The 56,480-nt window shown below is 70.8% G+C and carries 52 protein-coding genes and 1 pseudogene (2 of these 53 only partly in view); 34 read left to right on the forward strand and 19 right to left on the reverse strand.

Going from position 1 to position 56,480, the window contains the following annotated elements; all coding sequences use genetic code 11:
- The 3 genes in view from OV427_RS34505 to OV427_RS34515 are tightly spaced (at most 55 nt apart) and all read left to right on the forward strand, a layout consistent with a single transcriptional unit that may run on beyond the window.
- Positions 1-1,320: the 3' portion of an acetyl-CoA carboxylase biotin carboxylase subunit gene (locus tag OV427_RS34505; protein WP_267860465.1), read on the forward strand. 33 nt of this gene lie to the left of the window's left edge; only the last 1,320 of its 1,353 coding nucleotides appear in the window; its start codon lies off the left edge, out of view; its stop codon occupies positions 1,318-1,320.
- Positions 1,321-1,375: 55 nt separating this feature from the next.
- Positions 1,376-1,588: a biotin/lipoyl-binding carrier protein gene (locus OV427_RS34510; RefSeq protein ID WP_267860466.1), complete on the forward strand. Its 213-nt coding sequence runs from the start codon at positions 1,376-1,378 to the stop codon at positions 1,586-1,588.
- A gap of 14 nt (positions 1,589-1,602) precedes the next feature.
- Complete coding sequence (locus tag OV427_RS34515) at positions 1,603-2,385, forward strand: enoyl-CoA hydratase/isomerase family protein (protein WP_267860467.1); 783 nt, start codon at positions 1,603-1,605, stop codon at positions 2,383-2,385.
- Positions 2,386-2,415: 30 nt separating this feature from the next.
- Here the strand turns inward: OV427_RS34515 and OV427_RS34520 are convergent, their stop codons facing one another.
- Complete coding sequence (locus OV427_RS34520) at positions 2,416-3,009, reverse strand: response regulator (RefSeq protein WP_002634367.1); 594 nt, start codon at positions 3,007-3,009, stop codon at positions 2,416-2,418.
- An 88-nt stretch (positions 3,010-3,097) separates the two neighbouring features.
- The gene (locus OV427_RS34525; RefSeq protein WP_267860468.1) at positions 3,098-4,936 is read right to left on the reverse strand and encodes an FHA domain-containing protein; all 1,839 of its coding nucleotides are present in this window, start codon (positions 4,934-4,936) and stop codon (positions 3,098-3,100) included.
- Between the two features lie 108 nt (positions 4,937-5,044).
- Here OV427_RS34525 and OV427_RS34530 point away from each other — a divergent pair, with 108 nt between their 5' ends.
- A complete protein-coding gene (locus OV427_RS34530; protein WP_420718302.1) occupies positions 5,045-6,586 on the forward strand; it encodes a rhomboid family intramembrane serine protease in 1,542 nt (513 codons plus the stop codon).
- Positions 6,587-6,631: 45 nt separating this feature from the next.
- On the opposite strand, the gene OV427_RS34535 is transcribed toward OV427_RS34530, so the two are convergent.
- From OV427_RS34535 to OV427_RS34545, 3 genes are all read right to left on the reverse strand, one after another.
- Positions 6,632-7,633 carry an RNA ligase (ATP) gene (locus tag OV427_RS34535; RefSeq protein WP_267860470.1) on the reverse strand — a complete coding sequence of 334 codons (1,002 nt, stop codon included), beginning with the start codon at positions 7,631-7,633 and terminating at the stop codon, positions 6,632-6,634.
- 123 nt (positions 7,634-7,756) lie between these two features.
- Positions 7,757-8,638 (reverse strand): hypothetical protein, encoded by an 882-nt coding sequence (locus tag OV427_RS34540; RefSeq protein ID WP_267860471.1) that lies wholly within the window; start codon positions 8,636-8,638, stop codon positions 7,757-7,759.
- A gap of 4 nt (positions 8,639-8,642) precedes the next feature.
- Positions 8,643-9,911, reverse strand: a complete 1,269-nt coding sequence (locus tag OV427_RS34545) for a hypothetical protein (RefSeq protein ID WP_267860472.1) — start codon at positions 9,909-9,911, stop codon at positions 8,643-8,645.
- A gap of 275 nt (positions 9,912-10,186) precedes the next feature.
- Between OV427_RS34545 and OV427_RS34550 the strand changes: the two genes are divergently transcribed.
- The 4 genes from OV427_RS34550 (at position 10,187) to OV427_RS34565 (ending at position 15,458) form a co-directional block, all read left to right on the forward strand.
- Complete coding sequence (locus OV427_RS34550) at positions 10,187-12,490, forward strand: ArnT family glycosyltransferase (RefSeq protein ID WP_267860473.1); 2,304 nt, start codon at positions 10,187-10,189, stop codon at positions 12,488-12,490.
- On the forward strand, positions 12,487-13,404 hold the full coding sequence (locus OV427_RS34555; RefSeq protein ID WP_267860474.1) for an ABC transporter ATP-binding protein: 918 nt from the start codon (positions 12,487-12,489) through the stop codon (positions 13,402-13,404). Before OV427_RS34550 ends, OV427_RS34555 begins: the two co-directional genes overlap by 4 nt.
- 3 nt (positions 13,405-13,407) lie before the next feature.
- On the forward strand, positions 13,408-14,208 hold the full coding sequence (locus tag OV427_RS34560) for an ABC transporter permease subunit (protein ID WP_267860475.1): 801 nt from the start codon (positions 13,408-13,410) through the stop codon (positions 14,206-14,208).
- Between the two features lie 194 nt (positions 14,209-14,402).
- Positions 14,403-15,458, forward strand: coding sequence for an SPFH domain-containing protein (locus OV427_RS34565; protein WP_267860476.1), 1,056 nt, complete (start codon positions 14,403-14,405; stop codon positions 15,456-15,458).
- Positions 15,459-15,611: 153 nt separating this feature from the next.
- Here OV427_RS34565 and OV427_RS34570 read toward each other — a convergent pair whose 3' ends face one another.
- On the reverse strand, positions 15,612-17,387 hold the full coding sequence (locus OV427_RS34570) for a chromosome segregation protein SMC (protein WP_267860477.1): 1,776 nt from the start codon (positions 17,385-17,387) through the stop codon (positions 15,612-15,614).
- Between the two features lie 30 nt (positions 17,388-17,417).
- On the opposite strand from OV427_RS34570, the gene epmA reads away from it, so the two are divergent.
- The 3 genes from epmA to OV427_RS34585 are packed head-to-tail and all read left to right on the forward strand — an operon-like array spanning position 17,418 to position 19,848.
- A complete protein-coding gene (gene epmA / locus OV427_RS34575) occupies positions 17,418-18,422 on the forward strand; it encodes an EF-P lysine aminoacylase EpmA (RefSeq protein ID WP_267860478.1) in 1,005 nt (334 codons plus the stop codon).
- Positions 18,419-19,159: a lysophospholipid acyltransferase family protein gene (locus OV427_RS34580; protein WP_267860479.1), complete on the forward strand. Its 741-nt coding sequence runs from the start codon at positions 18,419-18,421 to the stop codon at positions 19,157-19,159. The genes epmA and OV427_RS34580 overlap by 4 nt, the downstream gene beginning before the upstream one ends.
- Positions 19,156-19,848: an inorganic pyrophosphatase gene (locus tag OV427_RS34585; protein ID WP_267860480.1), complete on the forward strand. Its 693-nt coding sequence runs from the start codon at positions 19,156-19,158 to the stop codon at positions 19,846-19,848. The genes OV427_RS34580 and OV427_RS34585 overlap by 4 nt, the downstream gene beginning before the upstream one ends.
- 35 nt (positions 19,849-19,883) lie before the next feature.
- Here OV427_RS34585 and OV427_RS34590 read toward each other — a convergent pair whose 3' ends face one another.
- The 3 genes from OV427_RS34590 to OV427_RS34600 form a co-directional block, all read right to left on the reverse strand.
- Positions 19,884-20,636: a VanW family protein gene (locus OV427_RS34590; protein ID WP_267860481.1), complete on the reverse strand. Its 753-nt coding sequence runs from the start codon at positions 20,634-20,636 to the stop codon at positions 19,884-19,886.
- A complete protein-coding gene (locus OV427_RS34595) occupies positions 20,620-21,342 on the reverse strand; it encodes a class I SAM-dependent methyltransferase (protein WP_267860482.1) in 723 nt (240 codons plus the stop codon). Before OV427_RS34595 ends, OV427_RS34590 begins: the two co-directional genes overlap by 17 nt.
- A gap of 124 nt (positions 21,343-21,466) precedes the next feature.
- Positions 21,467-22,750 (reverse strand): energy transducer TonB family protein, encoded by a 1,284-nt coding sequence (locus OV427_RS34600; RefSeq protein WP_267860483.1) that lies wholly within the window; start codon positions 22,748-22,750, stop codon positions 21,467-21,469.
- A 122-nt stretch (positions 22,751-22,872) separates the two neighbouring features.
- Between OV427_RS34600 and OV427_RS34605 the strand changes: the two genes are divergently transcribed.
- From OV427_RS34605 to OV427_RS34620, 4 genes and pseudogenes are all read left to right on the forward strand, one after another.
- On the forward strand, positions 22,873-24,315 hold the full coding sequence (locus OV427_RS34605; protein ID WP_267860484.1) for a nicotinate phosphoribosyltransferase: 1,443 nt from the start codon (positions 22,873-22,875) through the stop codon (positions 24,313-24,315).
- A 10-nt stretch (positions 24,316-24,325) separates the two neighbouring features.
- Positions 24,326-25,297 carry a nicotinamidase gene (locus OV427_RS34610; RefSeq protein WP_267860485.1) on the forward strand — a complete coding sequence of 324 codons (972 nt, stop codon included), beginning with the start codon at positions 24,326-24,328 and terminating at the stop codon, positions 25,295-25,297.
- Between the two features lie 107 nt (positions 25,298-25,404).
- Positions 25,405-27,902 (forward strand): annotated as a pseudogene (gene tssI / locus OV427_RS34615) (type VI secretion system tip protein TssI/VgrG).
- A gap of 15 nt (positions 27,903-27,917) precedes the next feature.
- A complete protein-coding gene (locus OV427_RS34620; protein WP_267860486.1) occupies positions 27,918-29,513 on the forward strand; it encodes an esterase/lipase family protein in 1,596 nt (531 codons plus the stop codon).
- A 608-nt stretch (positions 29,514-30,121) separates the two neighbouring features.
- Here the strand turns inward: OV427_RS34620 and OV427_RS50865 are convergent.
- Positions 30,122-30,286: a hypothetical protein gene (locus OV427_RS50865; protein ID WP_420718304.1), complete on the reverse strand. Its 165-nt coding sequence runs from the start codon at positions 30,284-30,286 to the stop codon at positions 30,122-30,124.
- A gap of 60 nt (positions 30,287-30,346) precedes the next feature.
- Here OV427_RS50865 and OV427_RS50870 point away from each other — a divergent pair, with 60 nt between their 5' ends.
- Positions 30,347-30,556: a T6SS immunity protein Tli4 family protein gene (locus OV427_RS50870; RefSeq protein ID WP_420718305.1), complete on the forward strand. Its 210-nt coding sequence runs from the start codon at positions 30,347-30,349 to the stop codon at positions 30,554-30,556.
- A 34-nt stretch (positions 30,557-30,590) separates the two neighbouring features.
- Here OV427_RS50870 and OV427_RS34630 read toward each other — a convergent pair whose 3' ends face one another.
- From OV427_RS34630 to OV427_RS34645, 4 genes are all read right to left on the reverse strand, one after another.
- Positions 30,591-31,709, reverse strand: coding sequence for a glycerate kinase (locus OV427_RS34630; protein ID WP_267860488.1), 1,119 nt, complete (start codon positions 31,707-31,709; stop codon positions 30,591-30,593).
- Positions 31,706-32,077: a hypothetical protein gene (locus OV427_RS34635; RefSeq protein WP_267860489.1), complete on the reverse strand. Its 372-nt coding sequence runs from the start codon at positions 32,075-32,077 to the stop codon at positions 31,706-31,708. Before OV427_RS34635 ends, OV427_RS34630 begins: the two co-directional genes overlap by 4 nt.
- 130 nt (positions 32,078-32,207) lie before the next feature.
- Entirely contained in the window at positions 32,208-32,702 is a 495-nt protein-coding gene (locus OV427_RS34640) for a YkgJ family cysteine cluster protein (protein WP_267860490.1), read from the reverse strand.
- Positions 32,703-32,762: 60 nt separating this feature from the next.
- Complete coding sequence (locus tag OV427_RS34645; protein WP_267860491.1) at positions 32,763-34,082, reverse strand: class I SAM-dependent rRNA methyltransferase; 1,320 nt, start codon at positions 34,080-34,082, stop codon at positions 32,763-32,765.
- 29 nt (positions 34,083-34,111) lie between these two features.
- Between OV427_RS34645 and OV427_RS34650 the strand changes: the two genes are divergently transcribed.
- Positions 34,112-34,642, forward strand: a complete 531-nt coding sequence (locus tag OV427_RS34650; protein WP_267860492.1) for a hypothetical protein — start codon at positions 34,112-34,114, stop codon at positions 34,640-34,642.
- 55 nt (positions 34,643-34,697) lie between these two features.
- Positions 34,698-35,231, forward strand: a complete 534-nt coding sequence (locus OV427_RS34655) for an FxsA family protein (protein WP_267860493.1) — start codon at positions 34,698-34,700, stop codon at positions 35,229-35,231.
- Between the two features lie 18 nt (positions 35,232-35,249).
- Here OV427_RS34655 and OV427_RS34660 read toward each other — a convergent pair whose 3' ends face one another.
- Positions 35,250-36,401 (reverse strand): acyltransferase family protein, encoded by a 1,152-nt coding sequence (locus OV427_RS34660; protein ID WP_267860494.1) that lies wholly within the window; start codon positions 36,399-36,401, stop codon positions 35,250-35,252.
- 71 nt (positions 36,402-36,472) lie between these two features.
- Here OV427_RS34660 and OV427_RS34665 point away from each other — a divergent pair, with 71 nt between their 5' ends.
- The 11 genes from OV427_RS34665 (at position 36,473) to OV427_RS34715 (ending at position 48,151) form a co-directional block, all read left to right on the forward strand.
- Positions 36,473-37,297, forward strand: a complete 825-nt coding sequence (locus OV427_RS34665; RefSeq protein WP_267860495.1) for a YfiM family protein — start codon at positions 36,473-36,475, stop codon at positions 37,295-37,297.
- A 199-nt stretch (positions 37,298-37,496) separates the two neighbouring features.
- Complete coding sequence (locus OV427_RS34670) at positions 37,497-38,615, forward strand: cytochrome-c peroxidase (RefSeq protein ID WP_267860496.1); 1,119 nt, start codon at positions 37,497-37,499, stop codon at positions 38,613-38,615.
- A gap of 41 nt (positions 38,616-38,656) precedes the next feature.
- Positions 38,657-39,055 carry a hypothetical protein gene (locus tag OV427_RS34675; RefSeq protein ID WP_267860497.1) on the forward strand — a complete coding sequence of 133 codons (399 nt, stop codon included), beginning with the start codon at positions 38,657-38,659 and terminating at the stop codon, positions 39,053-39,055.
- A 204-nt stretch (positions 39,056-39,259) separates the two neighbouring features.
- Complete coding sequence (locus tag OV427_RS34680) at positions 39,260-40,102, forward strand: c-type cytochrome (protein WP_267860498.1); 843 nt, start codon at positions 39,260-39,262, stop codon at positions 40,100-40,102.
- Positions 40,103-40,127: 25 nt separating this feature from the next.
- Positions 40,128-40,766 carry a respiratory nitrate reductase subunit gamma gene (locus OV427_RS34685; RefSeq protein ID WP_267860499.1) on the forward strand — a complete coding sequence of 213 codons (639 nt, stop codon included), beginning with the start codon at positions 40,128-40,130 and terminating at the stop codon, positions 40,764-40,766.
- 16 nt (positions 40,767-40,782) lie between these two features.
- Positions 40,783-41,424, forward strand: coding sequence for a cytochrome c3 family protein (locus OV427_RS34690; RefSeq protein ID WP_267860500.1), 642 nt, complete (start codon positions 40,783-40,785; stop codon positions 41,422-41,424).
- Positions 41,425-41,435: 11 nt separating this feature from the next.
- Positions 41,436-44,411 carry a TAT-variant-translocated molybdopterin oxidoreductase gene (locus OV427_RS34695; RefSeq protein WP_267860501.1) on the forward strand — a complete coding sequence of 992 codons (2,976 nt, stop codon included), beginning with the start codon at positions 41,436-41,438 and terminating at the stop codon, positions 44,409-44,411.
- On the forward strand, positions 44,408-45,874 hold the full coding sequence (gene nrfD / locus OV427_RS34700) for an NrfD/PsrC family molybdoenzyme membrane anchor subunit (RefSeq protein WP_267860502.1): 1,467 nt from the start codon (positions 44,408-44,410) through the stop codon (positions 45,872-45,874). The genes OV427_RS34695 and nrfD overlap by 4 nt, the downstream gene beginning before the upstream one ends.
- Positions 45,871-46,392 carry a DUF3341 domain-containing protein gene (locus OV427_RS34705; RefSeq protein WP_267860503.1) on the forward strand — a complete coding sequence of 174 codons (522 nt, stop codon included), beginning with the start codon at positions 45,871-45,873 and terminating at the stop codon, positions 46,390-46,392. Before nrfD ends, OV427_RS34705 begins: the two co-directional genes overlap by 4 nt.
- A complete protein-coding gene (locus OV427_RS34710; RefSeq protein WP_267860504.1) occupies positions 46,389-46,958 on the forward strand; it encodes a c-type cytochrome in 570 nt (189 codons plus the stop codon). Before OV427_RS34705 ends, OV427_RS34710 begins: the two co-directional genes overlap by 4 nt.
- On the forward strand, positions 46,955-48,151 hold the full coding sequence (locus OV427_RS34715) for a hypothetical protein (protein WP_267860505.1): 1,197 nt from the start codon (positions 46,955-46,957) through the stop codon (positions 48,149-48,151). The genes OV427_RS34710 and OV427_RS34715 overlap by 4 nt, the downstream gene beginning before the upstream one ends.
- Positions 48,152-48,262: 111 nt before the next feature.
- Here the strand turns inward: OV427_RS34715 and OV427_RS34720 are convergent, their stop codons facing one another.
- Entirely contained in the window at positions 48,263-49,717 is a 1,455-nt protein-coding gene (locus OV427_RS34720) for a chondroitinase-B domain-containing protein (RefSeq protein WP_267860506.1), read from the reverse strand.
- 58 nt (positions 49,718-49,775) lie between these two features.
- Here OV427_RS34720 and OV427_RS34725 point away from each other — a divergent pair, with 58 nt between their 5' ends.
- Together OV427_RS34725 and OV427_RS34730 are read left to right on the forward strand one after the other, a co-directional pair.
- Positions 49,776-50,855: an oxidoreductase gene (locus OV427_RS34725; RefSeq protein ID WP_267860507.1), complete on the forward strand. Its 1,080-nt coding sequence runs from the start codon at positions 49,776-49,778 to the stop codon at positions 50,853-50,855.
- 154 nt (positions 50,856-51,009) lie between these two features.
- Entirely contained in the window at positions 51,010-52,308 is a 1,299-nt protein-coding gene (locus tag OV427_RS34730; RefSeq protein ID WP_267860508.1) for a YecA family protein, read from the forward strand.
- Positions 52,309-52,393: 85 nt separating this feature from the next.
- Here the strand turns inward: OV427_RS34730 and OV427_RS34735 are convergent, their stop codons facing one another.
- The gene (locus OV427_RS34735; RefSeq protein WP_267860509.1) at positions 52,394-52,921 is read right to left on the reverse strand and encodes a DUF3592 domain-containing protein; all 528 of its coding nucleotides are present in this window, start codon (positions 52,919-52,921) and stop codon (positions 52,394-52,396) included.
- Positions 52,922-52,975: 54 nt separating this feature from the next.
- Positions 52,976-53,572, reverse strand: coding sequence for a TetR/AcrR family transcriptional regulator (locus OV427_RS34740; RefSeq protein ID WP_267860510.1), 597 nt, complete (start codon positions 53,570-53,572; stop codon positions 52,976-52,978).
- A 200-nt stretch (positions 53,573-53,772) separates the two neighbouring features.
- On the opposite strand from OV427_RS34740, the gene OV427_RS34745 reads away from it, so the two are divergent.
- Both OV427_RS34745 and OV427_RS34750 read left to right on the forward strand, forming a co-directional pair.
- Entirely contained in the window at positions 53,773-55,005 is a 1,233-nt protein-coding gene (locus OV427_RS34745; RefSeq protein ID WP_267860511.1) for an acetyl-CoA C-acyltransferase, read from the forward strand.
- 22 nt (positions 55,006-55,027) lie between these two features.
- The gene (locus OV427_RS34750) at positions 55,028-55,624 is read left to right on the forward strand and encodes a 2-hydroxychromene-2-carboxylate isomerase (RefSeq protein WP_267860512.1); all 597 of its coding nucleotides are present in this window, start codon (positions 55,028-55,030) and stop codon (positions 55,622-55,624) included.
- Here OV427_RS34750 and OV427_RS34755 read toward each other — a convergent pair.
- Positions 55,621-56,217, reverse strand: coding sequence for a TetR/AcrR family transcriptional regulator (locus OV427_RS34755; protein ID WP_267860513.1), 597 nt, complete (start codon positions 56,215-56,217; stop codon positions 55,621-55,623). The two genes, OV427_RS34750 and OV427_RS34755, sit on opposite strands and share 4 nt — an antisense overlap.
- 135 nt (positions 56,218-56,352) lie before the next feature.
- Between OV427_RS34755 and OV427_RS34760 the strand changes: the two genes are divergently transcribed.
- Positions 56,353-56,480: the beginning of a serine/threonine-protein kinase gene (locus tag OV427_RS34760; protein ID WP_267860514.1), read on the forward strand. 3,484 nt of this gene lie beyond the right edge of the window; only the first 128 of its 3,612 coding nucleotides appear in the window; the start codon lies at positions 56,353-56,355; the stop codon falls past the right edge of the window.

Raw genomic sequence — 56,480 nt, forward strand, 5'->3', positions numbered from 1 at the left:
GAGATTGCCCGCCGCATCGGCATGGTGGCTCGGGGGATGGGGCTCAAGACTGTCGCCGTCTACTCGGACGCGGACGCGGAGCTGCCCTTCGTGAAGGAAGCGGACGAGGCCGTTCGCATCGGCCCCGCCCCGGCCAAGGACAGCTACCTCAACACCGCCGCGATTCTCGAGGCCGCGAAGCAGACGGGCGCCCAGGCCGTGCACCCCGGCTATGGCTTCCTGTCCGAAAACGGAGAGTTCGCCCAGGCCTGCGCTGACGCCGGGCTCACCTTCGTGGGCCCGCCTCCGGCGGCCATGGCGCGGATGAAGGACAAGAGCCAGGCCCGCAAGCTGGTGGCCGCGGCGGGCGTCCCGGTGGTGCCCGGCAGCGACGGCGTGGTGCCGGACGTGGCGGGCGCGCTGGCGGCGGCCGAACGCATCGGCTACCCCGTGCTGTGCAAGGCCGCCAGCGGCGGCGGCGGCATCGGCATGGCGGTGGCGAAGGACCCCGCGGAGCTGGAGAAGGTCTTCCGCCAGTGCACGGACCGGGCGAAGGCCGCCTTCGGCAAGGAAGGCGTCTACCTGGAGCGCTACTTCCCGGCGCCCCGCCACATCGAGGTCCAGATTCTGGGGGACCACCACGGCCACCTCATCCACGGCCTGGAGCGCGAGTGCTCCATCCAGCGCCGGCACCAGAAGGTGGTGGAGGAGGCCCCCTCCGTGCTGTTCGCGGACGGGAAGAACGCGGCCCTGGCGCAGACGCTGTTCACCGCGGCCGTCACCGCGGCGAAGACGTTCGGCTACGCCAACGCCGGCACGGTGGAGTTCCTCTACTCGGACGGGCAGGTCTACTTCATCGAGATGAACGCCCGCCTCCAGGTGGAGCACCCGGTGACGGAGCTCACCACGGGGCTGGACCTCATCGGCTGGCAGCTGCGCATCGCCGCGGGCGAGCGCCTCACGGTGCAGCAGGAGGACGTGAAGCGGCGCGGGGCGGCGCTGGAGTTCCGCATCTACGCCGAGGACCCGGTGAAGTTCTTCCCCTCGCCGGGGCCCCTCAAGGTCTTCCAGCCCCCCACGGGCGAGGGCGTCCGGCTGGACTCGGGCTATGGCGAGGGCAACACCGTCACGCCGAACTACGACCCGATGATTGCCAAGCTCATCATCAGCGGTGACACGCGCGCGCAGGCGATTGAGCGCTCCATCGCGGCGCTGCAGGGCTTCCGCATCGAAGGCATCAAGACGAACATCCCGCTCCACCTGCGCATCGTGCAGGATGCGGCCTTCCGGGCCGGCGAGCTGGACACGCACTTCCTGGAGCACCACGCGAAGCCGGCGTAGAGCAGCCGGGGCTTTCTGCTCCAGCCCCATCCCACCCCTGAGGAGGCAAGGTTCCATGGCGGACGTCGCGGCGCACATCACCGGTACGGTGTGGAAGATCGAGGTGAAGGTCGGCCAGCAGGTCAAGGCGGGCGACACGCTCGTCATCCTCGAGTCCATGAAGATGGAGATGCCGGTGGAGGCGGAGGAGGGCGGCACGGTGAAGGAGATTCGCTGCAAGGAGTCTCAGTCCGTCAACGAGGGCGATGTCCTCGTGGTGCTCGGCTAGCGGTGGAGCCGCCGGTGGGGCCTTCGTCGGAGCCGTCGCTCCACGTGGAGGACCGTGAGGGCGGCATCCGCGTCCTCACGCTGTCCCACCCGGCCCGGCGCAACGCACTCAACGACGCGCTGCTGGCCCGACTGGACGCGGCGCTGGAGCCGGCCCCGCACGTCCGCGCCCTGCTGGTGTGCGGCGCGGGCGGCACCTTCTGCTCCGGCTACGACTTGACGCGCCTGGGCCCGCCCGGTGAGGACGGCCTTCTGCCGGATGACCCGCTGGTGGCGTGCCTCCTCAAGCTGGAGCGGCACCCGGTGCCCAGCGTGGCGCTGGTGCAGGGCGCGGCGGTGGGCGCGGGCTTCGACCTGGCGGCCTCGTGTGACTTCCGCATCGGCACGCCGGACGCCGTCTTCCTCATGCCCCCGGCGCGCCTGGGCATCGTCTACTCGCCGGAGGGGTTGGCCCGGGCGGCGCGGCTGGTGGGCTTCTCCCGCGCCAAGCAGTTGTTCCTCACCGCCCGCAAGCTGGACGCGCGCGAGGCGCTCGCCTGGGGCCTCCTGGACGAGTGTCTGGAGCCCACCGACGCGGAGGCACGCGCGCTCGCGCTGTGCGCCACGCTGGCCGGCCATGCGCCGCTCGCGGTGTCGGGGATGAAGGAGTCCTTCGGCCGGCTGGCTCGCGCCCCGCTGGAGGACACGGACCTGGCGCGCCTGCGCGAGCTGCGCGCGGCGGCCTTCGGCAGCGAGGATGCGAAGGAGGGGCGGGCGGCCTTCCTGGAGAAGCGCCCGCCCCGCTTCACCGGCCGCTAGTCACGGCCGGGAGGGGGTTGCACCGAAGACTCAGGTGTCGCCGAACAGCTCGCCCATGCGCAGCTGGAGCGCAGAGGCAATCTTGTACAGCGAGGAGATGGACGCGGAGGATTCCGCGCGCTCGATCTGGGACAGCAGCGACACGGACAGACCGGTGCGCCGCGCGAGCTGCTTGAGCGTGAGCTCCTGCGTCTTGCGCGCGTCGCGGATGGTGCGGCCGATGGCGCGGTGAAGGTCCGCCTCCGGGTCCTGGGACAGGCCCTTCTTCTGGAGGGCGTTGCGGACCGCGGTGATGAACTGCTCCGGCTCCATCGGCTTCTTCACGTAGTCGGAAGCCTGGGCCTTCAGCGAGGCGACGGCCGTGTCCACCGTGGGATACGCGGTGGCGACAATCACGGCGACGTCCGTGTCGTACTTGCGAATCTGCTCCAACACCTCGGTCCCGGACATCTGGGGCATCATCATGTCCAGGATGACCAGGTGGAAATCCGAGCCGCGGAGGATCTCCACGGTCTGCGTGGGGTCCGTCGTGGTGACGACCTCGTAACCTTCGCGGGTCAGCACCAGCTTGAGGTAGTCGCAGTTGTCCTGCTCGTCATCAACCACCAGGATGCGAATCTGCACAGCGTCTCCTCGCTGCAGGTGAACAGCGTCGGTAGGGGGGATGTGGAGCTCGGGGAGGGGCAAGCACCCACAGCCGGCCGTGAACGGGTCAGCCTCCCGGATTCTTCTGTTGCAGCTGCTTCGCCGCTTCGTAGTCGCCAAGCGTCTTGAGAACGCCAGCGCGCATCTTGTGGTTCTCTGGAGCCAGCTCGAGGAACCGGCGGTAGTGGGTCGCACCCGTCTCGATGTGGCCCAGACGGGCTTCCACGATGCCGAGGAGCAGGTGGCAGTCGGCGTTGGTGGGCGCGAGCTGGGCGCACTCCTTGGCGAGTCGCAGGGCTTCCCGGTACTTCGCCTCCTGCTGCAACTTCAGCAGGGCGCGGATGTCGACGATGAGCTTGTCCACCGAGGGCGCGGACTCCGGCTTCACGACTTCGGGCTCGGGGACGGTGTTGGTGGGCGTGGCTGCGGGCGGAGTCGCCGCAGCCGCGGCCGCGGCGGCCTCCTTCTTGCGGGCGTCGCCCAATTGCTCCAGCAGCTTCTCATGCTCGGTCGCGAAGAGCTGGGTGCCGGAGCTCTCGGTCAGCGCCGTCTCGGCCTCGGCGAGCTTGCCGCCCGCCAGCGCGGTGCGGGCGGTGGCCAGGCGCTGCTCCATCAGCTGCTCCGCGCGGGCCAGGTCCAGCAGCTCCTCCGCCTTGGCAGGCCGCCGGCCCTGCGCGTCCTTGGCGTTGGAGAGGTAGTCCTCGGCCTTCTCGAACTCGTGGGCGTCGATGAACTTCTGGGCCTGGGACAGCCGCTCCTCGAGCGAGGGCCCCGTCGGCTCGGGAGGCGTCTCGGGAGGCGTCTCCGGGGGCTTCGCGGCGGTGTCCGGCTCGGTGCCGGGAGTCGGTCGCTCCGCCGTGGGCGGCTCCGGGTCCGTCCCCTGCTTCGACATGGGCGGCACGGGGGGGCCCGAGGGCTGCGAGCGCATGAAGTAGACGCCCGCGGCCGTGACGCCCAGCAGCACGGCGACGAGCCCCGCCACCAGCGGCAGCTTCGAGCGCGAGCCGCCCGCGCCGGAGGGCAGGTCGTCCGCGGCGTCGCCGGAGTTGAGGAAGCGCAGCTTCACGTGCCCCAGCTCGATGATGTCGCCGGAGCCGAGCGTGGCCTGGGCGTAGCTCTCGCCATTGACCGTCAGCCCGTTGGCGGACTGCATGTCGATGACGCGCCACTCACCGCCGTCTTCGCGCACCAGCTTGGCGTGCGTGCGCGACAGCGAGCGATGATCCAGGGTGATGTCGTTGTCGTCGGTACGTCCGATGCGCAGCTCGGTGCGGATGCAGGCGAACTCCTGCCCCTTGAGCTCATCCGGGGTCAGCACCAGCAGGCGCGGCGCGTCCTCGGCGGCCACGTCCATCACCTTGCGGGGGCGGTCCGCCTCCACCTGATCCAACCGGATGATGGAGGTGGAGTGCCGGCGCGCCTCGGCGGAGGAGGGCGGGGTGTGGTCGTGCTCGTCCCCGTCCGTGTCGTCCTCGGCGCCGGGCGAGGCGGAGGCGTCGTCTTCCTCCTCTGGCTCGTCCTGCTCCTGCGCGCCCATGGGTTCGAGCGCGGGCTCCGTCTTGCGGAGCGCGGAAGGCACCTTGGTCGTGATGGGGCCTGACGCACTGGCAGCGCCTTCGGCGGTCTGCAGGGCCAGGTCGTAGTCGCCGATCTGGATCAGGTCGCCCTCTTTCAGGGGCGACTGACCCGCGATCCGCTCTCCGTTGATCCGGGTGCCGTTATAGCTCCCCAGGTCTTCCACCACGACGTGGCCATTCAGTCGTACCAATCGTGCGTGACGACGGGACACATTGCGTTCCGTCAGGCGGATGGTGTTTCCCTCCTGACGGCCAATGGTGATCTCGTCACGCACGAAGGGAACAACGGTCTTGCGCCCTTCGTCGTCTTCGATGATGAGCTTCAGCACGGGTCCGATCCGCGTACAGTCATAGCAGAACGGGCTTTACCTGCACAAGCCATGTATCCCCCTCAAAAGACAGGGCTTTCTCCCCAAGAGGAGGGGCAACCGGGCCTGTTGTCCATCGGTCAGTCGGCCGTGACGGGGTGGCCCTGGGTCACATTGGCCCTCGCGGTGGTGCTGGGGGGGGTGCACGCGCTGCTGGCGCTCGCCGGGCCGGTGGACGTGGACGCCCTGGTGCGGTGGGGAGCCAAGGCGGGGCCGCTGGTGGTGGAGGCAGGTCAGCCGTGGCGGCTGGTGACAGCCAACTTCCTGCACCGGGACTGGCCGCACCTGGGTCTCAACCTGCTGGTGCTGGTGGCGGCCGGTGTGGCGCTGGAGCGGGTGTGCCGGCGCCGTGACTACGCCGCCCTGCTGGTGGCCGCGGGGCTGATCACCATGGCGGGCTCGCTGGGGTGGTCGGGTGCGGTGAGCGTGGGGGCCTCCGGGCTCGTCTACGCGTGCGTGGGCGCGCTGCTGGTGCTGAGCCGGCGCTACCGGGGGCGGCTCGCGAAATCGCGGTGGATGTCCGGGGAGAGCGCGCTGCCCACGGTGCTGGTCTTCCTCTGGATGGGCTGGACGTCGGTGGGCGTGGACAACGCCGGTCACCTGGGCGGGCTGCTCACCGGGCTGCTCGTGGGCGCCTTCCTGGAGCCCCGGGGGCTCAGCAGGGGGCACGCCCGGCCGGTGGGGCTCGTCGTGGTGGCGGGCGTGGTGGCGGCGCTGGTGGTGGGGGAGCGCTCTGGTTGGCGGCTGGAGCGCGACGACACCTTCGGCGTGTCGGTGCTGCTGCCAGAGGGCTGGCGTGGCGAGGAGGACGGGCAGGGGAGACGCTCCTTCTCCAATGGGCTTCCGGGCCTGGGGCGGGCCACCTTCTCCGCGGAGGTCATCGAGGTCGGCGAGCCTGGGGACGGCGCGGTGCAGGCGCGGCACTTCCAGGAGGAGACGCTGGTGCCCGGCGTGCCGGGGCCCGAGGGGCGGACGCTGAAGGTGGCGGGGCCCGTGCCGACACGGGTGGGCGGCAGGGACGCGCGGAGGGTGTGCGCGGAGCTGGAGGGGCCGGGCGGGGGCACGTACCTCCTGGCCTTCTTCGTTCCGCGCGGCGAGTGGGTGTACCGGCTCGTCTTCACCTGGCCCGCGGCGTACCCGGCCTATGAGGCGGTGGTGGACCGGATGGTGGCGGAGCTGCGCTTCGGCGAGCCCGCGCTGCTGCGCGAGGCCCGGGCCCGGGCTCTGCTGGTGCCGGGAGCGCCGGGGCCGCTGCGAGTGCTGGGAGGCGAGCTGCGCCGCTGGGGACAGGCCGAGGCCGCCGTGGCGCCGCTGGCGGACGCGGTTCGCCTGGCGCCCTCGCACGTGGAGACGCGGGTGGAGCTGGCGCGGGCGCTCTTCGAGACGGGACGGGTGGATGAGGGCTGCCACGCCGCCGCGGAGGCGCGGGTGTATGGGCCCTCGGACACGGGGGTGCTGGAGGCCGGCGTGCGCTGCGAACTGGCGCGCGGCGACGTGGCGCGCGCGCTGGAGCGACTGGAGGAAGCGCGTCGACTGGACCCGAGGGACGCGCGGCTGCGCGCCGCGGAGGTGTCGCTGCGGGCCGTGCTGGAAGCTCCGGCCCGTCCGTGAAGAAGACCGGGCGCTCCGTGCAGTGGAGCGCCCGGCCGGGGGCCGTCAGTCCTCGTCCTTGAGCAGGAAGTCGTTGTTGATGATCTTGAACGACAGCCTGCCGCCGCCCAGCGTGGGGGAGGGCCGCTCGACGAGGGGCCTCACCACGATGCCCTCCTTGCGGTTCTTCGTGCCCGGGTAGAAGCCCTGGGCGAGCTTCAGGTAGTGCTCCAGGTCATGCTCGAACGTCCGCGCCGCCTCGCCGGTGATGACGTGCTCCACCGGCACGGTGCGCAGCCCGTGCTCCGCGCAGAAGGCGATGAACTCCGCGTGGCCCAGGAAGCGGCCCGTCCGCGTGTCGTGGACGCTGAAGATGAACAGCTCCGCCTCCGTGAGGCCCAGGCGGTTCTTCTGGATGCCGGGGCCGCACAGCTCTCCCTGCACCGCGAAGCCCGGGGGCAGTACGGTGTCGAGCGCGTACTTCGCGGCCACCGTCCACACCGGGTTCGCCCCGCGCCGCAGCGCCCAGTTGCGCGAGCACGCCACCAGCTCGCCCTCCAGCGGACGGAAGAACGTCGCCGACGAGCCGTCCAGCTTCGTCGTCACGAAGAAGTCGTGGCCGCGCAGCTCGTCCAGGACGCCCAGCGCGGACTGGAGGCGGATTTCATCCGTCCTCGGCACCTGGCCCGGGAAGGGCCCGGCGACCTCTCGGGTGTCGGGCAGCGCCGGCTCGAACTTCACGACGCCGAGCGCGTCGCGCACGTCCGTCCCCTGCGCCGGTGCCTCGCCGGAGAGGATGGACGTGGGCAGCGCGAGCCCCTGCGACAGCACGCCCCTCAGGCGCGCCGTCTTCACCCGGAAGCCCCTCGGCCGCAGGAACTCCGCCCACGGCTGGCCCTCCGGCAACAGGCTGTCGATTTCGAAGAAGACGCACGCGTCACCCGGGGCGAACTCGCCCTTCCTCACCACCACGTCCCAGCCCATCACCCGCGCCTTCAGGATGTTGTCGGCTCCGGGAATGGGCTCCAGGTGGTCGATGCACTGAATCGAGACGAGCTTTCTCTCCATGTCGCCCTCCTTCCCGCCGGCGGAAAGCGCCGGGGCTCCCAGGGGACGGGAGGCGCCACCCGGACTGACAGCACTCTACGCGACGGCCAGGGCCGCCTTCGACGGCACCCGTCTGGCAACACGTCACCACCGTGCGCTGAAGGCACGCACCGCGAGCCCCACGCCCGCCGTCCACTCGCTTCCCCTCGCGAGCCCCGCATCCCGATGCACGTACGCGCCGGACACCTGCAGCACCACCGGCTGGTCTTGCACAGCGAACAGCACCCGCTCCAGGTCCGCCCCGGCCCGCGCGCGGAAGTACGTGCCGCCCTCGAAGCCCAGGCTCCAGCCCGCCAGCCCGGAGGCGTGCATCGCCCACAGCCCGTCGGCGGACTCGAGTCCCGTGTCGAGCATCAACGTGGTGAAGGGCGACACCGTGTGCTCGTTGCCGTCGCGCGAATGCCGCAGCGTGTGGCTCGCCGCCGGCCCCACGCCGAGCCACACGCGCCCCGTCTCCGCGCGCACCGGGTCCACCAGCAGGCCCACGCGCGCCGTCTCCAGCGTCCAGCCCGGGCCCTCCCAGACGCGCCGCTCCAGGTGTCCCAGGCGCGGCGCCAGCGTCACGTCGAAGGGGAAGGGGATGCGCACCGGGCGCGCGGTGGGAAGGAGGATGAAGCCCTCCTCCAGGTGGCGGCGCAGGGTGCCGTCATAGGCCGTGGCGGTGAGCCCGCGCTGCTCACCTCCCCAGGCCTCGACGCCCAGGAGCCGGTGGCTGTTGAACCAGGGCGTGCCCTTGCTGCGACTGGTGCGCCCCGTGCGGATGAGCACGCCGGCCCGCAGCGATTGCGCCCCCTCGCCGTCCCGCACGCGCAGGCCCGTGCCCAGCAGCAATCCGTCTCCCGGGTCGAAGCAGATGGGGAACTGCTCGCCGCTTGCGTCCGTGTGGAGGCAGGCCTCGGCCTCCGAATCCGGGGATGCCTCCGTGGCCGTGGAGGCGAGCAGCAAGACCAGTCCGAGCGCGAGCACGCGACTACTCCCTCGCGGCCGTGGCCATGGGCGCCGAGCGGCGGGCCGGTGCCCACAGCGAGAAGCGCAGCCCCGCGGAGCCGGACCACTCCCACCGTGCCGGGACGTCCTTCAGGTCCTCGCGCCACGCGCCGCGCCCGTCCACCACCAGGCTCAGCGGCTGGTCGTTGACGGCCAGGAGGATGAACTCGTAGCCGGCCTTCACGCTCAGCCGCTCCGGCCTCAGCGGGCGTCCCTCCACCTCGCGGGCCAGCAGCACCTTCTCCGCCTCCACGCCCAGGCGCAGGTGGTGGAAGCCGTCCCGGTCCAACGTCAAATCCCCCTCCAGCGCCGCGCCCGGCACCAGCGTGGTGAAGCCGTTCTTGTAGTCGCGCTCCACGGACGGGCCGGCGCGCACGCGCACGTAGGACACCATGTCCCTCGAGTGCCACAGGTCCAGCGTCGCGTGCACGGCGCCCCAGGTGAGGAAGCCCGCCTCGGTGTCCTCGCGCTCCAGCTCCTCCACGTGCAGCAGCTCCACCCACAGGCCCAGGTTGATGTGGATGTCGTGCCGCCTCGGCTCGCCGAAGAAGGTCGTCACGCGGAAGAGCGGCTCGGCGCGCTCGACGCTGAAGTCGTAGCGCAGCACCGTCGTCTCGAAGGACGGCTCGCCCAGGAACAGCTCCGTCTCCAGGAAGCGCAGCCGGTGCAGGCGCCTGCCCTCGCCAGGAATTTCCACGGAGATGCCGAAGTCCGCGCGCATGCGGCCCTCCATCTCACCGTCGCGCCACAGGGGTGCCCAGGCGCCGCCCAGCCACAGGCGCCGGTTCAGGTCGAAGTTGAACTGCATCACCCGGCCGCGCTCGTCGCGGTACCAGCCGGGGGGCGCGTCGGCGACGGCGGGCTCCAGCCGGTACGTCTTCAACTGGAGCGCGTCCGAGACGTAGGTCTCATCGGTGCACAGGCTCACCCGCTCCAGCGGGCGCTCCGTCTCCATGCCGTCGGCGTCCAGCTCGTACATCGGCGCCACGAGGCACCGCTTCGTCGCGTCGTCACACTGCGCCCGCCACCTTCCGGAGGGCACCGCCTTCGTCGGCGGAAGCGTCAGGCACACGGCACCGGCGTTCGGGTCCTGCATGGGCAGGGGCGAGGCGGGGGGCTGGATGACGGGAGGGCTGGCTGGCTTCTCACCCAGGTGGGACAGGAGGTCCCGCGGCTGGGCCTCGGCGTCCTCCCCGCCTCCTGCCTGTGCGAGCAGGAGGGCACATCCCAGGGCCACGGTGGGTACGAGCATGAAGTCTCCTCGAAGGTGGCGGCCCGGGGCAGAAGAAAGTCGGGAAGGGCCGGTGTCGGCAACCGTTACAAAGCCCGTGCCCCCGGTCGGTCAGCGGGCTTTCGCGGGGTTGGACTCCCCACTCCGTGCAGGCTCCTGCACAATGGCGCGTCCCCCTGCACACCCCGGTGCCTCCGTGGCCGTGGTCGACCGGAGGGGGCGGCGGGGATATAAGGCCGCGGCCCGTGCCCCGTGCGCGGGCCATCCGCCCGAAACGACTCAAGGAGCTTCTGCCCGTGGCGAGCGAAGGCGAACAGCAGGGAGAGCAGACCTTCACCGAGGCCGTCCTCGGCAAGGAGACCCTCTCGGCGAATTGGATGAAGCGGTGGCTGTCGCTGCCCTTCAGTACGCGCGTCGTGGTGGCCACGGCCGGCTTCGCGGCCCTGCTCTTCCTCCCCTACCTGGGGGCGGTGGGGCTGTGGGACTGCTGGGAGACGCACTACGGCGAGGTGGCTCGGATGATGATCGAGCGCCGCGACTACGTGTACCCCTTCTGGGAAGGCTCCTGGTTCTTCTCCAAGCCGCCGCTCACCATGTGGATGCAGGCGCTGGGGATGGAGGTGGTGGGCACCGTGCGCACCGACGGCGCGCTGGGCCTGTACACCGAGTGGGGCATGCGCGTGCCCTTCGCCCTCTTGAGCATCACCGCGGTGGCGCTGCTGTCGCTGGCGGTGTCGCGCGTGGTGAGCCACCGCGCGGGCCTGGCCACCGGCTTCATCCTGGCCACCATGCCGCTGTACTTCCTGCTCACCCGGCAGACGGTGACGGACACCCCCTTCGTCACCACGTTCATCTGCGCCATGGCGTGCGCGCTCATCGCGCAATTGGATGACACGACGAAGCACCGCGCCGCGTGGTGGTACGGCTTCTACTTCTTCGCCGGCCTGTCCACGCTGGCCAAGGGCCTGCTCGGCGTGGGCCTGCCCGCGGTCATCCTGGTGCTGTACGCGGCCCTGGCCGTCATCCCCTGGGACGGCGCCAGCGTGGACGCGCACCTCAAGTGGCTGACGGCCAAGGGCTTCCGCAAGGACGTGCGCGAGGGCCGCAAGGCCATGCCGGTGCTGTGGGGGCAGATGTACCGGATGCACCTGGGCACGGGCATCCTCGTCTTCCTCGCGGTGGCGGTGCCCTGGTACCTCACCATGTCCCTGTTCAAGAACGTGGACGATGAGGGCAAGCTCTTCTGGTACCGCTTCTTCATCCACGACCACCTCAACCGCCTCACGGCGGGCGTGCACACCACCACGCCGGGCGGCACGTTCATCTACTTCATCGAGCAGGGCGGCTTCGCCATCTTCCCCTGGGTGGCCCTGCTGCCGGGCGCCTTCGGCGTCGTGTCGCGGCTGAAGCTGCGCTCGGCGAGCAAGGCGGACCACCTGGCCCTCATCGCCGTGCTGTGGGTGGCCTTCTCGTTCTGGCTGCTGGCCTCCAGCGCCACCAAGTTCCACCACTACGTCTTCCCGGTGCTGCCGGGCATGGCCATCCTCCTGGCGCTGTTCGCCGACCGGCTGTGGGAGGAGGGCATCTCCACGCACGCGGTGAGCCTCATCTTCGGGCTCGTCCTCTTCATCCTCGTGGGCAAGGACCTGGCGGAGAACCCGAAGAACTTCACCGACCTGTTCGTCTACAACTACGACCGCCCGTACCCGCAGGAGCTGGTGACCAAGCCCATCGCCTTCTTCGCCTCGCGCCCGCTGTGGACGGGTGACCTGGTGACGCTGGTGCTGCTGGCCTTCGGCGTGTACCTCTCCTTCGACGCCTTCTCCGCGCGCTCGAAGGACAAGGCGACGCCGGGCTCCCGCGCGGTGGCGCTGCTGCTGCTGCTGTCCGGCGCGGCCACGCTGGGCGCGGTGGCGTCGCAGGCGCAGGTGTCCGCGGAGGCGCTGCTGGGCCTAGCGCTGCTGGCGTCGGGCGGCTTCCTGGCCTGGCAGGCGTCGCGCCCGGGCACGCAGGGGCGCGCCTCGCTGCAGACGGTGGCGGGCCTCATCGCGGTGGCGGGCGTGGCGCTCGCGGTGCGCGGCTTCCGCCAGCCGGTGGCGGAGGACTCGCTGCTCAAGGCGCTGTCCGAGCCCGTCAACATCAAGAGCACCCTGGGCTTCACCTTCGCGGTGGCCGGGGCGCTGGCGGTGGTGGCGGCCATCCTGCGCGCGCGGGTGATGCTGTTCGGCACCTTCTGGGCGCTGGCCGCGGGCGTGGCCCTCTGGTTCAACTGGAGCCACTGGGTGGACCTGTCCCACCACTGGACGCAGCGCGACCTGTTCTGGCGGTACTACGAGCAGCGCAAGCCGGACGAGCCCATCGTCGCGTTCATGATGAACTGGCGCGGCGAGACGTTCTACTCGCGCAACACGGTGGAGCAGTACCGCAGCACGGACTCCAACACGCGCATGCGCAACCTGGCGGCGCGGCCCGGCCGTGAGTGGGTGCTGGTGGAGCACAACCGCCTCAACCTGCTGCGCAACGCGGTGGGCGCGGACAAGGTCGTCACGCCCGTGGACCGCGACATCAACAACAAGTTCGTCCTGGTGACGGTCGATTGAGCGGTATCCACGTCGAGGGCCTGGGGAAGCGCTTCGGGGACCGCACGGCGGTGGAGGGACTCTCCTTCCACGTGCGGCCCGGTGAGGTGTTCGGCCTGCTCGGGCCCAACGGCGCGGGGAAGACCACCACGGTGCGCATGCTCACCGGCCTGCTCAGCCCCAGCGAGGGCGAGGCCACCGTGTGGGGCCACCGCGTGGACCGCGACGGCGAGTCGCTGCGCAAGGTGGTGGGGCTGCTCACCGAGCAGCCCGGCCTCTACGACAGGCTCACCGCGCGGGAGAACCTGCGCTTCTTCATGAAGCTGCACGAATTGGACGAGGCGAAGGCGTGGCCTCGCGCGCAGGACTACCTGCGCCGCTTCGGGCTGGGCGGGCGTGACGCGGAGCCGGTGGGCGGCTTCTCCAAGGGCATGCGGCAGAAGCTGGCCATCGTCCGCACGCTGGTGCACGACCCCCAGGTCATCTTCCTCGACGAGCCCACCAGCGGCCTGGACCCGGAGTCCGCGCGCACGGTGCGCGACGCGGTGGCGGAGCTGGCGTCGGAGGGGCGCACCATCGTCCTGTGCTCGCACAACCTGTCGGAGGTGGAGCGCCTGTGCGAGCGCGTGGGCGTGGTGAAGCGCCGGCTGCTGGCCATCGGTCCGGTGCGCGAATTGCGGCGCTCGGGGCAGGCGCTGGACGTGCGCGTGGATGGCGAGGCGGAGCGCTTCCTCAACGTGCTGACGTCGCTGCCCTTCGCGCCCAACGTGCTGGCGGAAGGGGCGCGGCTGCGCGTCATGCTGGCGGACGAGGCGCACGCGCCCGACGTGCTGGCGTGCCTGGTGGGCGCGGGCGCGCGGGTGCACAGCGCGGTGCCCGCCCAGCGGCCGCTCGAAGAGGTGTACCTGGACCTGCTGCAAGAGGGGAGGGGGTAGCCCATGGCGTTCCGTCCCCGGCGGGCGATGGCGGTCTTCTGGAAGGACTTCCTGGACCTGCGAAAGAATGTGGGCCTGCTGGTGTCCATGGCGGTGCTGCCCACCGTCATGGTGCTGGTGCCCATCGGCGTCGTCTGGTCCTACGTGCGCACGCCCAACCACGCGGACCTGCGCAGCGTGGCCATGTTCTACGACCCCAACCTGCCGCTGGGGGCGAGCGCGGCGCGCTTCCTCATCGACAAGACGCTCACCGACTGGTTCGGCATGTTCCTGGTGATGCCCGTCTTCGTCCCCATCCTCATCGCCTCGCAGAGCGTGGCGGGGGAGAAGGAGCGGCGCACGCTGGAGCCGCTGCTCGCCTCGCCGGTGACGGCGGCGGAGCTGGTGACGGGCAAGAGCCTGGCGGCGCTGGTGCCCGCGGTGGTGATTACCTGGGTGGCCTTCCTCTGCTTCTGCGTGGGCGTGGACATCGTCGCGTGGCCGCTGGTGCAGATGCCGCTGATGCCGAACGCACTGTGGACCTTCGGCGTCTTCGTGATTGCGCCGCTGTTCGCCTTCTTCGGCAACGGGGTGGCGGTGCTCATCTCCGCGCGGGTGAGCGAGGCGCGCATGGCGCAGCAGCTCTCCGCGCTGGTGGTGCTGCCCCTCGTCGGCATGGTGGGCGGACAGGTGGCCGGCTTCCTCAAGGCGGGGCTGGGCTACTACGCCCTCCAGGGCGCCGTGGTGCTGGTGCTGGACGCGGTGCTGCTGTGGGCAAGCATCCGCCTGCTGGACCGCGAGCGCCTCGTCAGCCGCTGGGGCTGACGTCCGCTACCGGGCCGTGACCGGCCGCCGGAAGGGCGAGCGGCTAGGCAATGGCCAGTGAAACTGGCATGTTGCGAGCAGGCAGCCGGGCGAAGGCGGGCGCGCTTTCGTCGTGGGTGCCACGTTCTTAAGAGGGGCGGGAGGCGGTGCGGGTTGACCGGCTGCCGACGCGGCCACGGAGGCGCTGACGAGCAATGGGTATCTTCGACAGCATCAAGGGCGAGGCGAAGCGCAACTTCATCGCGCGGGCGGACTCGGCGAAGGGCGAGATCATCTACAAGTATCCGGAGAACAACATCCGGATGCTGACCCAGCTGACCGTCGACGCCGACGAGGTCGCCCTCTTCGTGAAGGACGGCAAGGTCGAGGGCAAGCTGGGGCCCGGGCGGCACACGCTCGACACCAACAACATCCCCTTCCTCGCCCGGCTCATGGAGAGCTTCACCGGCGGCAATCTCTTCATCTCCGAGGTCTTCTTCGTCTCGGTGCGTGAGGTGGCCGGTGTGAAGTTCGGCGGTCCCATCGGTGACGTGAGGGATCCGGAGACGGGCCTCGGCATCGGCACCATGGTGTACGGCGACTTCTCCATCCGCGTGACGGACCCGGAGAAGCTGGTGGTGGGCCTCGTGGGCATGGGCCGCACCAGCAACGACGAGCTGCTGGGCTGGTTCAAGAACCAGGTGCTCAAGGTGACGCGCGACCGCATCGCCGAGCTCCTGGTGAAGAAGCGCTGGCCCCTGCTCGACGTGACGAGCGGCGCGTACACGGAGGAAATCGAGACCGAGGTCATCGGCGGGCTGAAGCCGCACGTGGACGGCTACGGCCTCACCGTGGTTCGGATGGGCAACTTCCACGTCAGCATCAAGCCGGAGGACGAGGCGACGCTGAAGAAGCTGTCCAAGGACGTGGCGTACTCGCGCCTGGCGGGCGGCTTCCAGCAGTACGCGCAGGGCCAGGCGATGCTGGGCGCGGCCGAGGGCATGGCCAAGGGCGGCGGTGAAGGCGGCGGCGGTGCCGGCAACGCGCTGGGTGGCATGGGCATGGGCATGGGCTTCGGCATGGCCCAGCAGTTCATGAACCAGCAGCACCAGCAGCAGCCGCAACAGCAGCAGCCGGCGCCCCAGGCGGCTCCCGCCGACACGCGCAGCCCCGCGCAGCGCCTGAAGGAAATCAAGGAGCTGAAGGACGCGGGCGTGCTCTCCGACGAGGAGTACAACGCCAAGCGCGCGGAGCTGATGAAGCTCCTGTAGTGCCGCGCTGAAGCGCTTCCCGGGGACACTCCGGGGAGGATTGAAGGCCTCCGTCCTCGAGCAGGGCGGGGGCCTTTTCGTTTCCTGCGCGGCGGTGGCACTCCGGAGCCCGCCCCTCACGGGACGGGCATGCACCTCACCCGGCCGTGTGGCTCAGCGACCGTCGCCCGCCTGCGGCACCGGCGTCTTCGGCGCGGCCTGTTTCTGCTCGGGCTGCGGGGTGAACTCCTCCAGCCCCGGCGGCGGGGGCGGCTGGGTGAAGTCCTCCAGCCCGGGCGCGGCGGGGAGGATGGCGTCCTCCACGCCCTCCAGGTGGAGCTTCATCGGCACCTGGAGCGTGGTGCCCAGCCGGAGCAGCAGCACGTCCGGGGAGATGGTCTTCTCGCCAATCGCCTCGGCGACCTCGCGCGCGGACAGCGCGTTGCCCTTCGCCCACAAGTCCTTGAGGAACTGGCCGGACTGCGGCGAGCGCCACCACGCCGGGCCGAAGCGCGCCTTGAGCTGCGCCTGGAGCTGCCCCGCGAGGAACCACGCGCGGAAGCTGTCCGCGGACTGGAAGAAGTCCTCCTGGTCCACGAGGTAGCGCGCCACGTCCTCATCCGTCATCGGGATGTCGTCCGTGCGCGACATGATTTCGCGGTACAGCTCCTTCGGGTCCGCCTCCACGCGCCGGTGCAGCTCCAGTTGGTACAGCAGCCGCCCCGCCGCGTGACGGATGAGGTACAGCTTGTGCGCGCTGGACGCCGCCAGGTACTTCGAGCGCTGCTCGCCCGCGACGCCCGCGTGCTCCTCCAGCCACACCGGGTCCTCCACCAAATCTTCGAAGAGCGCCGAGTACGCCTCGCCCACCGTGGGGTTGCCCAGCCGCGCCAGCTCGAAGCGCGTCTCCTTCGTGAAGGCCGAGTGCAGCGCGTGCCCGAACTCGTGCAGCACGCGGGCCTGGTGCAGCGCGCCCGAGCCCGGCTTGAACGACAGCCGCACGTCGTCCGGCACCCGCACCGCCAGCGCCAGCGGCCGCGAGCTCTTGCGCGGCAAATCCCGTGAATCAATCTTCACGTTGGGCAGCTCGGCCAGGTCGATGTTCATCCCCGACAGCGTGCCGTGCGCCTTGAGCAGCGACTCGCCCTTGGGGAAGGCGTCCTCCACCTCGCGCGAGCGGAACAGCCGGGGGATGTCCGCGCGGGTGATGTCCTTGAAGGGCATGCCCAATTCGCGCTGGCTCAGCCGCTCCATCACCACCCGGTACGGTGCCTGCGTGGCCTGGAGGATTTCCTCCGCCAGCACGCTCAGCTTCCCCAGGTCCGCCTGCCGCAGCTCGCCGCCGAAGGCCTCGTACGAGGAGAAGCCCAGCTCGCGCACCAGTTCCTCCGCGCGCTCCTCGCGCCGCCGCAGCGTCTGGTTGAGTCGCTCAATCGCGGGCGTGGCCGCCGTGTACATGGCGTGCCGGCGCGCCACCGTCCGCTCGTTGGCGAGCAGCCGCTCCAAGTCGCGGTAGCGCAAGTCCTTCCCGTCCACGTTGAACGTGAGGGACGCCTCCAGGTTGGCGGCCGCGTCGTTGAACTCGGCGAGCGCGCGCGAGAGGTACTCGCCAGCGAAGTGCGAGTGCAGCGCGGTGAGGGCGCGCACCTCGCGCGCGTCCGTGGTGAGCTGCCGGAGCCGGTCGATTTTGCGGATGTTCTCGATGCTGAAGAGGGCCTCCTTGCCCGCGTACGTCCCGGCGACGTCCACGTGGCGGCCCTCCGTCCAGAAGACCCACACCAGCCGGTGCTGAGCCTCCAGGAGCGCCTCGGCCTGCGTGGTGAGGTCCTTCACGTCGGCGGTGAGCTGCTGCTGCTCGGTGAGCGCCTTCCGGGCATCCGCCGGTGGACCCTTGGGACAGGCGGTGATGCAGAAGGCAACAGCGAGCAGCAGGGGAATCCTTGGGTGCATGTGGGGCCTCATGTTACTTCCGCGCTGCCCATGCCCAACCTTTCTCAATGGCGGGCTGCCCGGGGGCGTCAGGCCCTCTACTCCGCCCTGCGACGTTTCTTCGCCTCCCATGACTACCTGGAGGTGGAAACACCGCTCCTCATCCCCGCGCCCGGCATGGAGCCGCACATCAACGCCTTCGAGGCCGGCTTCATCCCGGAGACCGACATCGGCCGCGCGAGGACGCTCTACCTCCACACCAGTCCCGAGTACGCGATGAAGCGCCTGCTCGCCGACGGGGCGGGGCCCCTCTTCCAGATCTGCAAGGTGTTCCGCAACGGCGAGGTGTCCCCCACCCACAACCCGGAATTCACGATGCTGGAGTTCTACCGGCCCCGGGCGGACTACCACGGCATCATGGACGACCTGGAGGGTGCGCTCGCCGAGGCGGGACGTAGCGCGACGGAAGGTGAGCCCGGCGCGGACCCGGCCTTCTTCACGCGCACGCCCTACGAGCGGCTCACGGTGCGCGACGCGGTGCTGCGCGCCACGGGCGTGGACATCCGCGTGCATGCGGACGGGCCCTCGCTCAAGCGGGCGGCCGAGGCCGCGGGCGTGCGCACCGGCGACGCGGAGAGCTTCGACGACATCTTCTTCCACCTCTTCCTGCAGCGGGTGGAGACCGGGCTGGGCCACGAGCGGCCCACCTTCCTGATTGAGTACCCTGCGTCCATGGCGGCGCTCTCCCGGCTGAAGCCTGGAGACCCGGCGGTGGCGGAGCGGGTGGAGCTGTACGCGAAGGGCCTGGAGCTGGCGAACGGGTTCTCCGAGCTGACAGACCCGCAAGAGCAGCGGGCGCGGTTGGTGGAAGAACAGGAACTCAGGCGTCGGCTGGGGCGGTCCGTGTATCCACTGGACGAGCGGTTCCTTGACGCGGTAGGTCGAATGCCACCCTCGGCGGGCATCGCCGTGGGACTCGACCGAATCCTGATGTTGCTGCTCGGGGTCCAGCGCATCTCGGATGTCCTCCTGTTCCCCGCCCACGAGTTCGTGTGATTCGCAAACTCCTGCAGACGGCGTTCGCCGGCTCGGCGGCGGTGGGCCTCACGGGCGTGTTCTCCACGGTGGTGTCGGCGCTGTCGCTGCGGGAGGACGTGGAGCGCGCGGACCAGGCCCTGGTGCTGTGGGGCCGCTCGGTGCTGGCGTCGGCGGGGGTGAGACATGAGGCGGTGGGGCTGGAGAACATCCCGGCGCAAGGCCACGTCGTCTTCGTCAGCAACCACCAGTCGCACTTCGACGCGCCGCTGAACTTCGCGCACATCCGCAAGCACACGCGGTACGTGGCGAAGGCGGAGCTCTTCAAGATTCCGGTGTTCGGCGCGGCGCTGCGGCGCGCGGGCAACATCCCGGTGGAGCGCACGGGCGGCGGAGGAGACAGGGCCCGCCTGTCCGAGGCCGCGAAGGCCGTGCGCGAGCGGGTGAGCGTGCTCTTCTTCGCGGAGGGCACGCGCAGCGAGGACGGCCTGTTGCGGCCGTTCAAGAAGGGGGCCGCGACGCTCGCAATCCAGGCGGGCGTGCCGGTGGTGCCCCTGGCCGTGTCAGGCACACGGCTCATTCTTCCCAAGGGAGGCCGGGCGGTGCGGTGGGGCCAGCGCGTGGCGCTGGTGGTGGGCAAGCCCATCCCCACCGAGGGCCTGACGATTCAAGACCGCGACGCGCTCACGCGCCGGCTGGAGGACGCGGTCGCTCAACTCTATGCCGAGGCGTGCAAGCGCTCGGGAGACGCTCCATGAAGAAGCCCGTACAGACCACATCCCAGGCCCACCCGTGGCATGGCATCACGCCCGGGGAAGAAGCCCCTTCCATCGTCACCGCGTACATCGAAATCGTCCCCACGGACGCCGTGAAGTACGAGCTGGACAAGGAGTCCGGCATCCTGAAGCTGGACCGCCCGCAGCGCTTCAGCAGCCAGTGCCCCACGCTCTACGGCTTCATTCCGCAGACGTACTGCGATGAGCTGGTGGCGAAGCGCTGTGCCGAGCGCACGGGGCGCAAGGACATCCAGGGCGACCGGGACCCGATTGATATCTGCGTGCTGACGGAGAAGGTCATCTCCAACGGCAACCTGCTCGTGCGCGCGGTGCCGATTGGCGGCTTCCGGATGGTCGACGGCAACGAGGCCGACGACAAGATCATCGCGGTGCTGGAGTCGGACCTGGTGTACGGCGAGCTGCAGCACATCGCGCAGCTGCCGCGCGCGCTGCTGGACCGGCTCAAGCACTACTTCCTCACGTACAAGCAGATTCCCGGCGAGGGGAAGCGCAGCGTGGAAATCGCCGAGGTCTATGACCAGCCCGAGGCGCTCGAGGTCATCAAGCGCAGCATGAAGGACTACGAGCGGCTGTACGGCGCGAAGGCCAACACGTCGGAGAGCCGCGCACGGCCGGCGCGCAAGGCGCGGACGCGGGCTCGCGCGAGCTGAACGCATCCCACCGGCCCTACCGCGCGGGAGGTACCTCAGCGGTGGGGCCGGGCATAGCGGGACGTACCCAGCAGGTCCGGCGCGGACGCCCCCGGCCGCTGACGCCAGGTCGTGACGTAGCGCGCTTCCGGTTCGTCCCGGGTGATGAACGCCACATCGAACGTCTCCATGGCGGCGGGCGCGCGGAGCGAGCCGGTGAGCCAGTCCGCCTCCAGGTGGAAGCGCAGGGCCACGGGGAAGGGGAGGACGTTGCGCAAGCGCAGGTCCTTGTACCCGTAGACCACCGTGGCGTCCGAGCCGAGCGGCGCGAATCGCGTCTCGTCCGTGTAGAGGTCCACCGAGTGCGGGTGCCGCTCCACGACTTCGAGCCCGGACCTCAGCGCGAGCAGGTGGATGAGGCCGGAGAGCTGACAGAGGCCGCCGCCCTCACTCGCGATGAGCTCGCCGCCTACGAGGTTGCGCCCGTCGACGAAGCCCCGGCCTCGTGACGGGCTGCCCACCAGCCGCCAGAACGAGAAGAGCCGGCCAGGGGGAAGCCGCACGTCCTGCAGGGGGCAGAGGGCTCGCGACAGGTTGTGGCGCTTGCCCTCCAGGTACGCGGAGCGGCCCAGGGACTGGGTCATGGAGAGCCGCTCGGGCCAGCCCTCCACCTCCGCCGCGCTCCCGGGGCCCACCAGGCTCCATCGCGCCCCCGTGCGCACGTCCCGGAGCGCGCGCCGGGTGAGCGCCAGCCGGACGCGCACGGGCGCGGGCACCCAGGGCCGGAGCCGCTCAGCCCAGCTTCTCAAGCTTCACCATTTGGTAGGAGGCCAGGTGCTTCAGCGGCGTGCGCCCGAGCAGCGCCTCCGCCCACCGCAGGTGCGGGCGCAGCGGCGGGGGCAGGCGATGCACCGGCGCGAGCGCGACGCCCCGCCTCTCCGTCAGCCGCCAGCGCTCCGCGCACAGCCCGCGCAGCTCCGCGGGCGACATCGCGGTGGCCGCGTGCCAGCCCGAGGGCTGGTGGCCCACCAGCCTGCGCCGCAGCGCCACCGGGAAGTCGAAGACCATCACCCCGCCCGGGCGCAACACCCGCCAGCACTCGTCCAGCACGCGGCGGACGACGGGTAGCGGCAGGTGCATGAACACGTGCATGGAGAAGACGGCGTCGAGGGCTCCGGCGGCCATGGGGATGCTCCAGGCGGGGGCCTCGTGGATGCGCTTGTGCGGCCACCGCCGCCGGGCCAGTTGGACCATCCCCGGGCTGGCGTCGAGCCCCTCCGTGGCCAGGTCCAGAAAGCGCCCCGTCCCACAGCCCAGGTCGAGCACTCGCGGGCCCTTCAGCCAGGCGCGGAGGACCGGGCGCTCCAGCCCGTCCACGTAGGCGCCATAGGAGTTGCCGAACCGGTCCGCGTCGTACGTGGGGGCGAGTGCGTCGTAATAGGCAATGACCTCCTGGAGCTCCGACAGGAGCGGGTCTGGCGGAGGGTCTGGGCGAGAGGACGGGGGGGCATCCATGTGGGCGGGCCTGGGCTGCAGCGCGGAAGATACCATGCGAGCCCCGGCGGCCTCGGCAAGCCGCCGGCCTGTCGTAGGCGGGCCTCGGCTCATTGTGCGGGTCCAGCGGTCCTGTGCGCTGGCATCAGCGGACCTCCAGCAGCCGCACGCGCTTGTAGATGCGGCGGTCCAGCGGCATGCGGGTGTCGATGAAGCCGAGCGCTTCGTCGAACTCGAAGGTGAAGGACGGAATGGGCGGGCTGATGGAGATGATCAGCTCGAACTGCCAGAGGCTGGTGATGCGCTCGCGGTTGCCGACTGCCTCGGCGGGTGGTGGGGGCAGCTTCTCCGCCGCGGCGCGCACGTCCTTGATGGCTTCCTGGTCGACCTCGGGCTGGTGGCTGGGGCTCACGAGCTTCACGTCCAGGAGCTGGCCCTGCGCGTCCTGCACCACGCGGATGGTGGCGCGGCGGGTGGCGCGGAACTCCTCGCGCATCTTCTGCCGCAGCTCGCGGCGGGCCTGGATGCTGGGGTCTCCCACGGTGCTCACGGGCCTGCGGCGGTCTGCCTCCGGTGCGTCCTTCGCGCCGAAGGAGCCCGAGTCGCCGTAGTGCTCCGCACGCTCCAGCCAGATGCGCGAGTACGCCCGGCCGCGCTCCATGCCCATGTCGAAGTAGCCCTGCAGGCCGTGCTCCTTCACCGAGCGGTCCGCGTCCCACGCCTTCATCAGCGCCTTGCCGAGCTGGCTGAAGTACGGGTGCACGAGCCCGCGCTCCACCTTGCCCCGGCCGATGCCCTCCGAGACGAGGTCCTGCACGAGCGCCTGCGCCGAGGCTTGCGTGTCCGGGACTCCCGCGTCGAGCGTGGCCACCGGGTCTCCCCGGTCCACCGGCGCCGTCACCTCGCGCGCCGCGAGCAGGAGCCGCGAGCCCGTCAGCTCGGCGCGCGGCATGTCGGAGGGGGACAGGTCCGCTCTCGGCACGTCAGCGCGCGGGGATACGTCCGCTCGAGGCGCCTCCGCGCTCGGCACGTCCGAGGGTGGAGGCAGGTCCGCTCGGGGCGCGTCGGAACGGGGAGGCGTCACCTCGGCTCGGGGCACGTCGGGACGTGTCGCGTCCTGCGTCGCGGGGCGGTCTTCGCGAGGAATCGCTGACGGCGGGGGAGGGGGCCTGCGTGGCCTGTCCTCGCCCGGTGCGGAAGGTGCCGCAGCCTCCGCCACGGCAGGCGGCTTCGGCTCCGGAGGCGGACGCTCGGCGGTACGGGTGGGCCCGGCCACCTCCACCTCGACCCACTCCACCGGGGGCGGAACCGGCGCCGGAGGACGGCGCACCTCGCGCTCCTCCCCGCGTACGAGGAGCCACACGAGCCCATGGGCGCCAAGACTGGCCGCGAGCGCGAAGAGGAGTCGTCGAGAGGGAGCCGGCGACATGGTCCCTGCTTTTAACCCCGCTCCCTCGCCGCGCCCGTGAAACAACGGCGGAAACGGGAGCAAGGGTAGGAAACAGCACCCTCCCGCGCTTAGGCTCTCCTACACGGAGGAGTACACCCAGGATGGCGACCTCGCTGCTCGCGACGGATGGCTACAAGTTCAGCATGGCGGAGGCGGGCTGGCCCCTGCGCCAGGAGACCTTCTACTACTCGCACCGCAAGGGTGGCCTCCAGGTCATGCCGCTCGACCTGGCCGCCTACGTCAAGGCGCTGCTCCCCGACCCGAAGCCCGAGGACTACGAGTTCCTCGCCCGCTACGACTACGAGATGGGCGTCGGCTTCAAGGCCGCCATCCTCCGCAAGGAGAAGCTCACCGTCCGCGCGATTCCCCGCGGCGCGCTCTTCTACCCGCGCGAGCCCATCCTCACCCTCACCGGCCCCTCCGCCCTCGTGTCATGGGTAGAGCCGCTGCTCCTGCAACTCAACTACCGCATCCAGGTGGCCACCCAGGCGCTCGCGGACCGTGAGGCGCTCGCCAGCGCGCTCGCCACCGTCACCTGCGAGGAGCAGAAGGCCATCGCCTTGGAGACGCTCGACGCCGTCGGGGTGAAGCCCGTCCCCATCACCGTCGACACCGAGGGCTACCTGCGCCGCGTGCGCGCCACCGTGCAGGAGCTCATCGACATCGTCGAGGACCCGGCCCGCATCTTCGAGGTGGGCCTGCGCGCCGCCACCTGCATGGAGCACCACGAGCTGGCCCTGCGCGCCTGCAAGGAGGCCGGCGTCCAGCGCACCTCCAATGTCGAGGGCGCGCGCAGGCTGGGGATGATTCCCGTGGGCACCATGGGCCACGAGCACGTGCAGCGCTACGGCTCGGACGACGCCGCCTTCCGCGCCATGCGCGAGCGCCGGCCCGGCCGCTCCAGCTACCTGCTGGACACCTTCGACACGCTCACCTCCGGCATCCCCGCCGCCTTCCAGCTCATCCGTGAGGACCCGAGCGCCCAGGACTCCATCCGCTTCGACTCGGGCAACAAGAAGCTCCAGTACCTCTACGCCGTGACACGCGCGCGCGACGTGGGCATCCGTCCCGTCAACATCCTCGAGGACGGCCTGGACGCCCAGGCCACGCTCGAGTTCGAGGACCTGCGGCGCCAGGTGGGCTGGGAGCCGTCCGCGCAGTTCTACGGCTACGGCGGCCACATCGTCGCCCGCACCATGGACTGCTCCCTCACGAGAGACCGCGTCGCCGCCATCTACAAGCTGTCCAGCACGGGCCGCACCCCGGTGATGAAGTTCGGCAACGAGCTGGCGGAAGGCAAGCAGAGCATCCCTGGCACGCCCGTCATCTTCCGCCGCCGCCATGGCTCGGGGCCCATCGGCCTCGTCGGCCAGGAGGGCGAGCCGGTGCCCGAGGGCTACTTCCCCCTCATGGACAGCGCGGCCGAGGCCCCGTCGCTCATCGGCGCGCAGGAGCCCTCCGCCGACGCGCGCATCGCCTACACCCCGGCCACGAAAGAGCTCGTGGAAGAGCTGACGCGCCGCAACTTCCCCAAGGGCCGCTAGAGAGGACGCCATGCCCCTGCCCATGCCCCGCTTCCACGAGGACGCGCGCGCCGGCCAGCTCCACCTGGAGCGCGGCGCGGAGGTGGCCGAGGAGGCCCGCCGCTACGCCGCCGAGCACCGCATCCGTCCTGCCCGAGAGGACGGGCTGCGCATCGCCGCCTTCGGCATCGACGTGCAGGTGGCCTTCTGCACTCCCGGCGCCAGCCTCTTCGTCCCCGGCGCCGTCGAGGACACGCAGCGCGCGCTGCGCTTCCTCTACTCGCACCTGGACCGCATCACCGAGCTGGTGTTCTCGCTCGACACCCACCGCGCGTTCCAGATCTTCCACCCCGCCTGGTGGCGCGACGCGCAGGGGCGGCCTCCCGCGCCGCTGTCGGTGATTACCGCGGCCGACGTGCGCGCCGGTCGCTGGCAGGCCACCCGCTTCCCGGAGGAGAGCCTCGCCTACTGCGAGCGGCTGGAGGCCACCGGCCGGTACGTGCTCACCATCTGGCCCTTCCATGCCCTGCTGGGGGGCTTGAGCCACGCGCTGGTGCCCGCCGTCTACGAGGCCAGCCTCTTCCACGCCCTGGTGCGCGACACGCCCACCTGGTTCGAGCTCAAGGGCGAGCACCCCCTCACCGAGAACTACTCCGTGCTCTCCCCCGAGGTGACGGAGGTGAAGGGGCAGAAGGTAGGCGGGTTCAACACGCGCCTCTTCGAACACCTCATGTCGTTCGACCGCGTGTACGTCTTCGGGCAGGCCAAGTCCCACTGCGTGCTGTCCACGCTGCAGGACCTGCGGCAGCACATCGAGCGGACGGACCGCTCGAAGATGGGGCGCGTCTTCATCCTGGAGGACGCCATGAGCCCCGTGCCGGCGCCTCCGCTGGAGCCGCTGCCCCCCGCGCTGGACTTCCCCCGCGTGGCGGACGCGGCCCTGCGGGACTTCCGCGCGGCGGGCATGCGGGTGGTGCAGACCACGGAGCCGCTCGACGGCTGATTCCTCCCCGGGTCCCGGGGATACATACGGGGTGTCTCCCCTATGGTAGAATTTCCGCCGCCGTTCCCGGCCGCCGGTGAAGGTCCTCCGCCGGCGAAGGGGGAGTCATGTCTCGACACAGTGAGCCCGCGTTCTCCGTGCAGCTCGGTGCCCATGGCCCCGACGACCTGAGTGTCTCCGGAGTGTCCGGCACGGAGGGCATCAGCCGGCTCTACGACTTCCGGGTGGACTTCTTCACGAAGGACGGCGAGCCGCTGGTGGTGGCGGACCTCGTGGGGAAGGACGCGCTGGTGACGCTGTCGGTGCGCGACAGCGACGCGCGCTACGTGCACGGCCAGGTGCGCGAGGTGGAGTCGCTGGGGATGAAGACGGGCCGGCGGCGCTACCGGGCCCACGTGGTGCCGAAGCTGTGGCGCCTGTCCCAGGTGCACAAGAGCCGCATCTTCCAGAACAAGAGCGTGCCGGACATCCTCAAGGCCGTGCTGGGCGAGGGCGGGGTGGAGGTGCGGCTGGCGCTCTCCGGCACCTATGCGGCGCGCGAATACTGCGTGCAGTACCGCGAGAGTGACTTCGCCTTCGTCAGCCGGCTGATGGAGTGGGAGGGCATCTTCTACTTCTTCGAGCACACGGACTCGGGACACACGCTGGTGCTGGGGGACAAGCCCAGTGCGCACGCGCCGCTGCCGCAAGGGCAGACGCTGCCGCTGCGGCCGCGCATGGGCAAGGAGGCGGTGGACGGCGAGTTCGTCTTCGCGCTGGAGGTGGTGCACCGGCTGCGCCCCGGCGCCGTGCACCTGAAGGACTTCGACTTCGAGAAGCCCGCCATGGACATCTCCGGCAAGGGCAAGGCGGCCGACGGCCTGACGGCGCTCGAAATCTACGACTACCCGGCCGGGTACGTGGCGCCGGGGGTGGGCAAGGCGGCGGCGGGCGTGCGCACGGAAGCCGCGGGCGTGGGTGGCCGCACGCTGACGGGCGAGGCGATTGCGCCGCGGCTGACTCCGGGTTCGTGCTGGAGTTGGACACGGCGGGGGACGGCACCTTCGCGGGCGAGTACGTCATCACCGAGGTGGTGCACTCGGGCGTGCAGTCGGACGTGTCGGGCGGCAGCGAGTCCCTGCAGGGCCTCTACCGCAACCAGTTCCACCTGCTGCCCAAGGCGGTGCCCTTCCGTCCGCGCCGGCTGACGCCGCTGCCGCAGATTGCCGGCCCGCAGACGGCCACGGTGACGGGCCCGGCGGGCGAGGAAATCCACACCGACTCGCACGGCCGCATCAAGGTGCAGTTCCACTGGGACCGCGAGGGCAAGAAGGACGAGAAGTCCTCGTGCTGGGTGCGCGTGGGCCAGCCGTGGGGCGGCCCGGCGTGGGGCGACGTGTGGCTGCCGCGCATCGGCCAGGAGGTCATCGTCCGCTTCCTGGAGGGAGACCCGGACCGGCCGCTGGTGGCGGGGGCCGTCTACAACGGTACCAATACGGTGCCGTATGCGCTGCCGGACGAGAAGACGAAGTCCACGCGCAAGAGCGCCTCCAGCCTGGGCAGCGACGGCTTCAACGAGGTGCGCATCGAGGACTCGACGGGTGATGAGGAGGTCTTCACCCACGCCCAGAAGGACGAGGACCTGCTCACCGAGAATGACAAGGCCCAGGAGGTGCGCGGCTTCGAGGACCTGCTGGTGAAGAAGGACCGCAAGCGCACCGTGGAGGGCAACCAGGAACTGCGCGTCGTCATGAACGACGTGGGCGTGGTGGAGGGCAACCAGACGCTGCTCGTCCAGAAGAACCGCGACACCACCACGAGCGGCAGCCACGACGAGGCCGTGGACGGCAACCAGGCCATGACGGTGGGCAAGAACATCACCGCCTCGGTGGCCCAGGGCGCGATGGAGAACGTCGGCGCGGCCAAGGCGGTCACCATTGGCGGCTCCTACCTGGTCAACGTCGCCCTGGCGTTGAACGAGGCCACCGGAGGCGTCCGGTCCCTCGAGGTGGGCGCGGCCCACACGGAGTTCGTCGTCGGCACCCGGCAGGAGACTGTTTCGAAGGAAAAGACGGTCAAGGTCGGCGGCGACTTCAAGACCGAGGTCAAGGGCCAGCTCACGGAGACGGTGGGCAAGGACGTCAAGGTCGACGTCGGCGCCAGGTTCGAGCTCACCATCAAGGAGCCGACCTCGGCGCTGGCCAAGGAGTTCCAGCTCAAGGCCGACACGTTCTCCCTGGTGGTGAATGACAAGCTCATCCTCAGCATGAAGAAGTCCGGCGACGTGCAGCTCTTCGCCAAGACGCTCACCCTGGATGGCTCGGACATCAAGGTGAAGGGCGGCAAGGTGAAGATGGAGGCCGCCGGCTCGCTCTCGGACAAGTCCGTGAAGAACAAGGACATCGACGCCCTCACCGACGCGGAGCTGAAGAAGTCGGTGGCCGCCAGCGTCAAGTTCCCCAATGGCATGTCGCTCGAGGGGCAGTCCTTCGAGGTCAAGCTGGCCGACGGCTCGAAGAAGTCGGGGAAGATGGGCGGAGGCATGGGCAGCGTGGCCGAGGCCAAGCCGGGGGCGGCGGAAATGTCCCTGCCGGACCTGGTCAAGGACCTCGATAGCGCCAGCTGAGCCCGGGAGAACCCAATGTCGGACGACAACAACGTCGAGATTCAGTGGCCCGAGCTCTTCGAGGGCATCAAGGGCCTGAAGCAGGGCGCCAAGAACAAGATTGCCGTCAAGACGGAGGCCATCCCCATCATCTTCGTGCCGGGCATCATGGGCACCCGGCTGAAGAACGAGTCGGGCGAGAAGGTCTGGGACCCGGATGCCAAGGGCTTCATGCTCTGGAACTACGGGCTCGTCACGACGGGCCCGGCCGGCAAGAAGAAGATGCTCGTCGGCTCCCAGTTCAAGGAGACCTTCCTCGAGCCCTACGAGGACGACGCCGAGCACAACGAGGACTTCGAGCTCGCCAGCTTCAACGATGCCGCCGCGCGGGGGTGGGGCTCCGTGTCATGGAGCAGCTATGGCACCATCCTGACGGCGCTCCACCAGCGGGGGCAGGCCCCCGGCAAGTGGAGCAAGTCGGTCGGCGCCAGCTTCTCCCTGCCCGTCTATGCCTTCGGCTACAACTGGACGGCCTCCAACTCCGCCGCCGGCAAGAAGCTCAAGGCCTTCATCGACAAGGTCATCGCGGAGAACGCGCCCTGCGAGCAGGTCATCCTGGTGACGCACTCCATGGGCGGGCTGGTGGCCCGCTCGGCCTGCCTGGAGCATGGCGCGAACTCGAAGGTCCTCGGCGTGCTCCACGGCGTCCAGCCCGTCACCGGGGCCGCCGCCGCCTACTGGCGCATGAAGGCCGGCTTCGAGCGGCCCCAGCACATGAAGAAGAGCCTGTCGGGTATCGCCCAGTTCGCCGGTGACTACGTGGGCAGCTGGGTGCTCGGCACGAACGGAGAGGAAGTCACCGCGCTGCTGGGCAACATGCCGGGCGGGCTCCAGCTCCTGCCGAGCATGGACTACACGGCCAATGACGGCTCCGCCAGGTGGCTGCAGTTCTGGGATGAAGAGGACAACCTCATCGACTCGCTCCCCAAGAGCGGCGACCCGTACGAGGAAATCTACAAGAACAAGGACGCGTACTGGCGGCTGCTCAACCCCGAGCACCTGAACCCGGGCGGCAAGAAGGACCCGCGCTTCTCCGACAAGACCATCTGGTCCGGCTACACGCGCCGCGTCGCCGTGGCGAAGGCCTACCACCAGAAGAACGGGCTGAAACCCAACTACACGGCAAAGGCCTTCTACGGCTCCACCGACGCCCACCCGACCACGGACCGCGCCGTGTACAAGCTGTCCGGGAACGGGTGGCTGAAGAAGGCCGGCGAGTACTCGCTGATTGCCCTGAAGGTGCTCCGGGCCTCCCTGCGGGGCGGGGTGACGGCCGCGTTCGTCCTCGGCTTCGAGGCCTTCAAGCGGACGGACACGTGGAAGCTGCGCGGTGGCTTCGAGACGGAGATCTCCAACGGGGATGCGAAGCTGGAGGTCAAGCTCCAGCTGCCCTCCGGGGCGGGAGACGGGACGGTCCCCGAGTCCTCCGGCAAGGCCATGAAGCTGGAGAACACGGCCTTTCCTGGCATTTCCCACGAGCCCGCCTACCAGAGCAAGGACGTGCAGGCGCACACCTTCCGGGTCATCGAGGGGTTCTGCAAGGCGAAGATCAAGAAGCGCATCGGCAAGTAGGTGGGTTGAAGGATGATGACGCGCTTACGCTTCCGTGCGGGGCGAGGTCTGGGCACCACGGCGGTGCTGGTGCTGGGGTTGGCGCTCGCCGCCTGCTCCCGCGGCAGTGCCTCCCAGGAGGAATCGAAAATGAGCCAGGAGCCTTCCAAGGATTTCGTCCGGCAGTGCATGGGCCGCTTCTGCGTGGACCTGCCCTCGTCCATGGCGCGTGTGAGTGACACGTTCCAGGTCCGGTACGTGGAACTGGAGGAGCGCCTCTGGGAGAAGCCGGACGACGAGGCCCGCAAGCACGTCTGGGAGCAGCGCCTGGCGCGCATCGCCGCGCTCAAGGAGCAGCGCGAGCTGCCGGATGACGCCCAGGGGACCATCCGCGAGCAGCGCGCCTTCGAGTCCGTCGGGGTCCGGGGGGTGCTCTTCCACCGGTACGACCAGCCCGAGGTGTCCACCTGGGGTGGGTTGATGGGCCGGGGGCCGGTGGACGTGTGGATGCAGATTGACGGGGACCTGGACCGCGAGCCGGAGTGGGCGAAGCGCCTGACGGAGGTGGCTGCCGGCTACCAGCTCCGGGACGCGAAGGAGCCCCTGCCCGCGCGCGGCAAGGACTGGTTCTACCTGCGCCATGGCGTCATCGCCCTGCCCACGAAGGAGATGGAGGAGGCGAAGAGCCGCTTCGAGGGGCACCCGCTGGGGCTCAAGCTGAAGTTCAGCACCGAGACTGTCGCGGAGGTGCAGCGCCAGGGGCTGATGGAGAAGCTCTCCAACACCATGGGCATGGTGGCAGCTCACTGGGCGGGGACGAGGACCTGGTCACGCAGCGCACCCGGGGCCGGAAGGTGGCGGGGCTGCCCGGAGAGGAGCTCATCCTCCGCACCAGCGAGAAGAAGCGGCAGAAGCTGCGCTTCCTGTGGAGCTACGCGGGCAAGGAGGACTCGGGCACCCATCCCAAGTTCACCATCGAGCTGGAGACCAGCCTCGACCAGGAGGACGCGAAGGTGGCGTTCTGGGATGCGATGCTGGACTCGGTGCGCCCCGTGGGGCAGTGAGCCGGGCTTTTGAAAACCGCCCGGTGGGGCCGGGCTATCGCTCGTTCTTGAGCCGCGCCGCGCACCAGCGCGCCGCGGCCTCGCAGAGCGCCTTGGAGGCGGAGTCCTCCGGGCGGGCCTGGGCCGACAGGTCCACCACCTCGTGGAACAGGTGCAGCTCCAGCCCGTCCTTGCGGTCCACGCAGCCGGCGAAGAGAACCACCGGCGTGCCGTGCTCGCGGGCCAGCCGCGCCAGTCCACCCGGGCCCTTGCCCAGCGAGGTCTGCCGGTCGAAGCGGCCCTCGCCGGTGAGCACCACGTCCGCCATCAGCACGCGCCGCTCCAGCCCCAGCGCGCGCGACACCAATTCGTAGCCGGGCACCAGCCGCGCGCCCGCGAGCGCCACCAGCCCGAAGCCGAAGCCTCCCGCCGCGCCCGTGCCGGGCCAGCCGGCGGACGTCGCGCCCACCACCGAGGTCAGGTGCGCCAGCGCCGCCTCCAGCTCCTCCACCGCCGCCGCGTCCGCGCCCTTCTGCGGCCCGAAGAGGTGCGCGGCCCCGTCCGGCCCCAGCAGGGGAGACGTCACGTCCGTGGCGCCCAGCACCTCCACCGTCCCCAGCCGCGGGTGCCGTCCGCTCGCGTCCACCTTCACGAGCCGCGAGAGCGCCGCGCCACCAGGCGGCAGCGGCTGTCCCTGGGCGTCCAGGAAGCGGTAGCCCAGCGCGGTCAATGCGCCCGTGCCGCCGTCCGTGGTGGCGCTGCCGCCCAGCCCGACGATGAGGCGCTCGCAGCCGGAGTCCAGCGCGGCGCGCAGCAACTCACCCGTGCCGTACGTGGAGGCGTTGCGCGCGTCCAGCGCCTCGGGCGCCAGCCGTGACAGGCCGGAGGCCGCCGCCATCTCCACCACCGCGGTGCGCCCGTCATCCAGCAGCGCCCAGTGCGCCTCCACGGGCGCGCCCAGCGGCCCCCGCACCACCTGCGTGCGGCGCTCGCCCCGCGTGCCCGCCAGCAGCGCGTCCACCGTGCCCGGTCCGCCGTCCGCCAGCGGCGCGACGTCCAGCACCACCTCCGGCGAGGACTCGCGAATGCCCCTCGCCATCGCCTCGGCCGCCTGGGCGGAGGTGAGGGTGCCCTTGAACTCCTGCGGTGCGACGAGCCAACGGGGAGAAATCACGGGGAGGGCACCGGGTCCTTCCTGGGAGCATCCGAGGGCATGGCGGGAGGCGGGGCGGGGCGCACGTCCAGCCCGCCTTCGGGAAGGGCCAGGGACTCGCACCGCTCCTCGAGCCCCAGCTCCACACAGCGCTCGTCCGAGCGGCACCGGCCGCGACAGGGCAGGGGCATGCAGTAGCCCGTCTGCTCGTCGCACGTGGTGCCCACGGGACAGGTGGCGTAGCAGCCCCCCGCGGCGCGCTGCGCGGCGGCGCTGCCCATGGCGATGCTGGTGTTGATGAGCGCGTTGACGACGGCGCCGTCCGCGCCCCGACAGCCGGCAAGGACGACGAGCGCGATGAGCCACCGACGCTTTCCTGCCGTCCTCATCGTGCTTCGCTCTCCCGCCATGGCCCGGCTACCGGTGTATCACTCCACCGGGCTTCCCGATCCGCGGTTCGGCACGCACGTGACACAGGTATTCTGGAGTTGCGGCATAGCCCTGAATCCAGACGCGGAATCATGGCGCCTCCGTGTCCGCGGTGACCCGTGCCTCCGCGTGCCAGTCCAGCAGGGGACGGGGTGCCTTCAGGGCTGGCGCCACGCGCTGGGAGATGCGCTCCAGGCGCTCCAGCAGCGCGCCCACCGTCTCGGCCGGCTGTCTCGCCGGGCCGCGGATGCGCTCGCAGAAGAAGGTGCGGCAGCCGAAGGGCCGGTCCGCGTACACGGTGCAGCGCAGGCCCGCGGCGTCCAGGTACGGACAGCCTCCGTCCTCGCGCGGGGGCGGCAGCGGGCGGCCCCTGGCCAGCAAGTCCCACTCCGGTTGCCACAGCCAGGGCTGGCGGCCGGTGCGCGCAAGCTGGCAGCACTCCCCGCTGGCCGGGCAGGAGAAGGGAGCGTACGCCGCGTCCGCCTGGCGGTAGACGGTGCGCACCTCCTTCAGTGCGCGCTCCCGCTCCCGGGTGCCCCCCGCTGGCGAGTCGTCATCCTGCTCGTCCCAGTCCCGCGTCCGCATGGCACCGCTGTTCTCGCACGTCTCGCCGGACCGGGCTCGACGTGCCGGGTTGAAGTTTCCTCAGAGCACGCGCAGCACGAAGCACTTCAGGTAGCGCGTCTCGCGCAGGTTCAGCAGCACGGGGTGGTCCCTCCCCGCGCCGCGTCGCTCGATAATCTGTACGCGCCGCTTCGCGTCCGCTGCGGCCGAGGCCAGCATGTCCTCGAAGGCCTGCTCGTCCACGTGGTACGTGCAGCTCGCGCTGATGAGGATGCCGCCGGGCCGCAGCAGCTGCATGGCGCGGAGGTTGATTTCCTTGTACCCGCGCAGCGCGGCGGCGATGGCGTCCTTGTTCTTCGCGAAGGACGGCGGGTCCAGGACGATGGTGTCGAAGTGCTTGCCGTCGTCCACCGCGTCGCGGAGGAAGTCGAAGGCGTTGGCCACCACCACGTCCAGGTTGGACAGCTTGTTGGCGGCGGCATTCTCGCGAATCAGCGCGGCCGCGGCGTCGGAGATTTCAATCGCCGTCACCGTCTTCGCCCGCGTGGCGAGCTGCAGCGCGAAGCCGCCCACGTACGCGAAGCAGTCCAGCGCCTCGCCGTGGGCGTAGTGCGCCGCCATGACGTGATTCTCGCGCTGGTCCAGGAAGGCGCCCGTCTTCTGGCCCTCGAGCAGGTCCGCGCGCATGCGCACCAGGCCCTCGTCGAAGGACACGGGGCCGGGCAGCTCGCCGCGCAGAAGGCCCTTCTCCGGGGTGAGCCCCTCCAGGTTGCGCACGCCCACGTCCGAGCGGTTGATGATGCCGCGCGGGTGGAACTGCGCCTCCAGCAGGTCCACGAAGAGCGCCTTGCGCTGTTCCGTCGCCGGCACGAGGAACTGGACGCTGAGGTAGTCGCCGTAGCGGTCCACCACGAGGCCCGGAATCCCGTCCGCCTCGCCGTGGACGAGGCGGTAGGTCTTCTCGCCCGGCAGCGCGCGGCGGCGCAATTCGTCCGCGGCCAGGAGGCGCTGGCGGAAGAAGTCCTCGTCCACCGCGACGTCTTCGAAGGTGAGCCAGCGCAGCGAAATCTTGGACTGCTTCGAATAGAAGGCCTTGCCGAGGAACCAGCCGCGGCTGTCCGTCACCCGCACCACCTCGCCGCCGGCGAGGCCCGGGTCGCCGTTGAGGTCCGCGCGGTAGATCCACGGGTGGCCGGCCTGCCAGCGCTCGACGCCGCGGCGCACCAGGGAGACCTGGGGCAGGCCGTCGGGGGCGAGGTCCGGCGTGGTGCGGTCCGGGGCGGGCTTCTCCGGGCGGCCGTGGGGCCGGTTGCGGCCCTGCTGCGGGGAGCTGCGGCCCTGCTGTGGAGAGGAGGGCCTCCCACCGCGGTGGGGATTCGGGGGCTTGGGGGAGGTGGGCATGGCGTTCGCGGCGTATACTCGCAACCCGCGTGAGATACGAGTTGCTCCTCCAGACGATGACGCCGGGCGTACCCTACGAGCCGGCGAGGGTGGATGCCCTCCTGGCCGAGCGGCGGGTGGCCGCCCGCCCGGACGGGCTGCGCGTGTGGCACCTGCGCGGCGGCGACGTGGAGGTGGGCGAGCTGCGCGAGGGCGGCCAGGTGGTGGCCACCGAGCTGCGCGTGCCGCTGTCGGACCGGCCGGACCTGGTGCGGGAGGTGGTGACCGAGGCGGCGACGCTGGCCGCCGCGGCCGGGGCCCGGCTGGTGGACCCGCAGCTCGGCCGCTCGCTGTCCGCCAATGACGACGGCGTGGTGGTGGAGCAGTACATGCGCACCGCCTGGTACGCGGGCCACATGGCCGGTGTCTCCGGGGCGATGAGCGTGGGGAGCCCCTCGGAGGCCGCGCGCGAGTCGCGGAGCTTCATGCCGTCCGGGCGCTTCTTCCTCATCGCCATCGGCGTGTTGTTCGCCCTGTACCTGGTGGTGGACTCGCTCCTGTCGAACCTCGGCGGGCGGTAGGCGCCGCCGGGCCGGTTGTCCGGCGCGGACGTGCCCGGCGCGTTAGGTTGGGGGCGTGTTCAAGTACCTCCTGCTGGCCTTCACCGTGGTGCCGTTCATCGAGCTGTACCTGCTGCTGGCCATTGGCCGGGAGGTGGGCTTCCTGCCCACGCTCGCCATGGTGCTGGTGACAGGCATGGTGGGTGCGTGGCTGGCCCGGCGGGAGGGTGGCCGCGTGCTGCGGAGCTGGCGCGAGTCCATGGCCCGGGGACAGGTACCCGAGGAGGGCATCGTCAGCGGCGCGCTGGTGCTGGTGGGCGGCGCGCTGCTCGTGGCGCCGGGCGTGTTCACGGACGTGGTGGGGTTGCTGCTGCTCATTTCTCCGACACGCCGCTTCGTGGCCGCGCGGCTGCGCAAGTCACTGGAGCGCAAGGTGCGGGACGGTTCCGTGCGCGTCACCACCGTGGGGATGGGCGGCTTCGGCGGTTTCGGTGGGGCTCAGGGGCCGTTCGCCGGGGGCACCTTCGACGAGGTGTCTCCGCGCTCGCGCCAGGGCGGCACCCGGGCCGAGGTGGACGCGGAGTTCACCGAGGACAAGCCGCGTCACTGACGAGGGGACGCGCGAAGCTCAGCCGCGCGTGCCGACGCGCGTGCCGCCGAGGCTGGTTTCCAGCGTGGTGGAGCCTGCCCTCCAGGGACGCGCCTGCTCACGCACCCAGCGCCCGGCGCGGGCCACCAGGGTGCAGACCACCAGCAGCGCCAGGCCCACACCCATCGCGGCGGGGACGCCCAGCGTGGGTCCGATGTGTCCCGCCAGGCCGGTGATGTCCGCCCAGCCGTAGACCACCGGCAGGTGCAGCACGTAGACCCACAGCGACAGGCGACCGAACGGAGCCAGCAGTCCACTGAGCCGCCGCGGCGCCAGATTCACGGCGCCCAGCACCATCAGCCCCTGGCCCACCCGGTACATCACCATCCACGGGCTCGCGGCGTTCCAGTCCGCCGGCAGCACCTGCGTCAGCCCGAGCAGCCCGGCCCCCAGCGCCAGCAGCGCGAGGCCCTGCGGCCAGCCCGGGCGCAGCAGGTGCAGCGCGTGTGCGGCCAGCGCGCCCGCGAAGAAGAAGCCCGCCCAGGGGAAGAAGGGGAAGCGGCTGCCCTCGGCGCTGCCGATGAACTGCTGCAACGGTCCGGGCAGCCCCGCGCCCAGGCGCCACATGGCCGCGCTCACCAGGGGGATGCCCACCGCCAGCGCGAGCAGCACCCCCGCCCGGCCCCAGCGCGCCGGCGCCAGCGCGAGCAGCGTGGAGCCCAGCAGCAGCGCGAAGCCGATGCACTGGAGCGCGTCGAAGGCGAAGACGTGCGTGAGCATCTGCTCCGTCCACCCCAGGTCCCTCACCGCGCCCCAGCCCGGCCAGTGCAGGAGATAGCCCAGGAACAGCAGCAGCAACGCCCGGCGCACGCGGCGCCCGTAGATGTCGCGCGCCGCCGTGGGCTTCGTCCCCAGCGCCGCAACCACCGCCCAGCCGCTCACCAGCAGGAACAGCGGCGCGGTGACGCCTCGGAAGGCCCAGTAGTGCTGCACCCAGGGAAGCGCGCGCGCCGCGGGAGTCAGCAGCGCGTCCAGCGTGTGCCCCATCACCATTGCAAAGACAGCCAGTCCCCGCGCCCCATCGAGTCCGGGGTGGCGGGTGGGCTGCTTCTCGAAAGTGAATGAGGGGCCGAGTCTCTTCACGCAACCTGGAGCATAGGCCGATGTGCGGGCCGCGTCTCGAAAACGCACAAATCGAGGGGACGTCCCTTCACTCCGAGGACAGGCTCCCGGACAGGTCGTGTGGTGCTACATGTCTGGGCATGCAACCGACGCGACGCTCCCTCCTCGCCCTGCTGCTCGTCCTGCCTGGCACGTCCGCCCTGGGCGCGGCCGGTGACGACTGGCTCGGCGCGGACAAGGCGAAGCACTTCGCCGCGTGCACCGTCCTCGCGGGCGCGGGCTATGCCGGAGGCGCGCTCCTCTTCGAAGCTCCTTCGGCGCGGTGGCTCACCGGCGCGGGGCTCGCGATGGGGGCCGGGCTGGGGAAGGAGTTGTACGACACCCGGAGCGGAGGCTCGGGCTTCTCCGTGAAGGACCTCGCGTGGGACGCCGTCGGCACGGCCACGGGGCTCGGCGTGGCGTACCTGGTGGACCGGTTCGTCTTCGGACGTGAGGCGCCGGCGTCCCCACCCGTGGGCCTACGGACCGTTGCCCCGTTCATCCTCGACGGGCGCGGCACCGCGCTCATCCTCCACGGGAGCGGCGGCGGTGCCCCGCGCCTTGCGCTCGACGAGCTGCACCAGCTTCTCGCGCTGAAGGCGCGGGTCCACCGTCAACAGGGCGCCGCCCCGGCCGTCGCCGCTGGTGACGAGCACGGTGACCTGCCCGCGCGGGCACTGGTTCATGCAGCCGGTGGGCATGACGCGGACGTGCTCGGACAGGCCCCGCTCGGCGAACGCACCCTGGAGCCAGCGCGGCAGGTCCAGGCCTCCGCCTCGCGCGCCACCGCGCATGAGGCACTTGCGGCAGACGAGGACTTCCACTTCCCGCACCGCATCCACCGGTTCATCCCTGCCGTCGTCCTGCATCCATCCTCCTCCGCCATGGAGTCTCGTGCGCCCGATGCCCCGCTGCGCGTCCGCTGAAGGCCCGGGGCGTTGCCTGGAGGAAGGGAGTTAGCCGCGCGCCCGCCTCCCCGCAGCCATGGCCCGCCCGAGCGTGCGCCGGACGGGCAGGGGGGCGCTCCAGGCCCCGGGTGTGCTGATGGATACGGAAAGCCCGGATGACGGTGCGACACTGCGTCGCGAAACGCTTCTCGCGCACCTGCTGCTAGCGTCCCGCCCCATGCTTCGACACCGCCTGCTCTCGCTCCTCACGTTGTCCGCCCTGGGCGCCACCACGCTCCCCGCGTGCGAGCGCAGCCCGGAGCCCGCGCCGATGCCCGCGCCCGCCGTCGCGGATCCCGTCGTCGCGAAGCCGCGCGCGCCGAAGCCGCTGACGCCCGAGCAGCTCGGCCACTTCTTCCTCCCGCTGCCTCCGGCGAAGGACGCGAAGCCCGCCCCGAAGGACACCGAGGCCCAGGTGGCGCTGGGGCGCATGCTCTACTTCGAGCCGCGCCTGTCGAAGAACCACGACGTGTCCTGCAACACCTGCCACGGCCTGACGACGTTCGGCGTGGACAACAAGGCGCTGTCGGACGGGCACAAGGGGCAGAAGGGCACCCGCAACTCGCCCACCGTGTACAACGCCGCCGGCCACATCGCGCAGTTCTGGGACGGGCGCGCGGACACGCTCGAGGCGCAGGCGCAGGGCCCCATCCTCAATCCGGTGGAGATGGCCATGCCGGACGAGAAGCGCGTGGTGGCCACGCTGGCCTCCATCCCCGAGTACACCACCCGCTTCCGCGAGGCCTTCCCCGGCGAGAAGAAGCCGGTGTCGCTGGGCAATGCCGCGCGCGCCATCGCCGCCTTCGAGCGCCGGCTCACCACGCCCTCGCGCTTCAACCAGTACCTCTCCGGCCGGCACGACGCGCTCTCCGAGCAGGAGCAGCGCGGCCTCCAGCTCTTCGCCGCCACCGGCTGCACCACGTGCCACAACGGTCCGGCGGTGGGCGGCACGTCCTTCCAGAAGCTCGGCCTGGTGGAGGACTACCCGGGCCTCACGGACGCCGGCCGCTTCGACGCGACGAAGAACGAGGACGACCGGGGCAAGTTCCGCGTGCCCACGCTGCTCAACGTGGACAAGACGGGCCCGTACCTCCACGACGGCAGCGTGAAGGACCTCCCCACCATGGTGCGCCTGATGGCGAAGCACCAGCTGGCGAGGACGCTCACGGACGCCGAGGTGGACGACCTGGTCTCCTTCCTCAAGAGCCTTACCGGCGAGCTGCCCTCCCAGGAGCTCATCTCCGAGCCGCCCCTGCCGGCCAGCACGAAGAAGACGCCCAAGGCAGACCCGTCGTGAAACGTGCGTGGCGCCCCGCGCGTTGCTAAGCAGCGAGGCCCATGGACCGAATGTTCTTCTACGCCCACTCCGGGCTGCGCTACCTGGTGCTGCTCGCCGGGGTGCTGGCCCTCGCCTACTTCGCCTTCGGGCTCGCCACGAAGCGACCCTTCGACAAGGGCGGGCGCATCCTCGGCGCCTCCTTCGCGGGCCTGCTGCACACCCAGGTGCTGCTCGGCATCCTCGTGCTGGTGACGCGCATCTACTACCCCGCGCTCATCGGCCACATCGTGATGATGGTGCTCGCCGCCGCCACGGCCCAGGTGGCGATGTCCGTCAACCGGCGCCGCCCCCAGCCGGGCTTCGTGCTGCCCCTGATGGGCGTGGTGCTGGCCCTCGTCTTCATCGTCGGCGGCATCATGGCCATCGGCCGCGGCGTGTTCACCACCACCGCGATGTGAAGCTGACGTAGCGCGAGCGCACCGTCCCTGTCGGGAAAATGCTGCGCTCGCGCGGGCCTCGCGGCGCAAAAGCTGCGCTGGCCTCGCGGCTCTGTCCGGATGTCTGCCCGCATGTTGGCAAGCGGGCATCCTGGCCCCCTCATTGCAGTCGTGCTCCAGCGTGCCGGGCAGTGAGCCCGGCCACTCCTGGAGGGGCACGCGGCGATGTGGACACAGGCCCTGGGTGGACGAAGGCCCGCGCGCGGGCTCGCCCCCGTCATTCAGCTCCTCGTCGTGCTGGTGGCGCCCGCCGCGCTGGCTCAAGGCGCCTCGCAGGGCGCGAAGCTCTTCGCGCAGCGCTGCGGGAGCTGCCACTCGGTGGGCGAGGGCGACCGTGTGGGCCCGGACCTGCACGGCGTGCTGGAGCGCCGTGACGAGGCGTGGGTTGCCCGCTTCCTGAAGAGCCCGGGCGCGCTCATCGACTCCGGTGACGCGGTGGCCACCGGGCTGCTGAAGCAGTTCAATGGTGTCCGCATGCCGGACCAGGCGCTCTCCGAGGAGGAGCGCGCCGGCCTCTTCGCCTTCTTCCGTGACTGCACCGCGAAGGGGAAGGGGAGCTGCAGGCCGTCTCCCACCGCGAAGCCGGGGACGGACGCCACGTCGGAGGAAGTGGCCCGCGGCCGCCAGCTCTTCGAGGGCACCCAGGCGCTGTCCCACGGTGGCCCCGCGTGCCTCGGCTGCCACGACGTGCGCGGGCTGGGCGTGGCGGGTGGCGGGACGCTGGGCCCCAACCTCACCTTCACCTTCGCGCGCCTCGGAGACCGGGGGCTGACGCCGCTGCTGGCGAAGCTGGACACGCCGCTGATGCGCGAGCTGTACGCGAAGACGCCCCTCACGGAGGAGGAGCAATACGCCGTGAAGGCGTACCTCGCGGACGTCTCGCGTGACGGCAGCCGGCCGCGCAAGGACAGGGACTTCTTCTTCCTCGGCGTCGTCGGGCTCATCGCCGCGCTGGGATTCATCGGACTCGTCTGGGGGCCGCGCGGGACGGACCCGCGCGCCCACTGACGGCGCTGCTCGTGCGAGGCCACCCGTGAGCGACTCCCTCCTCTTCTCCTTCCTTCCCTACGCGGCCGCCGTCGCCGCCGTGGCGGGCACGGTGCACCGCGTGACGGTGCGCACGCCGGCCACGGACCCCCGTGAGCCGTGGACGCCCGCGGGCCGCGCGGTGCTGGCAGGCGGTGTCACCGTCATCCTCAACCACCTGCTGGGGCTGGCTGCGCCCCGGGCGATGCAGGCCTTCGTCGCGTCCCCGGCGCGCCTCTTCACGCTGGAGGCGGTGAGTCTCATCGGCGGCATGCTGCTGGGCTGGGGCCTCTCGAGCCTCACCCTGCGTCGCGCTCGCGAGGGGCAGTGGCTGTTGGCCGGCTTCCTCGGGCTGGTGCTGGCGCAGGTGCTCACGGGGCTGCACATCGCCGTGACGCTGCGCTGGGGCTCCGCCTGGTATCTCCACCTCGCGGTGCCGTACCTGCGCTCGCTGCTGGCCTTCCAGCCGGACGCGACGCTGATGGAGAAGGCGCCGCTCGTCTTCCAGGTCCACACCCTGGCCGGCTTCGTGCTGCTGGCGCTGGCCCCGTTCGCCCGCGCGCGGAAGGCGGCCGCCCTGGCGCTGGTGCCGCCGGCCTCGGAGTCGAACCTGCTCGCCACGCCCCGGGAGGAGACCGCCCGCTGACGCGCGGCCCACCGCCATGAACGACGCCTCGACCCGCCCCTCACGTCCCATCCGCGCCGCCGGCCACGCGGGCGCGCTGCTGGCCCTGGCCCTGGCCGGGTGCAGCGGCCCGGTGAACAACCAGCAGGGCTACATGCCCGAGCAGCCCGTGGCCTTCTCCCACGCCGTGCACGCCGGCCAGTACGAGCTGGACTGCCAGTACTGCCACGTGGGCGCGGAGAAGAGCCGCCATGCCGGCGTGCCCGCCTCCAGCGTGTGCATGAACTGCCACACGCAGGTGAAGACGGACTCGCCCGAAATCCAGAAGGTGGCGGCCGCGGTGGCGGCGAACCAGCCCATTGCGTGGGTGCGCATCCACCGCCTGCCGGACCACGCCTTCTTCAACCACGCCAGCCACGTCACCTCGGGGCTGCAGTGCCAGACGTGCCACGGGAAGGTGCAGGAGATGGTGCGCGTGGAGCAGGCGGAGCCCATGACGATGGGTTGGTGCCTGGACTGCCACCGCAAGACGGCGGCGCAGCAGGTGTTCGCGCCGAGCCCTTCCGCGCCGCGCTCCGGCGAGCTGCTCGCCATGTCCACCCAGCCCCCGGCGCCCGCGCCGCTGAAGGCCCCCCGCATCCTGCAGCCCCCCACGGACTGCTCCGGCTGTCACCGCTGAGGACCTCCTCCATGTCCGAGTCCCTTCCCAAGTACTGGCAGAGCCTGGCCGAGCGCGCCGGCGCGTTGCCCGAGCACGCACGCAACGAGTTCGCGGAGGAGTTGCCGGTGGGCGTGGCCGCCGTGCCTCCGGACGCGAGCAGCCGCCGCGACTTCTTCAAGGTGATGGGCCTGAGCGCCGCCGCCGCCATGGTGGCCTGCCAGCGCGCGCCCGTGCAGAAGATCATCCCCTACGTCTCGCGGCCGGATGAAGTCACCCCCGGCCTGTCGCTCTGGTACGCGTCCACCTGCAACGGGTGCAGCGCCCAGTGCGGTGTGCTGCTGAAGACGCGCGACGGGCGCCCCATCAAGGTGGAGGGCAACGACGAACACCCCGTCTCGAAGGGCGGCGTGTGCGCGGTGGGGCAGGCGTCCGTCCTCTCCCTCTACGACGCCAGCCGCGCCCGCTTCCCCTCGTTGTCCTGCCAGCGCACCGCGTGGGCGGCGCTGGACGGGAAGGTGAAGGAGGGACTGCGGCAGGCCACCGAATCGGGCATGCCCATCCGCGTGGTGCTGCCCTGGGTGATGGGCCCCACGGCCGAGGCCGCGGTGAAGCGCTTCCTCGCCACGTACCCGACGGCGCGCACGGTGCGCTACGAGCCGCTCGGGGAGCTGGCCGCCATCGGCGACGCCCACCGGGTCACGCACGGCGTGCGCGTGGTGCCCGACTACCGCTTCGAGAACGCGAAGGTCATCGCCAGCTTTGGCGCGGACTTCCTCGGCACCTGGGTGTCGCCGGTGGCCTTCACCCGCCAGTACACCGAGGCGCGCGATGCGGCCGGCAAGCGGGACATGGCGCTGCACTACCAGGTGGAGCCCGTGCTGACGCTCACGGGGGCCGCCGCGGACCGGCGCTTCGTCGTGTCCCCGTCCGATGTGACGCCCGCGCTGGCCGACCTCGTGCGGCGGCTGGCGCGGAAGGCGGAGCGTGCGGTGCCGGCGGTGGCGTCGGTCGCCGCACCTGCATTGGAAGAGACCGCGCTGGAGGAACTCGCGGAAGCACTGTGGGCGCAGCGGGGCAGGGCGCTCGTGGTGGCGGGCGGTGACGACGTGGCCGCGCAGGTGCTGGCCAACACGGCCAACGCGTTGCTGGGCAACGAGGGCAACACCGTGTCGGTAGCGGACGGCGTGGCGCTGGATGCGGACGCGCTGACGTACGGCGAGCTGCTGTCGGAGCTGCGCGCGGGCGGCGTGGGCGCGGTGCTCTTCCTCGGCGTCAACCCCGCCTATGCGGACCCGCGCGGCGACGAGCTGGCGGCGCTGCTGAAGTCCGTGCTCCTCACCGTGGCCACCAACGACAGGCTGGACGAGACGGCCAGCCTGATGCGCTTCCACGCACCGGACGTCACCGGCCTCGAGTCGTGGGGCGACGCGGAGCCCCGGCGTGGCGTGCTCTCCCTGCGCCAGCCGGCGGTGGCGCCGTTGCACGACACGCGCCCCCTGGTGGAGTCCCTGCTCCTGTGGGCGGGGGCACCCCGCTCGCACTACGACTTCCTGCGCGAGCGCTGGGAGGCGGAGGTCTTCCCCCGCGCGGGCGTGGCCGGACAGGACTTCAGCGCATTCTGGGACGATGCCGTGCGCCGGGGCGTGGTGATGCTGCCCGCGACGCCGGTGGCCGCACCGGCCTTCCGTGAGGACGGGCTCGCGAAGGCGCTGGCCGGCGTGGCCCGCGCGTCCGTGGACTGGGAGCTGGTGCTGTACCCCACGGTGGCGCTGCGCGACGGCGCGCTCGCCAACAACGGCTGGCTGCAGGAGGTGCCGGACCCCATCACCAAGGTGACGTGGGGCAACCCCGCCTGCATCGCCCCGGCACGCGCGAAGGCGCTGGGCCTGTCCGACGGCGACGTGGTGCGGGTGCGCTCGGGTGCGAAGACGGTGGAAGTGCCGGTGCTCATCCAGGCGGGCACGCACCCGTCCGTCATCGCCGTGCCGGTGGGCTACGGCCGCACCAGGGCGGGCCGCATCGCGGACGGCATCGGCGCCAATGGCTATCCGCTGGCCACGGTGGTGGGCGGCCAGTCCCGGCGCGCGGTGCCGGGCGTGACGGTGGAGTCCACCGGCGAGCGGCAGCCCCTGGCCCTCACCCAGACGTACAACCGTCTCGACGGGCGCCCCCACGTGCGCGAGGCGGAACTGGCCGCGTTCCTCGCCAACCCGCGCGCGGGCAACGAGGAGCACGAGGCGCACGGTGGCAACGACAAGCACCCGCTCTCCATCTGGTCCGGCCACGAATACAAGGGCCACCGGTGGGCGCTGGCGGTGGACCTGAGCGCGTGCACGGGTTGCTCGGCGTGTGTGGTGTCCTGCCAGGCGGAGAACAACATCCCCAGCGTCGGGCGCGACGAGGTGCTGCGCTCGCGCGAGATGCACTGGATGCGCATCGACCGGTACTACGCCGGTGACGAGGCCAACCCCCAGGTCGTCCACCAGCCGATGATGTGCCAGCACTGCGAGAATGCGCCGTGCGAGACGGTGTGCCCGGTGCTCGCCACGGTGCACTCCAGCGAGGGGCTCAACCAGCAGGTCTACAACCGCTGCGTGGGCACCCGGTACTGCGCCAACAACTGCCCCACCAAGGTCCGCCGCTTCAACTGGTTCGACTACAAGCACGACGAGCCGCTGGAGCGCATGGTGCTCAACCCGGACGTCGTCGTGCGCAGTCGCGGCGTCATGGAGAAGTGCTCCATGTGCGTGCAGCGCGTGCAGGAGGCCAAGGCCAGCGCGAATCGCGAGGGCCGCGCACTGCGCGACGGCGACGTGCAGACGGCCTGCCAGCAGAGCTGCCCCGCGAAGGCCATTCACTTCGGAGACTTGAACGACTCCGGCAGCGCCGTGGCGAAGCTCGCGAAGGACGGCCGCGCCTTCCGGCTGCTGGAGGAGCTGAACATCGGGTCGTCCATCACCTACCTCACGAAGATCCGCAACACCGGGTCGGGAAGCGAAACATGAGCCACCAGCACCTGTCGCCGCTGCGCGTGCCGCTCGTCAGCGAGGCGCGCAGCCTGGGCCAGCTCACCGAGGAAATCTGCGCGCCCATGGAGCGCCCTCCGACGTGGAGGTGGTGGGCGGCGTTCGCGGTGGCGGTGTCGATTCTGGGCACCGGCGCCGGCATCGTCGCGTACCAGGTGGGCACGGGCATTGGCGTGTGGGGCCTGAACAAGACGGTGGGCTGGGCCTTCGACATCACCAACTTCGTGTTCTGGGTGGGCATCGGCCACGCGGGCACGCTCATCTCCGCCATCCTCTTCCTCTTCCGGCAGAAGTGGCGCACCAGCATCAACCGCGCGGCGGAGGCGATGACGCTCTTCGCCGTCATGTGCGCGGCCCTCTTCCCCGTCATCCACATGGGCCGCCCGTGGCTGGCCTTCTGGGTGCTGCCGTACCCGAACTCGCGCGGCAGCCTGTGGGTGAACTTCCGCTCGCCGCTCTTGTGGGACGTGTTCGCCATCTCCACCTACTTCACCGTGTCCGCGGTGTTCTGGTACGTGGGCCTCATCCCCGACCTGGCCACCGTGCGCGACAGGGCGAAGGCCGGCCTGCGCAAGGCCGTCTTCAAGGTGCTGTCGCTGGGGTGGACGGGCTCGCACCGGACGTGGAGCCGCTACGAGACGGTGTACCTGCTGCTCGCGGGGCTGGCGACGCCGCTGGTGCTCAGCGTGCACACCATCGTCTCCATGGACTTCGCCACGTCCGTCATCCCCGGCTGGCACACCACCATCTTCCCGCCGTACTTCGTGGCCGGCGCGGTGTTCAGCGGCTTCGCCATGGTGCTGACGCTGATGATCATCACCCGCGTGGTGCTGGGCTACGAGCACCTGATTACCGTCCGGCACCTGGAGAACATGACGAAGGTCATCATCGTCACCGGCGGCCTGGTGTCGCTGGCGTACGGGACGGAGGTGTTCGTCGCCTGGTACTCGGGCAACCCCTACGAGCGCTTCGCCTTCCTCAACCGCGCCTTCGGCCCTTACGCCTGGGCCTACTGGACGATGGTGACGTGCAACGTGGTGTCGCCGCACCTGTTCTGGTTCAAGAAGGTGCGCACCTCGCCGGCTGCCATCTTCGCCCTGTCGCTGGTCATCAACGTGGGCATGTGGTTCGAGCGCTTCGTCATCATCGTCACCAGCCTGCACCGCGACTTCCTGCCGTCGAGTTGGTCCATGTACACGCCGACGATGGTGGAGGTGGGCACCTTCATCGGCACGTTCGGCCTCTTCTTCACCCTGTTCCTCCTCTTCGTGCGCGTGCTGCCCATCATCTCCATCGGCGAGGTGAAGAGCGTGCTGGGCTTCGCGCGAGACACACACGGAGGGGCGGCCGCCCCCGGCCCCCGCAAGGCCGCGCCCGCCGCCGCGGAGGTACTGCCCGCGCCGGCGCTGGCCCTCGCCACCCGAAAGGATGTCCCCGTATGAGCGCCCCCGTCCTCGTCGGCTACTTCGACAGCGAGGAGAAGGTCCTCGACGCCACCCGCGCCGTGCGCGAGGCCGGCTACGCCCTGCACGACGTGTACACGCCCTATGCGGTGCACGGCCTGGACGAGGCCATGGGCCTGAGGCCCAGCCGAATCACCTGGGTGTGCTTCGGGGCGGGGCTGCTGGGCGGCTCGCTGGCGCTGGCGCTCCAGCTGTACACCAGCGTGGTGAGCTGGCCGCTCAACGTGGGCGGCAAGCCCTTCAACTCGTTCCCAGCCTTCGTCCCCGTGGCGTTCGAGCTGACGGTGCTCTTCGCGGCGCTCATCACCGTGGGCTCCTTCCTGGCACGCGTGAAGCTCTTCCCGGGCAGCCGCCGCGTGGCGCTGCCCCGGGTGACGGACGACCGATTCGCGATTGCGCTGGAGGCGCGCGAGGCGCCCGAGGGCGCGTCCATCGCGGAGGAGTTGCTGCGTCGGCACGGCGCGGTGGAGACGGCCCGGATGGAGGTGGCGTCGTGAGGAAGGTTTTCCCCGCCGCGGTGGCCCTGGCCCTGGCCGCCGCCGGCTGCGAGCAGGACGAGACGCGGCCCAACTACGAGTACGCACCGGACATGGTGTCCTCGGTGCCGTACGACAGCTTCGCGCCCAACCCCAACACGCCGGACGGCAAGACGCTGCTGGGGCCGGCGAAGGGCACGGTGCCGCGCGGGCACCAGCCGCTGCACCTGGCCGCGGGCCCGGAGGAGGCGGCGCGGGCCGGGCGTGACTTCAAGAATCCCTATCCCGCTACACCCGAGGTGCTGGCGCGCGGGCAGACGGCCTTCCAGCGGTATTGCAGCCCGTGCCATGGCTCGGGCGGGCTGGGGGACGGCCTGGTGACGGCGCGCTTCCCCATGCCGCCGTCGCTGCTGGCCGAGCACGCGAAGGGGCTCCCCGACGGGCAGGTGTTCCACATCATCACCCATGGCCAGGGGCTGATGCCGGCCCATGGCTCGCAGGTGGCGCCGGAGGACCGGTGGAAGATCGTCCACTACCTCCGCACGCTGCAGAACCCCGCGCGGACGGCGCGGAAGGACGTGCCATGAGCGCCCCCGTGCATGACGTACCTCCGGCTTCGGGCGGAGGCTTCGAGGTGTCCCCCGGCGTGCGCCGCGCGGCCCTGGCCGTCGCGGTGGCGGGCCTGGGGACGTTGGGCGCGGGGCTGGTGCTGTACCCGGCTCGCGCGCTCTCCAGCCTGCTCACCAGCGGCTTCTACTTCCTGTGCCTGGGCCTGGGCGGCGCCATGTTCCTGGCGCTGATGTACGTGGCCAACGCGGGCTGGTTCACCGTCTTCAAGCGCATTCCGGAGGCGTTCGCCTCCTACGTACCGTGGGGCGCGGTGCCGCTGCTGGTGCTGGTGCCCTTCGCGCCGAAGCTCTACCTGTGGGCGCGGCCCGGCATCATGGAGACGGACCACCTGCTGCACCAGAAGGCGGCCTTCCTCAACGTGCCGTTCTTCGGCGTGCGCATGGTGCTGACGCTGGCGCTGTGGACGGGCTTCACGTGGATGCTGCGGCGCAACTCGTTGCGGCAGGACTCGGAGCGGACGGAGGCGCTGACGAAGCGCAACGTCGCGGTGTCCGCGGTGTTCCTCGTGTTCTTCGGCCTGACGTTCTGCCTGGCGGCCTTCGACTGGCTGATGAGCCTGGAGCCGCACTGGTTCAGCACCATCTACGCGCTCTACAACGTCGCGGGGCTGCTCAGCTCCAGCGTGTGCGCGATTACCGTGGCCGCGATTCTCCTGCACCGGGCGGGCGCGCTGCCCCAGCTCAACTCCAGCCACCTGCATGACCTGGGCAAGCTGATGTTCGGCTTCGCCACGCTGTGGGCCTACCTCTGGTTCTCGCAGTTCCTGCTCATCTGGTACGCGAACATCCCGGAGGAGACGGTCTACTTCATCGCGCGGATGCACGGCGGGTGGGCGGTGCCGTTCTACCTGAATGTGGTGCTGAACTGGGCGCTGCCCTTCGTGCTGCTGCTGCCGCGGCCGGCGAAGCGCAGCCCGTCGCACCTGCTGCGGGTGGCGGCCGTGCTGCTCGCGGGGCGCTGGTTGGACCTGTACCTGATGGTGGCTCCCGCGAACATGCCAGAGGGGGCGGGGCTCGGCGTGTACGAGCTGGCGGGCTTCCTGGGCGTGGGCGCGCTCTTCACGCTGGCGGTGACGCGCGCGGTGCGCTCGGCGCCCATGATTCCCGCAGGGGACCCGTACCTGGTGGAGAGCCTGCACCACCACACGTGACAGCTGACCGTGGGCCGCGGACCGCCAGGCAGCTTCTGCCCGGAGGCCTGGACCGCGCGGCCACGGGAGCGGCGCCGCCCGACCTCCTCGGCGGGCGGCGCCGCGTCTTTTTCAGGGCAGGTGGCTGGAGTCCCGGCGCCGCCGCGCGAGCGGCACCAGCAACAGCACGAGCAGGGCGGCGAGGCCCGGGGCCGCGCTGCAGCCACCGTCGGAGTCCGGGTCCTCGTCGATACGGATGGGGCCCGCGTCCGCTCCTTCCGGGTAGCCGCCGTCGCTCCCCATCGGATGGCCCGCGTCCACGGGAGTTCCCGCATCACCGGTGCCGGCATCCGTGGGACCGCCCGTGCCGGCGTCGCTGCAATCACCCAGGGAGTGCTCGAGCGCACCGAGGCTGTAGGCGGACCCCGTGGGCCGGGGCCGCGCGCAGTAGTCCACCGTCACCGAGGCCCGCGCCGCCGCCGCGCCGATGAGCTGCGAGACATTCCCCTTGATGCGCAGGTCGCCACTCAGCGGCGCCTGGTACCAGGAGGACCAGGTGTCGGTCGCCACGTTCATGAGGTTGGTGCCCGCGTCGAAGCTCCCGGTGTCGCGGCCGCGAATCACCGAGGACAGCACGTTGCCGTGGGCCCCGCCAGTGCTGGAGGCGAAGCGGAAGTCCACGCCCGTGGTGGCGATGAGGGTGTTGAACAGCACCTGCGTGTTCGCCGCCTTGTTGAGATAGATGGCCACGTCCGAGCAGTTGATGACGACGTTGTTGACCAGCACGCCATCCGAGTGCTCCGGGTCGCACGGCACGCCCGCGTCGAAGGCCGGTGCGCAGAACTCGTTTCCCGTGCCGCCGCCGCCGAAGGACAGGCCGATGCGCGTATTCCCCGCCGCCGCGTCCTTGGTGCAGATGACGAGGTTGCGCTCGAAGGTGCCCCGGCGGCCTCCGCTCTTCATGAAGGCGCCGTAGGAGATGCCGCCCGCCTTGGCGAAGTCGTGCACGTAGTTCTCCCGCACCACCCAGTCGTCGCCGGTGTCGATGTTGAGCTTCGTCACCGGGGTGCCCGTACTCCGGGCGCGCGTGTCATAGACCTCGTTGCGCTCGATGAGGCCCCGGTGCGGCATCTCGTAGACGCCACCGGTGTTCTTGGCCGCGTTGACCTTGAGCTGCGCGTTGAAGTTCCGGACCCGGCTGTTGCGCAGGACGAAGTTCTCCGCGTGTCCGGTGACGTGGAAGGCGTGCTCGCAGCTGCTGTCCTGCGCGCACACGCCCTCGATGTCGAGCCCGTCGAACGTCCAATAGCGGCCGGAGACCTTGAAGCCCTCCGTGGCATTGAATCGGATGAGTGCCGCGTGCCGGTTCGCCGCGCGCACGACGATGGGACTGGACGCGGTGCCCTCCGCTGAACACCCCAGATTCTGGCTGACGTCATACGTGCCGTCCGCGAGCACAATCTCGTCGCCGGCCTGCGCCGAGGTGAGCGCGGACTGGAGCTGGGAGACGTTGGCGACGTTCTTCACCGCCGCGAGACTGGGGCCGGACAGCAACAGCAGCAGCGAGGCCAGGGACAAGGGACGCATGGGAACTCTTCCTCGAGGGGGGAGCCTGGATGCTATTCAGTTGCACGAGGATTGATACATGACAGTGCGTGTCGCGCTGCTGGGCCATGGCTTCGCGGGAAGAACATTCCACGCTCCGCTGATTCGAGCGGTGCAGGGGCTGGAGCTGCGCGTCGTCGCGTCCAGCCAGCCTGAGAATGTGCAGGCCCGGCTGCCGGGCGTGACGGTGGTGGCGTCCGCGCGGGATGCGGCCACACATCCCGACGTGGACCTCGTCGTCATCGCCACGCCCAATGAGAGCCATGCACCGCTGGCCGAGGCCGCGCTCCGCGCAGGCAAACACGTCGTCGTCGACAAGCCCTTCACCGTCACGGTGGCGGAGGCTCGCGCGCTGTGCGCGCTGGCGGAGGAGCGGGGACGGCTGCTGTCGGTGTTCCACAACCGGCGGTGGGACAGTGACTTCCTCGCGCTGCGGGCCCTGCTCGCGGACGGCGCCCTGGGGCGGGTGACGCATGTGGAATCGCGGTTCGACCGCTTCCGCCCCGAGGTCCGCCCGCGCTGGCGCGAGCAGGCGCAGCCGGGCGCGGGCGTGTGGTTCGACCTCGGCCCCCACCTGGTCGACCAGTCGCTGCAACTGTTCGGGCTGCCCGACACCGTGGCGGCGGCCCTCGGGAGACATCGCGAGGGAGCGCAGGTGGATGACTGGTGCCAGGTCACCCTCGCGTATCCCCGGCGGCATGTCGTGCTCCAGGCGTCCATGCTCGTCGCGGGGGGACTGCCCCGGTTCGCGGTGCATGGCACGAAGGGCTCGTGGCTCAAGCACGGGCTGGACACGCAGGAGGACGGGCTGCGCGCGGACGTGCTTCCCGGGGCTCCGGGGTGGGGCGAGGACCCCTCACCCGGACGGCTGACGGACGGGGCGACGGGTTCGGTGCGGACCACCGTCGCGCCTCCCGGGGACTACCGCCGCTACTACAGCGGCCTGCGAGACGCGCTGGAGGGCAGGGGGCCCAACCCCGTGACGCCCGCGCAGGCGTTGGCCGTGATGTCCGTCCTGGAGGCCGCGGTGCTGGCGGCGGAGCGCGGGTGTGAGCAGCGGCCGGACCTCACGGCGGAGGAGCGGGCGGCCTTCACGGCCGACACCTCGCCGATGCCGTGAGGCGGACAACACGCGCATCGAGGGTGTGAGCCCGTGCGCCATCAGCACGTTGCCCGTCGGGCATCTGTCCCCACATCGGGATTTGCTTCCGGGAGCGGCCTGCTACGGTGCCACCGGACCGCACCCGTCGCGTGCAAGGACCCGTGAGGAACGATTGAGCTCGAAGAAGCCCGGCCGCAATGACCCGTGCCCCTGTGGGAGCGGCCTGAAGTACAAGGTCTGCCATGCCGCCGAGGACCGGGCGAAGGCCGCGCCGCCGCCCGCTGCTCCCGCGCACCCGCTGGCCGCGGACCTCAAGGCGGCGATGGAGATTCTGGGAGACCCGGACACGTCGCGGCTGTCCGGGTGCCTGGTGCGCCTGGGCGCGCTGCTGGCCGAGTGGGGCCCCTCACCCGGCCTGCGCTTCGATGCGAAGGCATTCTCCGACCACGTGGGTCCGGAGCTGGCGCGGCTGTCCGACAAGGAGGGCCAGGACGCCACCAGCGCCCGGCGCGAGCTGCTCGTCGGGACGGTGCGTGCGCTGGGCACGCCCGCGTTCCTGGAGCAGCTCGGCACGGCGCTGTTGGGGCGTGCCTCCGAGCCGGGGCTCTCCGCTGGAGACCGGCAGGCGCTGAGCGTGGGGGTGTTGTTCGCCTCCGCGTCGAAGAAGCTCGGCCGCTCGCGCGCGGAGGACAACCCGCTGCTGGACGTGGTGTTCGACGTGCAGTTCCGCGAGTGGAGTGCGAAGCACGCGGAGCTGGTGAAGAAGTACGAGGCGCTCGCCGGTGGCTTCGCCGAGGAGACGCTGCCGCCCGAGGCGCGCGAGGCCCTCCAGCAGGCCCGAGGGGGCGATGTGGATGCGCTGCTGCGCTACGTGCAGTCAGACCCGGGAATCGCCGAGCGCATCGCCCGCGAGGCCCGGGAGCGCGCCGCCCGCGTGGAGGCCCGGATGCGCGAGCCCTCCTCTCCGCCCGTCTTCGCACCCGAGGAGGAGCTGTGGCTCACCTGCGTCCTCTGGGAGCCGATGCAGGCGCTGAAGTCCCTGCCGCAGGACGCGGAGCCGGCGACGCGGCGCGAGGCCGTGACGACGCTGATGCGCGCGGTGAAGGGCGCGCTCGACGAGGACTTCCTGTCGGGGCTGTTGGGGCGCCTGCGCGAGAAGGCGAAGGACGCATCCGCCGACGAGGCCACCCGTGCGGCCTTCATGGACACCGCCATCGCCTTCGAGGCGGAGCCCGCGCGCATGACGCTCGCCGCGCTGCTCACCTCGCGGCAGGAGGCCGTGGGGCGCTCGGCCGAGGAGATGGTCATGCTCGCGGACCTCAAGGCTCTCACCACGTGGACGCCGGAGAGCTTCGAGCCCTACCGGGAGCTGCTGACGAACATGGGCCTGCCGGCCGCCGCCGTGCGCATCCAGCGCTGCCAGGAGTGGCTGCGCGAGCACCCGGTGACGCTGCGAACCGAGACGGTGTAGGCCGCGGGCACGCGAGCACCCGGTGATGCTGTGGTCAGAGACGGTGTGGGGCGCGGACACGCGAGCGCCCCATGACCGTGTGACGTCAGAGCCGGCGCAGCGCTGCGTCCGCGCGCCGCACATGGTCCACGTCGAGTGTGTGCCTGCGCGAGTCCGCGGCGTCGTAGACGACGGTGACGTCCGTGCCGACCTGGAGCTCGTCCAGCGGGCCGCCCGCGAAGAGGGTGGAGTAGACGCCCTCGCGCACCTGGCCCTGGTCGTCCACGAAGCGGTAGGTAAGCCGGCTGCTGCGCTTCCGCTCGTGGTGGATGTGGACGACGCGGCCCACCACGGGCACGCCGTCCCGCAGCAGCAGCCCCTGCCGCTTCGACTGGCGGAAGCCATACAGGCTCAGCCCCGCGCCGAAGGAGATGAACACGAGGCTCGCACCGGCTTTGGCCGAAGACGAGGCAGGTTGCCGGCCCTGAGCGCGGGCCGAGGGCCGCAGCGGCCTCGCGACAGTCGGGTCATCGTTGGCGCTCGTGCCCTGGAGCAGCTCGCCACCGATGACCACACCCAGCACCAGCAGGACCAGGCCCATGAGGATGGGCACGCTCGGATTCTCGCGAATCATCTCGGACGGGGACTGTAGCGCGGGCTTCGAGTCCGCCGCGAACCGGGGCCCGCGTCAGGCGCGGGGTTCCGACGTCTCCGCCAGCAGCACGGAGGCGCGGCGGGCCGCGATGAGCATCTCGTCGGAGAGAGGCGTCCCCTCCGTCGCCTTCGCGATGCTCAGCGCTCCGATGCAGAGCGCGTAGGCCGCCAGTGCGCGCTCCCGGGCACTCGCGCGGGTGTCTCCGGAGAGGTTCGCGGCGATGCCCTCCACCATCAGGTCCACCTCCCGGGAGAGGGTCTCCTTCAGCGCGGGCTCTCCGCGAGCCACGTCGGACAGCACGGCGGGCAGCGGGCACGCGGGCACCTGGGCGTCACGGTGGGCCCGGGAGAGGTAGCGCCGCACGAGGTGGCTCATCCACTCCGCGCCCCGCAGGTCCTCGATGCCCTGGAACCACTCCCCCCGGCGCTTCGACATGATGCGCGCGAGCGACTCGACGAGGAGCGCCTGCTTCGAGCCGAAGTGCGCATAGAAGCCGCCCACCGTCAGCCCGGCGGCGCGCATCACGTTCTCCACGCTCGTCGCGGAGAACCCCTGCCGACGGAAGAGCGCGCTCGCCGCCTCCAGGATGCGCTCGTGTGTGGCCTGCTTCTGTTCCGGGGGATGCCCCATCCAGGTGTCTCCTCGCTGCTCCGGATTATAGCCATCATCCAGGGCCGAGGCCCGGACCCGGGCCCCCCTCTTCGCTACCGGAATGTCCGCCCACGGACCCGGGGTGCCAATTGGAATTGCGACCATATTATGCTTGAAATATGGTTGTGGCGCGTTGACCGGGGCACGAGGCCTCGCCGCGAGTGGGAAGGGGTTTGCCGATGGATGCCTACATTCTGGATGCGGTCCGGACGCCGAGGGCCCGGGCGAAGCCTGGGAAGGGCGCGCTCAGCGGGTTGCACCCGCAGGAGCTGCTGGCGCAGACGCTGCAACAGCTTCCACAGCGCACGAGCGTGGACGTGTCGGAAGTCGACGACGTGGTGATTGGCTGCGTGGCCCAGGTGGAGGCCCAGGGCGCCAACATCGCGCGGCAGGCGCTGCTGGCCGCCAACTGGCCCATCACCGTGCCGGCTTTCAGCCTCAACCGCTTCTGCGGCTCGGGCCTTCAGGCGCTGTCGCTGGCCGCCATGGGCGTGGCCTCGGGCGCGCAGCGGCTGGTGGTGGCTGGCGGCGTCGAGCAGATGAGCCGGCTGGGCCTGGGCGCGGACGGAGGCGGGACGGATGGGGGCAACACCCGCCTTCGCGAGCGTCTCTTCCAGGTCCCCCAGGGCATCTCCGCGGACCTCATCGCCACGCTGGAGGGCTTCTCCCGCGCGGAGCTGGACGCGTTCGGCCTCCGCTCCCAGCAGCTCGCCACGCGGGCGCAGGCGGAGGGGCGCTTCAGCCGGAGCCTCTTCCCCGTGAAGCACCCGGACACCGGCGAGGTGTTGCTGGCCACCGATGACTCTCCACGCGCGGACACGTCGCTCGAGAAGCTGGCGGCGCTCTCCGCTTCCTTCACGCAACTGGGCGCCCAGGTCGCTGGCCCCCACGGCGAGACGCTGGATGCGCTGGCGGTGCGCGCGTGGCCCCGGGCCCGCGAGGTGCGGCACCTGCACACGGCCGGCACGTCCAGCGGCATCGTGGACGGCGCGGCGGCCATGCTGGTGGCTTCCGGTGACTACGTGCGCGCCCACGGGCTCAAGCCCCGCGCCAGGGTGCGGGCCGTCGCCGCAGTGGGGAGCGACCCGGTGTTGATGCTGACGGGGCCGGCTCCCGCCGCGCTCAAGGCCCTCAAGGCCGCGGGCATGACGGCGCGCGACGTGGACCTGTGGGAAATCAACGAGGCCTTCGCGGCCGTCGTCCTGCAGACGGCGCGTGCGCTGGAGGTGGACCTGGAGCGCGTCAACGTCAACGGCGGCGCCATCGCCCTGGGCCATCCGCTGGGCGCCACCGGAAACATGCTCGTGGGCACCGCCGTGGACGAGCTGGAGCGGCGCGGCGGCACGGTGGCCCTGGTTGCGTTGTGCACGAGCGGCGGCCAGGCGGTGGCGGCGGTGCTCGAGCGCGTGTAGACCTCGTGGCCAGGAGGTCCGCATGGCCGCGCCGCTGGAGTTCTGGTTCGAGTTCGGGAGCACCTACTCGTACGTAGGTGCGCTGCGAATTGAAGAGGAGTGTCGGGCCGCGGGAGTCCCGCTCCTGTGGAGGCCGTTCCTCCTCGGCCCCCTGTTCACCGCGCAGCTCGGCATCAAGGACTCGCCGTTCAATGTGAGCGCGGTTCGCGGCCGGTACATGTGGCGAGACGTGGAGCGGTTGTGCGCGAAACACGGCCTGCCCTGGCGCCGGCCGAGCGTCTTCCCCCGGGGCACGGTCCTCGCATCCCGAGTGGCCTGCGCGGGTGAGGGCCAGCCCTGGCTCGGGGATTTCATCCGCGCCGTCTTCCGCGCCAACTTCGCCGAGGACCGCGACATCTCGCAGCCGACTGTCCTGGCGGAGGTGTTGAGCGGGCTCGGCGTGGACTCCGAGCGGGTGCTCGCCTCCGCCGTCACGGAGGAGAACAAGACCCGGCTCCGCGAGAACACCGCCCGGGCCGAGGCGCTGGGCATCTTCGGCGCACCCAACTGCGTCACCCGTGACGAGCTGTTCTTCGGGCAGGACCGCATCGGCGACGCCATCGCGTGGGCCCTGTCCTAGGGTTTCAGGCAGCGCCACGCCGCATCCGCCAGCACCTTCTCGATGCCAGGCTTCAGCTCGCCCCGGCCACTGGCCCAGTAGCGGAGCAACTCCTGCGCGGGCCCGAGTAGCAACGGCATGTACGCGGTGGACGGCAGGTGGAGCAACTGGCCTTCCTTCGCGAAGGCCTTCAGCCGGGTAAAACCCTCACGCAGGAAGTCGCCCGTCGCGGATTGAATCTCCGGCTCGGCGGCAGCCACCGCTTCTTCGCGGCGCATCCGGATGAGGTAGCGCGCCGCGTCCGGATTCGCCCGCGACCAGGTGATGTGGTGCATGACGACAGTGCGCACGAAGCCTTCCGCGTCGTGCTCGCGCTCCAGCCGCGCGCGCAGCACCTCCTGATGCTGGCGCAGGCAGTCGATGTAGAGGGCGACCGCGATGCCCTCCTTCGCTCCGAAGTGGTGGTAGACGCTGCCCACGCTGGCGCCGCTGGACTTGCGGATGTCCTCGATGGTCGTCGCCGCCCACCCCAGTCGGGTGAAGCATTCGAGCGCGGCGTCCAGGATGGCGCGGCGGCTCCGCTCGCCAACGGCGCTTCGGCGTTCCTTCTCCATGGTTGGAACCTGATTCTAGAAGCTCGTTCCAGTCAACGCCGTCCGTCCGCCTGCTGTTCGGCGTGGTTCCCGGCGAACCGGGCGCCGGAAGAGGACGTGGTAGGGTTTACCTCCTCCACGGGGGAACTCCTTCACATGGACCTGGAAGCCGAGCTCCGCATCGCGCTGGCGGAGGGGTTCATCTCGCGCGAAGAGGCGGAGGTTTTGCTGGAGGAGGCTCGCCAGCGGGGACGTGGGCTCCTGGAGTTGCTGGTGGAGCGGGG

This window comes from Pyxidicoccus sp. MSG2 (genome assembly GCF_026626705.1).
GTDB lineage: Bacteria > Myxococcota > Myxococcia > Myxococcales > Myxococcaceae > Myxococcus.

Bases quoted from the DNA above. Each gene is read 5' to 3' on its own strand.
- OV427_RS34510 (WP_267860466.1), top strand. From the start codon at position 1,376: ATGGCGGACGTCGCGGCGCACATCACCGGTACGGTGTGGAAGATCGAG.
- OV427_RS34535 (WP_267860470.1), bottom strand. From the start codon at position 7,633: ATGGAGAGAAAGCTCGTCTCGATTCAGTGCATCGACCACCTGGAGCCC.
- OV427_RS34545 (WP_267860472.1), bottom strand. From the start codon at position 9,911: ATGCTCGTACCCACCGTGGCCCTGGGATGTGCCCTCCTGCTCGCACAG.
- OV427_RS34560 (WP_267860475.1), top strand. From the start codon at position 13,408: ATGGCGTTCCGTCCCCGGCGGGCGATGGCGGTCTTCTGGAAGGACTTC.
- OV427_RS34565 (WP_267860476.1), top strand. From the start codon at position 14,403: ATGGGTATCTTCGACAGCATCAAGGGCGAGGCGAAGCGCAACTTCATC.
- OV427_RS34570 (WP_267860477.1), bottom strand. From the start codon at position 17,387: ATGCACCCAAGGATTCCCCTGCTGCTCGCTGTTGCCTTCTGCATCACC.
- epmA (WP_267860478.1), top strand. From the start codon at position 17,418: ATGCCCAACCTTTCTCAATGGCGGGCTGCCCGGGGGCGTCAGGCCCTC.
- OV427_RS34585 (WP_267860480.1), top strand. From the start codon at position 19,156: ATGAAGAAGCCCGTACAGACCACATCCCAGGCCCACCCGTGGCATGGC.
- OV427_RS34595 (WP_267860482.1), bottom strand. From the start codon at position 21,342: ATGGATGCCCCCCCGTCCTCTCGCCCAGACCCTCCGCCAGACCCGCTC.
- OV427_RS34600 (WP_267860483.1), bottom strand. From the start codon at position 22,750: ATGTCGCCGGCTCCCTCTCGACGACTCCTCTTCGCGCTCGCGGCCAGT.
- OV427_RS34605 (WP_267860484.1), top strand. From the start codon at position 22,873: ATGGCGACCTCGCTGCTCGCGACGGATGGCTACAAGTTCAGCATGGCG.
- OV427_RS34610 (WP_267860485.1), top strand. From the start codon at position 24,326: ATGCCCCTGCCCATGCCCCGCTTCCACGAGGACGCGCGCGCCGGCCAG.
- OV427_RS34620 (WP_267860486.1), top strand. From the start codon at position 27,918: ATGTCGGACGACAACAACGTCGAGATTCAGTGGCCCGAGCTCTTCGAG.
- OV427_RS50865 (WP_420718304.1), bottom strand. From the start codon at position 30,286: ATGCCCATGGTGTTGGAGAGCTTCTCCATCAGCCCCTGGCGCTGCACC.
- OV427_RS34635 (WP_267860489.1), bottom strand. From the start codon at position 32,077: ATGAGGACGGCAGGAAAGCGTCGGTGGCTCATCGCGCTCGTCGTCCTT.
- OV427_RS34640 (WP_267860490.1), bottom strand. From the start codon at position 32,702: ATGCGGACGCGGGACTGGGACGAGCAGGATGACGACTCGCCAGCGGGG.
- OV427_RS34645 (WP_267860491.1), bottom strand. From the start codon at position 34,082: ATGCCCACCTCCCCCAAGCCCCCGAATCCCCACCGCGGTGGGAGGCCC.
- OV427_RS34665 (WP_267860495.1), top strand. From the start codon at position 36,473: ATGCAACCGACGCGACGCTCCCTCCTCGCCCTGCTGCTCGTCCTGCCT.
- OV427_RS34670 (WP_267860496.1), top strand. From the start codon at position 37,497: ATGCTTCGACACCGCCTGCTCTCGCTCCTCACGTTGTCCGCCCTGGGC.
- OV427_RS34675 (WP_267860497.1), top strand. From the start codon at position 38,657: ATGGACCGAATGTTCTTCTACGCCCACTCCGGGCTGCGCTACCTGGTG.
- OV427_RS34680 (WP_267860498.1), top strand. From the start codon at position 39,260: ATGTGGACACAGGCCCTGGGTGGACGAAGGCCCGCGCGCGGGCTCGCC.
- OV427_RS34690 (WP_267860500.1), top strand. From the start codon at position 40,783: ATGAACGACGCCTCGACCCGCCCCTCACGTCCCATCCGCGCCGCCGGC.
- OV427_RS34695 (WP_267860501.1), top strand. From the start codon at position 41,436: ATGTCCGAGTCCCTTCCCAAGTACTGGCAGAGCCTGGCCGAGCGCGCC.
- nrfD (WP_267860502.1), top strand. From the start codon at position 44,408: ATGAGCCACCAGCACCTGTCGCCGCTGCGCGTGCCGCTCGTCAGCGAG.
- OV427_RS34705 (WP_267860503.1), top strand. From the start codon at position 45,871: ATGAGCGCCCCCGTCCTCGTCGGCTACTTCGACAGCGAGGAGAAGGTC.
- OV427_RS34715 (WP_267860505.1), top strand. From the start codon at position 46,955: ATGAGCGCCCCCGTGCATGACGTACCTCCGGCTTCGGGCGGAGGCTTC.
- OV427_RS34720 (WP_267860506.1), bottom strand. From the start codon at position 49,717: ATGCGTCCCTTGTCCCTGGCCTCGCTGCTGCTGTTGCTGTCCGGCCCC.
- OV427_RS34725 (WP_267860507.1), top strand. From the start codon at position 49,776: ATGACAGTGCGTGTCGCGCTGCTGGGCCATGGCTTCGCGGGAAGAACA.
- OV427_RS34735 (WP_267860509.1), bottom strand. From the start codon at position 52,921: ATGATTCGCGAGAATCCGAGCGTGCCCATCCTCATGGGCCTGGTCCTG.
- OV427_RS34740 (WP_267860510.1), bottom strand. From the start codon at position 53,572: ATGGGGCATCCCCCGGAACAGAAGCAGGCCACACACGAGCGCATCCTG.
- OV427_RS34745 (WP_267860511.1), top strand. From the start codon at position 53,773: ATGGATGCCTACATTCTGGATGCGGTCCGGACGCCGAGGGCCCGGGCG.
- OV427_RS34750 (WP_267860512.1), top strand. From the start codon at position 55,028: ATGGCCGCGCCGCTGGAGTTCTGGTTCGAGTTCGGGAGCACCTACTCG.
- OV427_RS34755 (WP_267860513.1), bottom strand. From the start codon at position 56,217: ATGGAGAAGGAACGCCGAAGCGCCGTTGGCGAGCGGAGCCGCCGCGCC.